53 protein-coding genes (2 of these 53 cut by a window edge) are annotated in these 57,671 nt (G+C 65.9%); 25 read left to right on the top strand and 28 right to left on the bottom strand.

The window, feature by feature from the left end; all coding sequences use genetic code 11:
• The 5 genes from ABIC28_RS08240 to ABIC28_RS08220 form a co-directional block, all read right to left on the bottom strand.
• On the bottom strand, positions 1-44 hold the start of the coding sequence (locus ABIC28_RS08240; RefSeq protein ID WP_097210690.1) for a DHA2 family efflux MFS transporter permease subunit. 1,594 nt of this gene lie to the left of the window's left edge; the window shows 44 of its 1,638 coding nt (coding positions 1-44); it begins with the start codon at positions 42-44; its stop codon lies off the left edge, out of view.
• 157 nt (positions 45-201) lie between these two features.
• Entirely contained in the window at positions 202-657 is a 456-nt protein-coding gene (locus tag ABIC28_RS08235; protein WP_354578356.1) for an SRPBCC family protein, read from the bottom strand.
• Between the two features lie 4 nt (positions 658-661).
• Positions 662-2,215 (bottom strand): succinic semialdehyde dehydrogenase, encoded by a 1,554-nt coding sequence (locus tag ABIC28_RS08230; RefSeq protein ID WP_097210692.1) that lies wholly within the window; start codon positions 2,213-2,215, stop codon positions 662-664.
• 81 nt (positions 2,216-2,296) lie between these two features.
• Positions 2,297-3,886 carry an acyl-CoA synthetase gene (locus tag ABIC28_RS08225; protein WP_354578354.1) on the bottom strand — a complete coding sequence of 530 codons (1,590 nt, stop codon included), beginning with the start codon at positions 3,884-3,886 and terminating at the stop codon, positions 2,297-2,299.
• A 100-nt stretch (positions 3,887-3,986) separates the two neighbouring features.
• The gene (locus ABIC28_RS08220; protein ID WP_097210694.1) at positions 3,987-4,868 is read right to left on the bottom strand and encodes a class I SAM-dependent methyltransferase; all 882 of its coding nucleotides are present in this window, start codon (positions 4,866-4,868) and stop codon (positions 3,987-3,989) included.
• 47 nt (positions 4,869-4,915) lie between these two features.
• Here ABIC28_RS08220 and ABIC28_RS08215 point away from each other — a divergent pair, with 47 nt between their 5' ends.
• The 7 genes from ABIC28_RS08215 to ABIC28_RS08185 all read left to right on the top strand — a co-directional run bounded on the left by ABIC28_RS08215 (position 4,916) and on the right by ABIC28_RS08185 (position 12,092).
• Complete coding sequence (locus ABIC28_RS08215) at positions 4,916-5,503, top strand: helix-turn-helix domain-containing protein (RefSeq protein ID WP_097210695.1); 588 nt, start codon at positions 4,916-4,918, stop codon at positions 5,501-5,503.
• 122 nt (positions 5,504-5,625) lie between these two features.
• Positions 5,626-6,195, top strand: a complete 570-nt coding sequence (locus ABIC28_RS08210) for a M15 family metallopeptidase (protein ID WP_209927957.1) — start codon at positions 5,626-5,628, stop codon at positions 6,193-6,195.
• Entirely contained in the window at positions 6,111-6,842 is a 732-nt protein-coding gene (locus ABIC28_RS08205; protein WP_258195848.1) for a phosphatase PAP2 family protein, read from the top strand. The genes ABIC28_RS08210 and ABIC28_RS08205 overlap by 85 nt, the downstream gene beginning before the upstream one ends.
• Before the next feature lie 55 nt (positions 6,843-6,897).
• Entirely contained in the window at positions 6,898-7,596 is a 699-nt protein-coding gene (locus ABIC28_RS08200; protein WP_097210698.1) for a response regulator transcription factor, read from the top strand.
• Positions 7,593-8,987: a sensor histidine kinase gene (locus ABIC28_RS08195; protein ID WP_354578350.1), complete on the top strand. Its 1,395-nt coding sequence runs from the start codon at positions 7,593-7,595 to the stop codon at positions 8,985-8,987. Before ABIC28_RS08200 ends, ABIC28_RS08195 begins: the two co-directional genes overlap by 4 nt.
• Positions 8,988-9,068: 81 nt before the next feature.
• Complete coding sequence (locus ABIC28_RS08190; RefSeq protein ID WP_097210700.1) at positions 9,069-10,577, top strand: adenylate/guanylate cyclase domain-containing protein; 1,509 nt, start codon at positions 9,069-9,071, stop codon at positions 10,575-10,577.
• An 18-nt stretch (positions 10,578-10,595) separates the two neighbouring features.
• On the top strand, positions 10,596-12,092 hold the full coding sequence (locus tag ABIC28_RS08185) for an adenylate/guanylate cyclase domain-containing protein (protein ID WP_209927959.1): 1,497 nt from the start codon (positions 10,596-10,598) through the stop codon (positions 12,090-12,092).
• Positions 12,093-12,103: 11 nt separating this feature from the next.
• Here the strand turns inward: ABIC28_RS08185 and ABIC28_RS08180 are convergent, their stop codons facing one another.
• The 12 genes from ABIC28_RS08180 to ABIC28_RS08120 all read right to left on the bottom strand — a co-directional run bounded on the left by ABIC28_RS08180 (position 12,104) and on the right by ABIC28_RS08120 (position 23,685).
• A complete protein-coding gene (locus tag ABIC28_RS08180) occupies positions 12,104-12,385 on the bottom strand; it encodes a transposase (RefSeq protein ID WP_097210702.1) in 282 nt (93 codons plus the stop codon).
• A gap of 6 nt (positions 12,386-12,391) precedes the next feature.
• Positions 12,392-13,138, bottom strand: a complete 747-nt coding sequence (locus ABIC28_RS08175) for a DUF8176 domain-containing protein (RefSeq protein WP_209927960.1) — start codon at positions 13,136-13,138, stop codon at positions 12,392-12,394.
• A gap of 36 nt (positions 13,139-13,174) precedes the next feature.
• On the bottom strand, positions 13,175-14,332 hold the full coding sequence (locus ABIC28_RS08170) for an insoluble domain protein (RefSeq protein WP_209927962.1): 1,158 nt from the start codon (positions 14,330-14,332) through the stop codon (positions 13,175-13,177).
• A gap of 517 nt (positions 14,333-14,849) precedes the next feature.
• Complete coding sequence (locus ABIC28_RS08165) at positions 14,850-15,014, bottom strand: hypothetical protein (protein ID WP_354578346.1); 165 nt, start codon at positions 15,012-15,014, stop codon at positions 14,850-14,852.
• 604 nt (positions 15,015-15,618) lie between these two features.
• A complete protein-coding gene (locus ABIC28_RS08155) occupies positions 15,619-16,764 on the bottom strand; it encodes an SHOCT domain-containing protein (protein ID WP_354578342.1) in 1,146 nt (381 codons plus the stop codon).
• A gap of 1,063 nt (positions 16,765-17,827) precedes the next feature.
• On the bottom strand, positions 17,828-18,601 hold the full coding sequence (locus ABIC28_RS08150) for an SHOCT domain-containing protein (RefSeq protein ID WP_354578340.1): 774 nt from the start codon (positions 18,599-18,601) through the stop codon (positions 17,828-17,830).
• A gap of 134 nt (positions 18,602-18,735) precedes the next feature.
• The gene (locus tag ABIC28_RS08145; protein WP_354578338.1) at positions 18,736-19,647 is read right to left on the bottom strand and encodes a hypothetical protein; all 912 of its coding nucleotides are present in this window, start codon (positions 19,645-19,647) and stop codon (positions 18,736-18,738) included.
• Between the two features lie 129 nt (positions 19,648-19,776).
• Positions 19,777-21,213, bottom strand: a complete 1,437-nt coding sequence (locus ABIC28_RS08140) for a hypothetical protein (protein ID WP_354578336.1) — start codon at positions 21,211-21,213, stop codon at positions 19,777-19,779.
• A gap of 111 nt (positions 21,214-21,324) precedes the next feature.
• Positions 21,325-21,744 carry a hypothetical protein gene (locus tag ABIC28_RS08135; RefSeq protein WP_354578334.1) on the bottom strand — a complete coding sequence of 140 codons (420 nt, stop codon included), beginning with the start codon at positions 21,742-21,744 and terminating at the stop codon, positions 21,325-21,327.
• 48 nt (positions 21,745-21,792) lie between these two features.
• The gene (locus tag ABIC28_RS08130; protein WP_354578332.1) at positions 21,793-22,170 is read right to left on the bottom strand and encodes a DUF4234 domain-containing protein; all 378 of its coding nucleotides are present in this window, start codon (positions 22,168-22,170) and stop codon (positions 21,793-21,795) included.
• A gap of 244 nt (positions 22,171-22,414) precedes the next feature.
• A complete protein-coding gene (locus ABIC28_RS08125; RefSeq protein ID WP_354578330.1) occupies positions 22,415-23,014 on the bottom strand; it encodes an MmpS family transport accessory protein in 600 nt (199 codons plus the stop codon).
• 206 nt (positions 23,015-23,220) lie between these two features.
• Positions 23,221-23,685: an Rv1352/Rv1906c domain-containing protein gene (locus ABIC28_RS08120; protein WP_354578328.1), complete on the bottom strand. Its 465-nt coding sequence runs from the start codon at positions 23,683-23,685 to the stop codon at positions 23,221-23,223.
• Between the two features lie 507 nt (positions 23,686-24,192).
• Here ABIC28_RS08120 and ABIC28_RS08115 point away from each other — a divergent pair.
• The 8 genes from ABIC28_RS08115 to ABIC28_RS08080 all read left to right on the top strand — a co-directional run bounded on the left by ABIC28_RS08115 (position 24,193) and on the right by ABIC28_RS08080 (position 32,466).
• Positions 24,193-25,407 (top strand): sensor histidine kinase, encoded by a 1,215-nt coding sequence (locus tag ABIC28_RS08115; protein WP_502944997.1) that lies wholly within the window; start codon positions 24,193-24,195, stop codon positions 25,405-25,407.
• Between the two features lie 69 nt (positions 25,408-25,476).
• Positions 25,477-26,136 carry a response regulator gene (locus tag ABIC28_RS08110; RefSeq protein WP_354578326.1) on the top strand — a complete coding sequence of 220 codons (660 nt, stop codon included), beginning with the start codon at positions 25,477-25,479 and terminating at the stop codon, positions 26,134-26,136.
• 529 nt (positions 26,137-26,665) lie between these two features.
• Positions 26,666-27,247: a hypothetical protein gene (locus tag ABIC28_RS08105; protein WP_354578324.1), complete on the top strand. Its 582-nt coding sequence runs from the start codon at positions 26,666-26,668 to the stop codon at positions 27,245-27,247.
• Complete coding sequence (locus ABIC28_RS08100; protein WP_354578322.1) at positions 27,211-28,119, top strand: hypothetical protein; 909 nt, start codon at positions 27,211-27,213, stop codon at positions 28,117-28,119. The genes ABIC28_RS08105 and ABIC28_RS08100 overlap by 37 nt, the downstream gene beginning before the upstream one ends.
• Entirely contained in the window at positions 28,116-28,901 is a 786-nt protein-coding gene (locus tag ABIC28_RS08095) for a hypothetical protein (protein ID WP_354578320.1), read from the top strand. The genes ABIC28_RS08100 and ABIC28_RS08095 overlap by 4 nt, the downstream gene beginning before the upstream one ends.
• Before the next feature lie 169 nt (positions 28,902-29,070).
• Positions 29,071-30,834 carry an McrB family protein gene (locus ABIC28_RS08090; RefSeq protein WP_354578318.1) on the top strand — a complete coding sequence of 588 codons (1,764 nt, stop codon included), beginning with the start codon at positions 29,071-29,073 and terminating at the stop codon, positions 30,832-30,834.
• 97 nt (positions 30,835-30,931) lie between these two features.
• Positions 30,932-32,029 (top strand): McrC family protein, encoded by a 1,098-nt coding sequence (locus tag ABIC28_RS08085; protein ID WP_354578316.1) that lies wholly within the window; start codon positions 30,932-30,934, stop codon positions 32,027-32,029.
• Positions 32,030-32,247: 218 nt separating this feature from the next.
• Positions 32,248-32,466, top strand: a complete 219-nt coding sequence (locus ABIC28_RS08080) for an RsmA family anti-sigma factor (RefSeq protein ID WP_354578314.1) — start codon at positions 32,248-32,250, stop codon at positions 32,464-32,466.
• A 100-nt stretch (positions 32,467-32,566) separates the two neighbouring features.
• On the opposite strand, the gene ABIC28_RS08075 is transcribed toward ABIC28_RS08080, so the two are convergent.
• Positions 32,567-32,896, bottom strand: coding sequence for a CD225/dispanin family protein (locus ABIC28_RS08075; RefSeq protein WP_354578312.1), 330 nt, complete (start codon positions 32,894-32,896; stop codon positions 32,567-32,569).
• 184 nt (positions 32,897-33,080) lie between these two features.
• The gene (locus ABIC28_RS08070; protein ID WP_354578310.1) at positions 33,081-34,346 is read right to left on the bottom strand and encodes a DUF7373 family lipoprotein; all 1,266 of its coding nucleotides are present in this window, start codon (positions 34,344-34,346) and stop codon (positions 33,081-33,083) included.
• Between the two features lie 233 nt (positions 34,347-34,579).
• Between ABIC28_RS08070 and ABIC28_RS08065 the strand changes: the two genes are divergently transcribed.
• From ABIC28_RS08065 to ABIC28_RS08030, 8 genes are all read left to right on the top strand, one after another.
• On the top strand, positions 34,580-36,424 hold the full coding sequence (locus ABIC28_RS08065) for a dynamin family protein (protein ID WP_354578308.1): 1,845 nt from the start codon (positions 34,580-34,582) through the stop codon (positions 36,422-36,424).
• The gene (locus tag ABIC28_RS08060) at positions 36,421-37,842 is read left to right on the top strand and encodes a GTPase (RefSeq protein ID WP_354578306.1); all 1,422 of its coding nucleotides are present in this window, start codon (positions 36,421-36,423) and stop codon (positions 37,840-37,842) included. Before ABIC28_RS08065 ends, ABIC28_RS08060 begins: the two co-directional genes overlap by 4 nt.
• A gap of 366 nt (positions 37,843-38,208) precedes the next feature.
• Entirely contained in the window at positions 38,209-40,158 is a 1,950-nt protein-coding gene (locus ABIC28_RS08055) for an Hsp70 family protein (protein ID WP_354578304.1), read from the top strand.
• Positions 40,159-40,476: 318 nt separating this feature from the next.
• The gene (locus tag ABIC28_RS08050) at positions 40,477-41,595 is read left to right on the top strand and encodes a hypothetical protein (RefSeq protein ID WP_354578302.1); all 1,119 of its coding nucleotides are present in this window, start codon (positions 40,477-40,479) and stop codon (positions 41,593-41,595) included.
• Positions 41,596-41,708: 113 nt separating this feature from the next.
• Positions 41,709-42,581: a C39 family peptidase gene (locus ABIC28_RS08045; protein WP_354578300.1), complete on the top strand. Its 873-nt coding sequence runs from the start codon at positions 41,709-41,711 to the stop codon at positions 42,579-42,581.
• Positions 42,582-42,691: 110 nt separating this feature from the next.
• Positions 42,692-43,102 (top strand): hypothetical protein, encoded by a 411-nt coding sequence (locus ABIC28_RS08040; protein ID WP_354578298.1) that lies wholly within the window; start codon positions 42,692-42,694, stop codon positions 43,100-43,102.
• A 107-nt stretch (positions 43,103-43,209) separates the two neighbouring features.
• Positions 43,210-43,767 (top strand): RNA polymerase sigma factor, encoded by a 558-nt coding sequence (locus ABIC28_RS08035; protein WP_354578296.1) that lies wholly within the window; start codon positions 43,210-43,212, stop codon positions 43,765-43,767.
• Between the two features lie 182 nt (positions 43,768-43,949).
• On the top strand, positions 43,950-44,432 hold the full coding sequence (locus ABIC28_RS08030; protein WP_354578294.1) for a hypothetical protein: 483 nt from the start codon (positions 43,950-43,952) through the stop codon (positions 44,430-44,432).
• A 39-nt stretch (positions 44,433-44,471) separates the two neighbouring features.
• On the opposite strand, the gene ABIC28_RS08025 is transcribed toward ABIC28_RS08030, so the two are convergent.
• On the bottom strand, positions 44,472-44,714 hold the full coding sequence (locus tag ABIC28_RS08025) for a hypothetical protein (protein ID WP_354578292.1): 243 nt from the start codon (positions 44,712-44,714) through the stop codon (positions 44,472-44,474).
• A gap of 165 nt (positions 44,715-44,879) precedes the next feature.
• Between ABIC28_RS08025 and ABIC28_RS08020 the strand changes: the two genes are divergently transcribed.
• Positions 44,880-45,296 carry a ribbon-helix-helix domain-containing protein gene (locus ABIC28_RS08020; RefSeq protein ID WP_354578290.1) on the top strand — a complete coding sequence of 139 codons (417 nt, stop codon included), beginning with the start codon at positions 44,880-44,882 and terminating at the stop codon, positions 45,294-45,296.
• 84 nt (positions 45,297-45,380) lie between these two features.
• Here ABIC28_RS08020 and mraY read toward each other — a convergent pair whose 3' ends face one another.
• Positions 45,381-46,454, bottom strand: coding sequence for a phospho-N-acetylmuramoyl-pentapeptide-transferase (gene mraY / locus ABIC28_RS08015; RefSeq protein ID WP_354578288.1), 1,074 nt, complete (start codon positions 46,452-46,454; stop codon positions 45,381-45,383).
• A 295-nt stretch (positions 46,455-46,749) separates the two neighbouring features.
• Between mraY and ABIC28_RS08010 the strand changes: the two genes are divergently transcribed.
• Positions 46,750-47,532, top strand: coding sequence for a hypothetical protein (locus ABIC28_RS08010; RefSeq protein ID WP_354578286.1), 783 nt, complete (start codon positions 46,750-46,752; stop codon positions 47,530-47,532).
• A 278-nt stretch (positions 47,533-47,810) separates the two neighbouring features.
• Here the strand turns inward: ABIC28_RS08010 and ABIC28_RS08005 are convergent, their stop codons facing one another.
• The 7 genes from ABIC28_RS08005 to ABIC28_RS07975 form a co-directional block, all read right to left on the bottom strand.
• Positions 47,811-48,206 (bottom strand): hypothetical protein, encoded by a 396-nt coding sequence (locus ABIC28_RS08005; protein WP_354578284.1) that lies wholly within the window; start codon positions 48,204-48,206, stop codon positions 47,811-47,813.
• Between the two features lie 386 nt (positions 48,207-48,592).
• On the bottom strand, positions 48,593-50,020 hold the full coding sequence (locus ABIC28_RS08000) for a hypothetical protein (protein ID WP_354578282.1): 1,428 nt from the start codon (positions 50,018-50,020) through the stop codon (positions 48,593-48,595).
• An 80-nt stretch (positions 50,021-50,100) separates the two neighbouring features.
• Positions 50,101-52,704, bottom strand: coding sequence for a TniQ family protein (locus ABIC28_RS07995; protein WP_354578280.1), 2,604 nt, complete (start codon positions 52,702-52,704; stop codon positions 50,101-50,103).
• A gap of 7 nt (positions 52,705-52,711) precedes the next feature.
• A complete protein-coding gene (locus tag ABIC28_RS07990) occupies positions 52,712-53,860 on the bottom strand; it encodes an ATP-binding protein (protein ID WP_354578278.1) in 1,149 nt (382 codons plus the stop codon).
• A complete protein-coding gene (locus tag ABIC28_RS07985; RefSeq protein WP_354578276.1) occupies positions 53,857-55,926 on the bottom strand; it encodes a Mu transposase C-terminal domain-containing protein in 2,070 nt (689 codons plus the stop codon). The genes ABIC28_RS07990 and ABIC28_RS07985 overlap by 4 nt, the downstream gene beginning before the upstream one ends.
• A complete protein-coding gene (locus ABIC28_RS07980; RefSeq protein ID WP_354578274.1) occupies positions 55,923-56,645 on the bottom strand; it encodes a TnsA-like heteromeric transposase endonuclease subunit in 723 nt (240 codons plus the stop codon). Before ABIC28_RS07980 ends, ABIC28_RS07985 begins: the two co-directional genes overlap by 4 nt.
• Before the next feature lie 769 nt (positions 56,646-57,414).
• Positions 57,415-57,671: the end of an ATP-dependent helicase gene (locus ABIC28_RS07975; protein WP_354578272.1), read on the bottom strand. 1,498 nt of this gene lie beyond the right edge of the window; the window shows 257 of its 1,755 coding nt (coding positions 1,499-1,755); its start codon lies off the right edge, out of view; the stop codon is at positions 57,415-57,417.

Here is a 57,671-nt window from a genome sequence, read left to right as displayed (position 1 = left end):
CGCCGATCGGCTCTCGGCTCCAAGTCGGTCGACTCGGCGGTCATAGGGGGTGCCCCTTCCACGTGACAAGCCGGCGCCGAACAGCGCCGCCACGATTCCACCATCGTCACCGACCCGTGTCGCCGCGAAATGCCGGGGGCGCGCCGAGCTTCATACTTTCGATGGATTCGCCGCGGCGCCGAGCCGGCTCCGGGCAGTGCCCTAGACCTCCTGGTGCGCCTCCAGGTGCGCCTTCATCCGCTCCAGCGTGGTCTGCATGCCGTCCCGCATCAGCGTGTCCCGGTTCCGACCGAGCACCTTCGAGCGCTGCACGATCCGCACCCACAGCGCGGGCGTCCCGTAGATCTCCCGGGTCTCGGTGAGCCGGGTACCGGTGCCGGACGGCTCGAGCAGGTAGCTCCAGCGCGCCTTCGGCTCGTCCGCCTCGAACGAGAACCGCTCCCCCGGAACGACATCGACCACCGTGCAATGGGTGGTCCACCGCACGGGTCCGTGCCGGTTGCTGCCCGTGAAGGTCGCACCGGCGGTCACCGGCTCGCCGCCGGTCCACCGCCCGCCGGTGTTCTCCGGGCTGAACCGGCCCATGCCGGCGATGTCGGTGACCACATCCCACACCGCCGACGGCGCGGCCTCGATCAGAACGCTCGCGTGATCCATCCGGTCAGCGTCCGGGGACGTACTGCAGCACCTTGATGAACGGCGCCAGCACCTTTGCCCAGACCTTCGGCGGAAGTCCGCGGGGCCCACCGAGATTCAGCACACGCGTCGTCGCGATGGTCTGCGACTCGGTGTACTTGAGCAAACCGTCGGGACCGTGCCTGCGGCCGACACCGGACACACCCATGCCTCCCATCGGCGCCGCGGTGCTGCCCCAGGCGGGCGCGTACCCCTCGTCGACGTTGACGGTGCCCGCGCGGACCTGGGCCGCGATGGCCTCGCCCTCGGCCTTGCTGCCCGCCCAGACGCTGGCGTTGAGGCCGTACTCGGTGTCGTTGGCCTGCCGGATCGCCTCGTTCACGTCGGCGACCGGGTAGATCGACACCAGCGGACCGAAGGTCTCGTTGCGGGCGCACTCCATCTCGTCGGTGACGCCGGTGAGCACCGTCGGCTCGTAGAACAGCGGGCCCAGGTCGGGGCGCGCCTTGCCGCCCGCGACCACGGTGGCGCCCTTGACCACGGCGTCGTCGACGTGCCCGGAGACGGTCTTGACCTGCGCCTCGGAGACGAGGCTGCCCATCTCGATGCCGAACTCGTAGCCGGCCCCGAGGGTCATGTTCCTGACGCGCTCACCGAAGAGCTTGGTGAACTCGTCGGCGACCGGCTGCTCCACGTAGATCCGCTCGATGGAGATGCACAGCTGGCCGGAGTTCGAGTAGCAGGCGCGGACCGCCGCATCGGCGACCTCGCGCAGGTTGGCGCCCTTGGTGACGATCATCGGGTTCTTGCCACCGAGCTCGGCGGAGAAGCCGATCAGCCGTCGGCCTGCCTGCTCGGCGAGCAGCTGGCCGGTGGCGGTGGAGCCGGTGAACATCAGGTAGTCGGTGTTCTCGACGATCGCGGTGCCCACCACGGATCCGGGGCCGGGGACCACGGCGAACACCTCGCGCGGCAGTCCGGCCTGGTACATCAGATCGACGCAGGCGAGCGCGCAGTAGGGGGTCTGGCTGTCCGGCTTGATGACCACCGCGTTGCCCGCCATCAGGGCGGCGATCGCGTCGGACACCGCGAGGGTCATCGGGTAGTTCCACGGCGAGATGACACCGACGACGCCCTTCGCGTGGTGGTGCACCACGGTCTTGGTGAGGCCCGGCAGCATGCCCTGGACCCGCTTCGGCTTGAGCAGCTTCGGTGCGACGCGGGCGTAGTACCGCGAGGTCATGGCGATGTCGAGCACCTCTTCCAGGGCGGCGGCCCTGGACTTGCCGGTCTCCGCCTGCGCCATGTCGAGCAGCGCGTCACGGTTCTCCAGCACCAGCTCGCGGTAGCGGTGGAAGACGCGGGCCCGGTCGTCGGCTGAACGCTTGCCCCACTCCCGCTGGGCCACCCGGGCGCGCTCGATCGCGGCGACCGCGTCCTCCGCGGTGCCGACCGGGACGGTGGTCAGCTCGCGACCGGTGAAGGCCTCGACGATGGGGCGGGTCGGGCGGCTCGCCGCGTCCGGGATGGCGATGAGGTCGGCGAGCCGCGCGAAGGTCGCGGCGGACGGAGCAGGCATTTCGTACCCCTACTGGTGAGTAGTTCTTGCGGTTACACACAACTTACCTGTTCCGTGGCCGGCGTCACAGGGGAGTGCGACTCAGCCCTGCGCGACCGTCTCCTTGGCCCAGCGGTAGTCCGCCTTGCCGCTCGGCGACCGCACGATCGACGGCACCACCACGATCGACCGCGGGATCTTGTAGCCCGCGACGTGCTCGCGGCAGTGCTCGGCGATCTCGGCGGTGTCGATGCCGTGATCGCCCTCGCGCAGCTGCACCACCGCCGCGACCCGCTCGCCGAACCGGGCGTCGGGTACCCCGGCGACGAGGGCGTCGAGCACCGCCGGGTGCGTCTTGAGGGCCTGCTCCACCTCCTCGGGGAACACCTTCTCGCCGCCGGAGTTGATGCACATCGAGCCGCGGCCGAGCAGCACGATGGTGCCGTCCGCCTCCATCCGCCCCATGTCGCCGAGGATGGCCATCCGCACCCCGTCCACCACCGGGAACGTCGCGGCCGTCTTCTCCTCGTCGCCGAAGTACGCGACCGGGACGTGGCCGCGGCGCGCGATGTAGCCCAGCTCGTCCGAGCCCGGCACGATGGCCAGGCCCCGCTCGTCGACGAGCAGCATGTTCGGGTTGGCCCTGATCCGCTTGGTGCCGTCGTCGCCGAACTCGACGACCCCGTCGTTCCCGGATTCGGAGGCGCCGAAGGCATCCTTGATGACCAAACCCGGCACCAGCTCGCGCAGCCGGTCCTTGAGCTGCGGCGAGAACAGGGCACCGCCGGAACCGATCAGCTTGAGGGAGGACAGGTCGTACTCCCCCGCGTGCGCCGTCATGGCGTCCGCGATCGGCCGGGCGATGGCGTCGCCGACCACGGTGACGCCGGTGATCTTCTCGGCCTCGATCAGCCGCAGCACCTCGACGGGGTCGAAGCTGCGCGCGATCACCCGCGGCGCCCCCATCAGGAAGGCGGTCAGCAGCGAGTAGACCGCCGCCCCGTGCATCAGCGGCGGAATGAGCATCAGCACGGCGGGATTCGTGTTCGCCACCGCGGCCTCGACCACCTCCGCCACGCTGGTGCGAGGCGGGCCGCTCAGGTTCGCACCGGACAGCGCGGCGTAGAAGAAGTCCTCGTGCCGCCAGACCACGCCCTTGGGCATGCCCGTGGTGCCGCCGGTGTAGATGATGAAGTGGTCGTCCTGGCTGCGCGGCGGGAAGTCCCGATCCGACGACTGCGCCGCCAGCGCGGCCTCGTAGTCGGCGCCGACGGTCAGCACGTGCCCGACTCCTGGGCAGCGCGACAGGGCGGCGGTCGCGGTGGGGAGGTACTCCTCCTCGACGATGAGGGCGACGATCTCGGAGTTGTTGTAGAGGTAGACCAGCTCCGCGTCGGTGTACCGGAAGTTGACGTTGACCGGCACCGCCCGGATCTTCAGGCAGGCGAGCAGGCCCTCGACGTACTCGATGCTGTTACGCATGTGGATGCCGACGTGCTGGCCCGGCTGCACCCCGACCGACTGCAGATGGTGGGCGAGCCGATTCGCCCGGCGCTCGAGCTCCGCATAGCTGCGACGCTCGGCCCTCCCCGGACCGGTCCCCGCGGGATCCGGCGATCCGAAGATCAACGGCACGCGGTCGGGGATCGCGTCCGCGACCGCCTCGTACAGATCGGCAATATTGAGCGGCACGACCGAAATCCTTGCTTCAGGTGAAATGGTTCGCGACCAGCTAACACGAATGCTGTGCTCACCGAGCCGAATTCGTGTCCGCATCTCGTCCCCCGGGATCTCAGGGTCGGCGGGCCGCCCAGGCGGTTCGGCTGCCCCGGATGGTCAGGTCGCCGCGGCGCAGGACCGATGCGGGGTGGTCCGCGGCGAGGAGGTGGTCGAGGGTGTCGAGGTCGTCGGCGGCCAACTGGCCGTCGAGGGCGGCGCGGACACGACTCAGGAAGGTGTGTGCGTACCGCCCCGCGCGCTCCGGCATCGGATCCGCGCCGACGGTGCTCGCGTCCACGGTGAAACTGCGCTGCTCGAGGACATCGAATCCGGCCCGCTCCAGGTGCGGCCGCCAGTCCGGGTAGGTGTTCCAGTTCGCCTTGGCCAGGAGCTCGTGGCACCGCGACTCCAGGCCGGGGCGGCCGACGCCGATGTCGTCGGGCAGAAACCGTGGCAGCCCGTCCATTTCGAGGACCACCAGCAGCCCGCCTGGGTTCAGCCCCTCGTGCACCCCGCGCAGCACCCGGTCCGGGTCGGCGACCTCGTGCAGCGACGAGGCCGCCCAGGCGACGTCCGCGGAGCCGACCGCGGGCCAGCCGTCGTCCAGGTCGGCCCTGGCGACGCGCAACCGATCGACCACGCCTGCCGCGCGGGCGGATGCCTGGACACGATCGAGCATCACCGCCGACCTGTCGACCGCGATCAGCTGCGATGTCCCGAACCGCCGCGCGAGCGCCAGGCTGCCGGTGCCCGTTCCCGCACCGAGGTCGACGACAGCGCGCGGCGCCTCGGGCGCGTGCCACTGTGCCCATTCCGTCACCTCGTCGAGATACGCGCCGAGCACCTCCGCGTCGAGGTCGAGCATGTCCGCCAGACCCGCCTCGTCATGGTGCCCGTGACCGTGTCCGTGGTGATGGTCGTGCCCATGTCCGTGCTGGTGGGAGTGCTGCGTCATGCCTCCACCCTAAGCACATCCTGCGCATAAGGCATACCATCTTGCTTATGACGCAAGAAGTCACCATGGACGCGATGATCCGGCAGCGCATCCGCGGCCTCCGCCTGGCCAGGGGCTGGTCGCTGGACGCCCTCGCGGCGCGCTGCTTTCTGAGCCCCTCCACCCTGAGCCGCATCGAGACCGGGCACCGCAGGATCGCCCTCGATCAGCTGGTCCCCATCGCCCGGGCCCTCGGCACCACCCTCGACCAGCTGGTCGAATCGGCCGACGACGAGGACGTGGTGATCCGTCCGCAGCCCGAGCACACGCGGGGAGTGACGACCTGGCTGCTCTCCCGCGACCGGGCCCTGCCGGGTGTGACCGTGGCGAAGATGCGCATCACCCCCGAGCGCCCGACCACGGCGGAGCAGCTGGGGGTGCACCCCGGTCGCGACTGGTTCACCGTCCTGTCCGGCACCGCCCGGCTGCACCTGGGCGAGCGAACACTGCTGGTCCAGGCCGGCGAGGCGGCCGAGTTCTCCACCATGGTCCCGCACGCCATCGGGGCTCACGAGGGACCCGTGGAGATCCTCACCATCTTCGACCGCGACGGGGAGCGGGCCCACCTGCACGGCCAGGACGGCGGTCCCGCCTGACCCCGAATCACCCGGCTTCTCACCAGCCCCGTTCCGTCCTGTTACAGAGCTGTTGCAGACCGTGGCACCGTCGACGAACAACGACCACTTCACGGTGACACTGACCGAGCAGTCTCGACTGCATGCCGATCCACCGCAGAATCATCTGCCTCGTCGCGCTCGGAGCGCTCACGCTCGGTGCATGCTCGTTCACCGATTCCGCAAAGCCCAAACGCGGTAACTACCTTGCCACTCAGCCCGATTCGGGACCCGGCGGTGGCGAGATCGAGGACGGCATCCGTCTCGACGACAAGCATGTCCCCGCATTGGCCCGTCTCGACCCCGCGCTTCTCGTGGCGCTGCAGGCCGCGGCCGCCGATGCACAGGCATCCGGGGTGAAAATGCACGTCACGTCAGGTTGGCGGTCCGCCGCATACCAGCAGCGCCTGTTCGACGAGGCCGTGGTCGAGTACGGCAGCGCGAGCGAAGCCGCCAAGTGGGTGCACTCCCCGAGTCGCTCCAAGCACGTCAGCGGACAGGCAGTCGACATCGGACCGACGAACGCAGACGACTGGCTCATCCGGCACGGTGGCGACTACGGCCTGTGCCAGACATACGCCAACGAGATGTGGCACTTCGAATTGGCAACCACCCCGGGAGGGCAATGCCCACCACAACTGAACAATGCTTCGGACGGGCGATCGGAACGCTGACCATGACACGTATCAAACCGGCGAGACTGGTTGCCGCACTGGCACTCTTGATCCTCGGAGTCATCGGATTCGGATTGGCCGTCAACACGGGCGGAGGCCAGATAGTCGATCAACAACTCATGGTGGACGCGGCCGCGTTCTCCGAAGACCTCGGGGTGTTCTCTGCCGAGTTCGTCGGCCTCGTCACCCCGATCCTGATAGTGGGAGGGGTGCTCGTGGTACTCATGATCACGTTGCGCAACAACCCGATTGCACTGACACTGCGAGTCGTCGTCGTGACACTCGGCCCCATCACGACGGCCTGGGTTCTCAAACAGTCGCTGGATCGACCGGACCTGAACGGTCTCGTCATGCACAATTCCTTTCCCAGCGGCACGCTCACGGCCATCACTGCCCTTGCTTGCGCAATCGTCCTCGTCACCCCCAACCGGTGGCGGGCCGTCGTCGCCATCAACGGCGCCCTGCTCACAATCGGTACTGCGATCTCGGTGGTCGTAAGGCAGTGGCACCGTCCGAGTGACGTGATCGGCGCGCTACTCCTCGTCGGCTGCTACACCCTCGCCGTTTCCGCATTTCCGTTGAACACCGCCGCAGCGCGGCACTCGATACTGGCCGACCCCGGCAACGAACGACTCTCGGGAGTGTGACACCTGTACCCTTGGCTGACCGAGATTCCTCCGACCGCAGAAGACCCGGATCATCATGGTGAGCATCCTCTTCATAGAAGATGATCCAGCCGTGGCCGAAGCAATCACGTTGGGACTGAACCGACTCGGGCACGACGTCAGCCATCGCCCGGACGGCAACTGCGACTTCGACGACATCCTCACCACCGCGGACCTCGTCCTGCTCGACCTCGGGCTCCCGGGCGCCGACGGATACGAGATCTGTCGACGCATCCGCACCCGCAGTTCGATTCCGATCATCATCCTGACCGCTCGATCCGACGACATCGACACCGTTGCCGGTCTGGAAGCCGGCGCCGACGACTACGTCGTCAAACCTGCCAGCCCGCGAGTCCTCGACGCACGCATCAAAGCCGTCGTCAGGCGGTCGACGCCCGCAACGCCGCGGGCAGAGGCCGTACGGGTCGCCGAAACGTTCGGCAACCTGGAGGTCGATCGGTCGTCACTGCAGGTCCGCAAAGCCGGAACCGTGCTGGCCCTGACTCCGACCGAGCTGCGTCTGATCCTCGCTCTGACCGAGAATCCCGGACAGGTCCTCAGCCGACGGCAGTTGTTGTCGGCGGCCTGGGACCAGGAGTACCTGGGTGACTCCCGACTCGTCGACGCGGCGGTGCAACGACTCCGCGGAAAGATCGAGGACGACCCCGCCGAGCCGACCGTCATCGAAACGGTGCGCGGCTTCGGCTATCGCTTCAACCCCAGCTCAGCTCGATGAGACCGGCCTGGCTGCGGATCGACGGCCTGCGGACACGGCTGGTGCTGGTGTTCATCGCCATCGTCGTGATCATCGCCGGAGGAACAGCGGGCGTGGTGTCGCTCATGGCGCGGTCGTGGATCTATTTCAATGCTCAGGATGTGGCAACTGCACAGTTCCGCGACGAACTACAGTCCGTCAACGGCACGCCGGTGGACGGACTGACACCTGCCGGCCTCGCACCGGTCTTCCCATCCGACATGACACTGATCGCCAACGGTGAAGTCGTCCGTCAAGGATCCGTCGATCCGGCGACGATCACATCGGGCTTCGACGACGGCTTGAACAGCACCGGGCTGATCCGCTTCGAGCGGCTCGACTCAGAGCGCATCCTGGTGGGCATGTCCGTGTACGTCATGGACGTGACCGCAGGGGATGGCAACGACGACCAGACACTGGTCAAGGCCGCCGCCATCCGGCCACTGGTGGGAGTACAGGACAAGTTCGACGACCTGCTCCGAGTCGTCGGCATCACCCTCACGGCGGGTGTGTTGGTGAGCGGTCTGCTCGGACTCTGGATCGCGTCGACACTGGTACGTCCGCTGAGGCGTCTGGACGAAGCCGCGGCCCGCGCCGCCGACGGCGAGTTGAGCGTCCGGCTCCCCGAAGACGGGGTGACCGAACTCGCCCAGGTGACAACGACGTTCAACAACATGGTGGCGCGCAACGAAGCGGTCATCAGGGGCCTCGAAGAATCGGAAGAGCAGTCGAGGCGGTTCGTCGCCGACGTCTCCCACGAGCTTCGAACGCCGCTGGCGGCACTGGTTCCGGTCAGCGAAATACTCCGGGAGGAGATCCCCAATCTTCCGCCGGACGCCGGTGCCGCCGCGCGCATCGTGAGCAGTGAGATCGGCAAGCTCACTCGGCTCGTCGAGGATCTCATCGAGATGTCGCGCCACGATTCACAGCAGGCGCATCTCGTCCTCGACGACGTCGATCTCGTCGAACTGACCGAGCGCACCTTGGAGAGCCGCGGCTGGACCGAAACCGTCGAACTGCTTACGCCCGAAAGCATCAGCGCCAGAGTGGATTCGCGCCGGATCGACATAGTGGTCGCCAACCTCGTTGGCAATGCGCTGCGTCACGGAGCGCCCCCCGTGCGCGTCGAATTGAGCGCGGAACCCGGCTACGCCGTCATCACCGTCGTCGACCATGGCCCCGGCATCTCACCGGAAGACAGGCAGGCGATCTTTCGCCGGTTCTACAAGGTCGACACCGCGCGCGGACGCAGCGAGGGTAGCGGACTCGGACTCTCCCTCGCCGTCGAGAACGTGCACTTGCACGGCGGCAGCATCGGCGTCGACCAGGTGGATGGACGGACGGTGTTCACCGTTCGCCTGCCCGGGCGCTGACCGCCCCCACTCTTCCCCCGCCTCCAGTCGCGGCAACAGTGGTCCTCCCGACAGGGTTGATCCGGCGACTAACCTGGACCCATGGACCCACCGGGTACCAGGTACGTCGAGCGCGACGGTCACGCGCTTGCCTACCAGGTCGTGGGCGAGGGCGGCGCCGATGTGGTCCTGTTCCTCGAGATCGGCCTGCACCCGGACCTGATGTGGACCGACCCGCACATCCACTACGTCTTCGAGCGCGCCGCGACCTTCAGCCGGATGGTGTATTTCCAGCGCCGCGGCTTCGGCCTGTCCGACCCGGTCGACCACGTCCCCACCCTCGAGCAGCAGGCCGACGACGTGCTCGCGGTGATGGATGCGGTCGGCATGGAACGCGCCACCCTCGTGGGCATCGGCAGCACCTGCGGCGCCCTCGCGTTGATCGCGGCCCGCACCCCGGAGCGGGTGACCGGGTTGGTGTTCCAGCAGCCGTTCGTCGAGGGCGCGCTCCGCGAGGGCGCGGAGCTGCCCCGGGGTTGGACCGTCGAGGCACGGGACCGCTTCGTCGACGGGTGGCGGACGGTCTACGACAACTGGGGCTCCGGCGGGGTCATCGCGATGTGGGACCCGACGCAGGACTCGCCGTTCAATCGGCGACTGATGGCGCTGCTCGAACGCTGCTCGGCGACCCCCGCCACCGCCCGCGCGCACCTCGAATGGTTGTTCCGGATCGACTATTTCGATGTGCTCGCCTCCATCCAATGCGAGACGCGCGTACTCCACTCCGCCCGGAGCGCGGTCCCGTTGGCGGCCTCGCAGCACATCGCGGGGGCGATTCCGCACGGCACGCTGCACGTGCTGCCTCCGCTTCCGCCCGGCACCTCGATGGGCCAGGCCTGGATAGAGGTGCTCGATCACATCGAGGAGGTCGCGACCGGGGTCCATCGGACCGTGGACGCCGAGCGCTATCTCGCCTCGGTGATGTTCACCGACATCGCAGGGTCCACCGAGACGCTTGCCCGGATCGGCGACGCCCCCTACCGGGACCTGCGCGCCACGCACGAGCGGCAGATCCGCAACGAGGTCGAGCTGGCAGGCGGCCGGCTCGTAAACGTCGCGGGCGACGGCACGCTCAGCGTGTTCGACGGCCCCGCCGCGGCGGTCCGGTGCGCGCGCCTCGTCTGCCGCCAAGCCGAGGACCTGGGGCTGGGGGTGCGCGCGGGCGTGCACACCGGAGAGATCGAGGGGATCGGAACGGAACTGACCGGCATCACCGTGCACATCGGCGCCCGTATCGGGGCCGCTGCCGGGCCGGGCGAGGTGCTGGTCTCGCGGGCGGTGCGGGACCAGGTGGTCGGCTCCGGCCTCTCGTTCGTCGACCACGGAACGCGCGAACTCAAGGGCGTCCCCGGCCGATGGCGGCTGTTCGCGCTCGCCGCCACCGACGCCCCGGCCGAGTGCGAGCCCTCGACGGCGTCGCGAAAGACCCTGGGTCTCACCTTGCTCGATCGGGCGGTGCTCAGAATGGCCCGCCGCGCCCCGAACGTCCTGCGGGCCGCGGCCGGGATGGCCAACGCACGGCAGCGCCGACTGTCCCGTCGGCCCGACTGACGCGACTAGCCTGGATTCATGGACCCCCCGGGTACCAGGTACGTCGAGCGCGACGGTCACGCGCTGGCTTATCAGGTCGTGGGTGAGCGCGGGGCCGACGTGGCGCTGTTCCTCGAGATCGGCCTGCACCCGGACCTGATGTGGACCGACCCGCACATCCACTACCTATTCGAGCGGACGGCGACCTTCTCGCGCACCGTCTATTTCCAGCGCCACGGCCTCGGACTGTCCGACCCGGTCGACCACGTCCCCACCCTCGAGCAGCAGGCCGACGACGTGCTCGCGGTGATGGACGCGGTCGGCATGCAACGGGCCGCCCTGGTCGGTATCGGCAGCACCTGCGGGCCCCTCGTGCTGGTGGCCGCCCGTGCGCCCGAGCGGGTGACCGGCCTGGTGCTGCAGCAACCGTTCATCGAGGGCATGCTCCGCGACGGCCCGGACATCCCGCACGGCTGGGACCCCGATGCCCTGGCCCGCTACGTCGAGGGCTGGCGGGCCGTCTACGACAACTGGGGCTCCGGCCAGATCATGTCCATGTGGGACCCCAGCCAGGACTCACCGTTCAATCGCAGGCTGCTTGCGCTCCTCGAGCGCTGCTCCGCGCCGCCCGCGACCGCCCGCGCGCACCTCGAGTGGCTGCTGCGGATCGACTGCTCCGACGCCCTGCCCTCCGTCCAGTGCACGACGCGGGTGCTCCATGCGGAGGCGAGTTCGATGCCCGAGGCGGTCTCCCGCTACGTCACCGACTCGATCCCGCACGCCACGCTGCACACGTTGGCGGCCGCGGCACCCGGTTCGTCACTCGGCGAGGCCTGGATACCGATCATCGACCACATCGAGGAGGTCGCGACCGGGGTCCATCGGCCGGTCGATGCCGACCGCCACCTCGCCTCGGTCCTGTTCACGGACATCGCCGGGTCCACCGAGATGCTGGCCCGGATCGGCGACGGCCCCTACCGCGACCTCCGGGCCACGCACGAGCGGCAGGTCCGCAACGAGGTGGAGCTGGCAGGCGGCCGGCTCGTGAACGTCGCGGGCGACGGCACGCTCAGCGTGTTCGACGGCCCGGCCGCCGCGGTCCGATGTGCCCGGATCGTGTGCCGCCAGGCCGAGGAGCTGGGGCTGACGGTGCGCGCGGGCGTACACACCGGCGAGATCGAGGGAATCGGGGCGGACGTGACCGGGATGACCGTGCACGTCGGAGCCCGGATCGGAGCCGCCGCAGGGCCGGGCGAGGTGCTGGTCTCGCGGACCGTCCGGGACCTGGTGGTCGGGTCCGGGCTCTCCTTCGTGGACCGTGGTGACCACGAGCTCAAGGGTGTCCCCGGCCGATGGCGGCTGTATGCACTGGCCACCACCGAGGGCGAGAGCGAGCCGTCCGCCGAACCCCGAAAACAACTGAGCCTCAACATGATCGACCGGGCCGTGTTGCAAACGGCCCGCCGCGCCCCGCACATCCTGCGCGCCGCGGTCGGCATGGCGAACGCCCGGCAGCGGCGCCGCACCCGGCAGTGAGCGGATGTGGATCAGACACCCAGCGAAATGCGCTCGCTCAGTTCGCGATTCGCCTGCCTGAGCCTGCGGACCTCACTCTCGAGGTCCCGGACCCGCTGCGGGAGATCCTCCTCCGACACGACTCGCGGACGGCCCAGCTCGTCATTGACCCAGCGCACCACGGTGTTCGTGTGCGCGCCGACGTCCGCGGCGATGGCGGCGCAACATTCCAGCCGCGACCGGTACTGGTCGCGGGTCTGCTTGTAGGTGTGGATCGCCCAGGTGCGAGTCGAATCCGTGTAGCCGCGGCTCATGCCGGGTCACCTCCCCTCTCGAAGCGTGATGGACGTGATGGCGACCCCGGTCGGCGACCCCGGATCCGCCGCGGTGGTGAAGGTGTGGCGGTAGTGATTCGCACTGTTGTCGGGACGCCGGTCGAACACGTCGACCGCGTACCGACCCTCGCCGATCCGTTTCACGAGCAGGCAATGCGTTGTGCCGAAAGGGATCTGGGAGATTCCCTGCCCGATCTGCTCCGCGGAGGCGACGAGCGCGTTGGGCGCGACATAGCTGCGGGCCCGGACCCCGTCGCGGGCCACGTAGTAAGCGTCCTCGAATCCCGCGATCGCCGCAGCGCCGCGGTCCGACGAGTCGGCCGAGACCACCTCGCCGTCGGCGAATCCGTCGCACCACGTCGCCTCGTCGGCCTCGTCGGACTGGGCCGCGGCGGGCGAGGTGGCGGGCGAGACCGTGCCGTCCGACGATCCCCGGTCGGCCAGCAGCAGCGCGGTCGCCGCCCCGCCCGCGACGACCACCGCGACGGCGGCGGCCAGCGCCACGTCGAACCGGTGCCGTCGCAGCCACCCCGGCTGGGACTGCGGCGGCACCCATCCGGTGTCGATGACCGGCGGCGCACCGTCCTGCGGTTTGTCGAACCAGGCACCGGGTGCGCCGGGGTCGGAGGTGTCCGGTTTCGGGCCGGCGATCGGGACCCACGGGGGCGGGCGACGCTGATCGGACGACGATTCGCCGAATCTGCCGCCCGGCGGCGGTTGTCGTGTGCCCACGATGTCGGACCTCCTGTTGCCGGTGCGCTGGCGACCCTAGACGGCCAGGCCGTCCCGGCCCGCGGCCAACGCCTCGCCGACCATGCCCGCGACGGGGCCGAACGCGTGATTCAGCTCCACCGCGGCGGCGTCGAGTCCGGCGATGACCTGCTCGCCGCCCGGCTGGGCGAGGGTGGCCTCGCGGGCCGCGATCGCCTGGTCGGTGACCTGCTCCGCGAGCTGCGGGGCCGCAACGACCGCATCGACGACGGCGGTGGCCGCGGCGGGCTGCTCCATGGCGAGCCGGGCGTACTCCTCGCCTGCCTGCAGCGTGAGGGCCGCGGCGTCGGGCTCGGTGACGTTCGGGAGGACGAACTCGGTCGGGGTGCCGAGGCTGTCGCCGGCGCCGAAGGCGGTACCCGCTGCACCACCCGCCACGCCACCCACGACCGCGCCCACCGCTGCCGCCGGGATTCCGGCCGCGGCAGCGCCGATGGCGGCTCCGGCGGCGGTTCCGATGGGGGCTGCTGCGACCCAGCCCAATCCCGGAATGAAGGCGTTGCCGATGCCCACGCCGATGTTCCCGCCGATGGTGCCGCCGATGAGTGCGCCACCGACAGCGAACGGGACACCGGCGGTCATCGCGCCGGTGACGGCGCCGGCCGCCGCCCCACCGACGGTGGCCGCGGCGATGCGGTCACTGCGCTCGGCGTCCACACCGATCGACTTCCAGAATGTGTTGACCTGCGCCTCGATCACCGCGGAGGTGTTGTTCGTCCGGTTCAGGTACTCGTCGGAGAGCCAGTTCGGCTGGTCGGAGACGAAGTCACCGACACGCAGTCGCTCCTTGGGCGCCTCGATGGGGGCCACCACCTCGACCGCGACGGGCAGGTGCAGTTCCTGGAACTGAACCGGTTCGACGGGCTCGGAATACTCGGTGTAGTCGTAGGTGGGCACCGGCCGGGTCGGCAACTCGGCGTACTCGACCGGAGGAGCGATCCAGTAGGTCTTCGGCTCCTCGACGGGCTCGACCTCGGGCGCGGGCTCGGGGGCGGATTCCGCCACCACGCCGGGCTGCTCGGCGTCTGGCACCATCACGCCGGGCTGGGCGAAAGCCGGTCCCGCACAGGTGATCGCGATCGCCAGCGGGATCACACCCACCACCGTCGCGCGCTCGGTGCGCGCGCGATGACGGGCGCCTCTGTGGTGGTTCATGGGTTCTCCTTCGATGTTTCGTGGTGGTGGCACCACCACGTGAGGTCGTGACGGTGCCGACGCGATCCGAGGCCGCAGTGGGCCGCGCGGCACAGCCGCGGATGGATGGCGTGGTTGCTGGGTCAGCGAAGTGGAGAAGAACCGTGTCGGTCGAGAGCACGACGGGTCTGCGCCGAACGGCGCGGGACTCGACAGATGACCTGGTCCGGCGCAGAGCGCGGGACCATTCCCCCGAAATACATATTCCCCCCGGAATACATTGCCTGCCCCTGATCGGAGCCGGTCTCGCTGCGGTGTTGCCTCCGGGGCTGTAGGTTCCGGATCAACTTGTCTGGGCGACATGGGGATTTCAAGATCTTCCACGACATTTGTCCACGAAATTCCGGGCGATGATGTCCCTTTACACTGATCCTCGGCGACTCCGGCACGCCATCATCACCACCAAGGGCCACGTACGAGCGTGCCCGTTACCGCTCCTCCACCCAACGGGGGTTCGGCATCGGGCAGTGCTGGCACTCTAGGTCAGCGTCCGGAGCGTGCCGCGCCAGACGGCGTGGTCGACCTCCCACGGGGTGACCGGCCGGCCCATCTCCCCGCTGAACTGTTGTGCGATATCCGTCAGCAGGGGGGGCGTGTCGACGGTGACCGTAGCACCGTGGCGGGCGAGCCAGCGCAGCACCATCCGGTCGGGTTGACGGTGTGCTGGTCCCCGATCAGCATCCACAGGTAGCCGCGGCGGACACTGGCGCCGCACTCGCCGGCACCGCCCGCAGTGCAGTCTCGACAGCGTAGAGCCGGCCATCGTCGACCAGTAGTGCACGGGTGTCCTGGATCGTCCGGATCTTGTCGTCGTGCAGGCCAATAGGACCGATCGTGTCAGTGATCGTTCAGGGCTGCCTCCGGGTCCGCGCACCACGAGCAACGTGCGTCAGGTCAGTAAGGACCGTTCCGGCGTCGCCCATCGCTACGTAGCGGACCGCCCACCGTTTGGCGGTGGGCGGTGGGCGATGGGCGGTGGGCGGTGGGCCACGAGACGTTGAAGTGTTCCGCGGCTCGGATGATCGGCCAGCCGTTGTCGAAGATGCGCTGGGCAAGCAGCAGCCTGCCTTTTGGGGTCAGGGTTGCGTTAGCGCGGACCACGAAGGCCTCCCGTCAGTCAATGGTTGTCCCAGCAGCTCCACTTCATGACAGGAGACCTTCCCTGTTCACTAGTCACAGCGTGTCGTCACAATTTCTCAACCAACCTGCCTGGGCAGTACATCTATACGGGCAGGTGTCAGGCAGCGTCAGTGGTTGGTGTGCTTAGCGATCGCGGCGCGCTTGGCGGCGGCGAACTCCTCGGTGTCGAGCATGCCCTGGCCGTGCAGGTCCGCCAGCTGCTGCAGCTCCTCGGCCAGCCCGCCTGACGGTGCGGCCGCGGCAGCGGCGGGAGCCACCTGCGGTGCGTGCTGCACAACGATCTGCGGTCGCTTCGCGTCGGCGATCTTGCGCTGCATCTCATTGATGCGTGGCAATGCTGTCTTGTGGACCGCCTTGGCCAAGGGGAGGCAGTTGGACAAGGTCCACGGATCGTCAGACGCCTTGTTGCGGGCCTTATTTGACGAGCGCCAGTAATCGTGGTTCCCGGTTCCTTGGTAGCTCGGTGTCAGAACTTCCAAGACTCCGGTCAACATTCCGCTGTTGAACTCGATGTTGGTGATGTCCGTGTAGGGAAAGGTTGTCACTCGGCCGCCGCCCAGTGATCCCGACATGAACCCGGCCATGCCGCCGACCTTGGCAATGATCAGGCGATCCTCGAACGCGGCCAGGAATCCGGCCGACTCGCCGTTGAGGATGAACCACGGCAGCTCTTCAGGTGCCGAATGGTCGGCGATGGTCTGCCAGCCCTTCTCTTTCAGATTGCCGCCGACAGTATCGACCTCGCCCCGGCGGCCGCGGCGAGCCTGCTCGGCCGCGGCGGCGGCGGCCTTCTGGGCAGCGTCGGCGTCGGCGGCTGCAGCCTTCTGGGCGGCGACGTCGGCTTCGTGTGCCTGGACAGCTTCGCGGACGTCGGCCGGGAACCCGGAAGCTGTCAAATGGTCGATGTAGTGACGGACGAAGTCGATCTCGGTCTTGTCGACCACGCCAAGCGAGAGCGATTGCTGGGTGTTTGTGGTGACGACCAGCTGGGCTCCGGTGAACTTCTTGACGAACTCGTACCGGCCGAGATTGTCGGCGTCGACGCCCACCTTTGGGCCTTTCGTGGTGAGGTCGGATGCGACGAACGCGAGGACGCGAGCGTTCGTGATCGCGAGGCCTTCCAGGGTCGGCTTGATCTGGTTCGTCCGCGCTAGCGCCCACACCGTTTCACCTGGAAAGAGGTGCTTGATCAGACCCGCCATCCACTTCTCGGCGGTCTTGTCCTTGAGGCGGGGCGATAGTTGCGGTGCCATGCTTGTCCTGTCTGCAATGAAGGTGCTGTCGACGGATCATCGCACCTTGCGGTGTTATCTCCTGCGAACTTCCAATCCACTGTCAGTTGACGAGATGACAGGTGAGCGACGCCAGGCTCGACAGATACGACGAGACCGGCGCGACCTCCGTCCCTACTCCGAGTACCACGTACGGCACCACCGCTCCAGAAGGCTCGACCCGCTGAACCACACCCCTGCATCCGTGCGTGCAGTAGGAAGTCCGGGACCTGTTGGCCGACGGAAGGGACGAAGACCGGCCAGGAGCCGGGCCCTCAGATCACGGGGTGGGGCACGCCGAGTCGCAGATCAGATTTTTCGCCATAAGGAACCGTCCGGCCTGCGACACCACCGTGTCTCACGTTGTACACGTTCTCAGCCGCCGTACTCGTGACGACGATGTTGTGCTTTAGCGCAGGGTCCAGCCGGTCGATATCCCCTGGAGTCCCCTCGGTCACCGGGGTGGTCTAGCTCGGCACCAGGAACGCGGCCGCGGCGCCGCCGCTGCGCTGCATGTATTACGCATCGTTGAAATCCAAGGATCACGTCCAGGCCGGTCACGGTGTCACCCGTGCCCGGCGCACATACTGTCGCCGAACTCGCCGCTGTTCCGTCCCAGTCCTCACCGCTCCAACCCGAATTGGTCGTCACTCCACCCGTCAGCCGTTGGATGACCGGCGAAGAAATCAGCTTCGGGTTCGATGCGTCCGCGCGGCATGGGCACTCCTCTGGTGTACGTCTCGTCAGACTCCCGTGTCGACGTCGGGGAGTGCGCTTTCTCCGTCCCAGAGGCATCACATCGCATCAGCCACAGCACCAGTGCAGGCAGGCTCGTAGGAGCTGCGGCCTGCAGTTGATCGCGACCCTCACCGCTTGGCGCCAGGGTGAGCTGCCCGCGGAAGATCAAGCCACGCTTGAGCTGTTCGGTCTGTCCCCCGCGCCGCGCCCACTCGGGCTGCGGGTTACACCGGGACCAGCCAGCGTGGGAGCGCAGCAGTCGTAGCCGCTGTCCGGGGATCCTCGAGGGAAAGCAGGGTGCACGACCTCACATGCGCGCGAGAATCTCGGCCTTCTTCGCTGCGAACTCGTCCTCAGTGAGGACACCGGCGTCGCGTAGTTCGCCGAGCTTGACCAGTTGCTCCATCGGGTCAAGCTGCTTGGCGGTCACTTCGGGAACGATGGGCGCGTGCTGGGATGCGTGCGCGGGCGGCGGCGTCGCCACGTGGGGGGCAAGCCCTGACGTGTAGTGGTGGGTGTTCGCGAGGGTGTGCGCTGCCATTCGTGCGTCATACGCGACACGGTTGATGATCGCCACCGCTTCACGAGGGTTGGGAACGTCACGAAGGATCGCTTGTTCGACGCCGGACTGCCGATGGATGTGCACGACCACATCACCGATTCCGCGAGCCTTCTGCGTCAGGGTCTGACGCATGTCGATGTCGAACAGCTGGTTGGTAGGCACCTGCTGTGCGTTCGTAGTGAGGGTGCCGGTCTCGAAGAAGAGGGTGCTGGCCGTCATGCGGTAGCGGCCACCTCCGACGCCTGTCAGCGGCTGCCCCTTCGCGGACCACACGACATCCGGGCCCTGCGCCAGCGCATCCGATTCCGCGCTCGCGTGAGCCGCTATCCCTTGAGCTGCTCTTTTCAGCATTCCGGCGACAGAGCTGCCGGCGGTCGGCTCCGGCGTGCCGTCATCAATCACAATCTGCCAGCCCGCTGGCGCCGGAGGCCACGCTGCGTCCGGCTCCCAGCCTGCAAACGGGAGCCAGCCCTCAGGTGCAGCTGGCCAGCCAGGAGCGGGATTGAACTTCTTCGCCATCGAACTCACAGTCCTTGTCATCTGAAACCACACACGCGCGATCAGGGTAGTGGCCGGATTATCTCCGGCTGGCCTGTACCCGCGCTATGCCACCAGGCCGATCAACGGGATTCTGTCGCGCCGATTGTCGGGGCCTAGGGGCCGTACACCCACTGGTCGCCAGCACACATGATCGCCTTGCCCGCGGGCGTTTGGGAAACCCGGTCGGTGGCAGTGTCGCAGGCATCTCCGACGTTGTTGATCCCGGAGATCGGGGCGCTGTTGACCCATTTCGTTCCGCCGCCGGCGCCCATGTAGACGCAGACGATGTTGGCACCGGTGTTGACGTCGGTGCCGATGTCGCTGGGCGACGAGCACGGTTGACCGACGGTCACCACACCGCCAGGTGACTGAGCTGGCTGAGCTTCCTCGGTTGTCTCGATGACGACCGGTTCCGGTTCCGGCGCCGCCTCAACTGGCGGGGGCGGTGGCACGGGCGTGGCGCCTACCGTGGACCAGGTCGCGTTCACGGACTGGTTCGGGGTGTAGCGCACCCGGTCGATCGCAGCGCCGTCAGCCACGGGGAAGACCACCCAACCGCGCACGCATTCCCCGACATTGACGACCTCCGAGCCCACCGGGTACTCGGGTCGCGGGAACTGGTTGTACGTCAGACCCGATACTGGGTAACGACCGTTGGTGGCATCGAGGACCGACCACTCCGACCAGCTGACGGACATCGGTGATGGGGAAGCGTCCACACAGGTTTGGACCTCGGCGCTGACCCAATGTCCGCCGCCGGACGGAGCCGGAGCCCCGGGGGCGGCGGCAGGGTTGAAGTTGAGCACGCTGACCCTGGCCGTAACGCCTCCCTCATCGCCGGTGAAGGTCAGCTCCGACCCGAGCGGCTCGGGCGCCTTCGATACCGTGCTCGGTGCTGCTGATGCCGCCGAAGTCTCAGGCGCTGTTTGCTGGTCGTCGCTGCCGCCGCACCCCGCCGTCGTGGCCGCGATCGCCGCAATGGCCACGGTGACCCGTCCCACGTGCCCACCCCACGTCCGGTTCATTCGCGAATCCTCCCATGCTCGTACTTGTACTCGTTGTGGATCAGGCGGCCTGACTGGGCATTCGAGGTGATGCGCAGGGTTGTCCGACCCTCCCGCTGATGACCGATGCCTTCGTCGCCCGGCCCGTACCTACCAGTTGCCACCGGCCAGCAGCTGGTCGGCGTGCTGAACCGTTGCCTCGATCATCGCGTCGATGCGGACGAAGGGGTGTTTCGCTGTCAGGCCCGCGATCACCGGATCAGTCATGACGTCGAGCTGGACAGAGTAGGGGCCGTTCGACCAGCTGATGCGGGAGATGCCGAGCTCGGTGTTGATGATCTTGGCGCCGCCGCGGGCGGCGTCGAAGGGGACTCGGGTGCCGCTGGCGGTCAGGAAGGTCTGTTCGGCGCTGGTCGCGTCGTCGGCCTGCGCGCGTGCGGCCTCCGGGCTGGTCAGGAGATCGACCTCAATGACCACCCCGCTGTCGGCGTTGCCGCACGCGTAGGTGGCTCGAATGTCGCCGGATGCGAACTCATCCGGTGCGCCGGGGGCCGCTGCGGTGCGCTCCTCGAAGCCGCCGGCGGTCAGCGCCGCGGGATCGAGCAAGGCGCAGGGGTTGTGTGCCGGGACTGCCGGTGCGGGCGGTCCGGGCGGCGCGGCTGCAGGTGCAGGTGCAGGGCCCGGCTGGCCGGGGAAGCGCACAGCTCCGGGGCATCCGATCCGCGTGTACTCGTAGGCGTCCTTGCCTGTTTCTGTGCCTGGAGGGCCGTTGAGGGGCTGCCCGCCGTAGACGATCCAGCAGGGTCGTCCGCCCCCGTAGCTGCTCTCATCGAATTCGGCATCCCATTCGATGGTGGTCAGCGCGTAGTCGGCGTCATTGGCGTACCCATAGCAGTAGGCGGCCTTGGTCTTCTCGAGGTAATGCTGCACGCACTGCTTTTGGAGGGCTTTGACCTGTTCCGCGTCGTCGGTTCCCGCGACGTAGCGCACGTTCGACTGACCGCCCTTGTGCTCCTTCGAGACGCCATGCGCCCGCACCATCGACTCGGAGAACGTCAGCGGGGCCGGGGCGGCGGTGGTGGACCCGGCGGGCGGAGTCGATGCCGCGGAGGACATGGACTCGGCGGGCGGCGGGGAGGCGGGTGTCGCCTGCTCGGACGTCCCGGTTTCCGCCCCGTAGGCCTCGAGCTCGTCGTAATGAACGGCGACGTCGAGCACACAAGCGAGCACCAGGAAGGCGAAGGGTGCGGCGACCCCGATCGCCAGATTCCGAAGCACGGTGCCGGCTCGCTTGTTGGGCGGAGTCCCGGCGGCCGCCGTTGCCCGGGCGCGTCGCTTGAGGATCGGGGCGACGAGGGAGAAGTACAGCAACGGCCACGCGATTGCGATCATCAGTGCCGCGGGAATGAACAGTGGATCGGTGATGAAGAAGCTGACCGCGAGGAGCAGAAAGAGGGCCCCGATCGCGGTGCCGACGATTCGCAGCGCAATCCACAGGCCGGCCCGGGGTTTCGGCGGCTGCGGCGGGGGGTCAGGTTGCCACTGCGGCGGTGTGGATGGCGGCTGCCACTGCGGAGGCTGGGTCATCTCGTCCTCATTTCACCTGCGGGATTTGGTCGGCCCGGCCGAGGGACTGGAGTCAGCTTTCATGGAGCAGTCGGCCGCACCTGACCCCTCCCGGCCGAGAACGATGCGGGGTCAGCGCAGCTGCACCATGCAAAAGTTGCTGGGCGTATCGAGGATGCCGTCGACCGACCCGCTCATCGTGTCCCAGTAGTGCGAGTTCTGGTACAGAACTTGACCGTTGGACGCGTTGTAGACCGTGCAGGAGATCGCAGTATCCGACGCCGCCCGGGGTTCGAGTCCGACCCAGTGGCCCGGTCGAGCGACGAAGTGGTGTCGGGCGACGCCGCCGCACACAGTGCCGGTCGCGCGGGCGCCGTTGTCCTCCCACCAGGAGAAGCCCATGCAACTGGCCGCGCCACCCCAACCGACCACCGAGACGATGTCGTCTCCAGGCCGGTAGGAACCGGCGGCGTTGGCGGTCCCGACGCCGAGAGTGCTGGCGATTGCAGTTGCGCTGGCGATCGCGATCGGAGCGAGTGTGCGGAGCTTCATGCTCGGGTCCTGTCCTGTTGAGGGTCGATTGCGGACGGGCGGATCAGGTCAGGCGATCTTGTTCAGCTCATGCTGGTAGTAGAAGCTGCTGAGGCCGAACACGAAACACAGCAGGAGACCGATGACGGGGCTGCAGGTGCCCTCGCTGCCAGCACGAATCTGGGCCTCTCGGATACGCGCGCCGGTGCGGTAGAAGCTGATCAGGAACGGAATTCCCAGCCACCCCAGGAAGATCAGCACGAGAACGGGCCCAGCAACGGGGGCGTTCGGATCGCGGGACTGGTCGGCCATCTCGCGGTGAATCTTGTAGTACCAGACGAAGAGATAGATACCGAGAGTGATCAGCGGGAGGCCGAGCCAGACGCCCCACGGGTTGCGACGCTTGATCGGCGAGACGGACTGCGACGCAGTCGTAGTGGTGGTCATGATCGTCCTATTCGTCGGGGATCGGTTGAGCCGGACAGATGGAGAGGTGGAGAGGTGGAGGTGCCGAGTCTCGAGGGACCTCGGTGGCATCAACGACTGATGTGACAGCCCCCCGCGCTGCTGCCAGCGCGGGGGGGGTAAAGCGGCCATCGCTGGTTCTGGAGCGCGCCGACCTAGGCGACTGAGCCGGCGGTCGGGCAGAACATGTCCGTGAACCGCCTGATGGCGGTGCCCGGACCGCGCATCACAATCCAGCTGTGCAACTCGCGACCGCGTACTGCCCGGTCGCGGTCTGCTCGTCCTTCACCTTTCCGTCGACGGACACTCGGCACGTCACCGAGGTTCCTTCGGTCTGGGCGGTCACTCCCGCGATCACGAACGTCGACGAGTTCTTCACCGTCTTCGACCACGGAGCGGCAGGAGAGGATTCCTGCTGGATGGCGCTGTTCTCATCGAAGTAGGTCACGTTGTTGAGAGAGCCACTGTCTGAGATGACCTCGTACACCACCGTCTTGCCCTTGCCTGACGACTCGGCGGGCTTGAGCGGCGGCAACTCCGAAACCGGGGCGGGCGCCGGGGCACCCTGCTCGGGCGCAACCACTGGCGGCTGCTGCTCTGCGACACCGTCGGATCCGGATCCTGAGCTGACGGTGGCCTTCTCGTCGCCGCCGACGGCGGAGACCATGGCCACGGTGCAGCCACCGAAGAGCAGCACCGGGATACCGATGACGATCCACGGCCAGATCTTGCGCTTCTTCTTCGGCGGCTGCTGCGGCGGGAACGGCTGCTGCGGGTAGGGCTGATTCGGGTACTGCCCGGGGTTGGGCTGATTCGGATCGGTCACGTCGATTCCTCCTTGGGAATGTCGCCTTGTGTTGCCGGCGGTGTTCGCCTGCGATCGCGTCGCGTATGCGTGATGCGAGCTCAAGCTGAGATGGATCCGCCGACGGTGATCGGTTCACCATGCAGCGGAGCGATGACGAAGCCCCCCTGCCCGTCGTGTCGGGGGACGGGACGGCTTCGTTACCGCGCCTGAACAGGGGTGGGCTGTCAGAGGCCGGTGGATCCGGCCATCACGAGCGGGAGGGCGAGGGGCAGAACGGCGCTGCCGACAACCGCGGACCCGACGACGGCGGATCCGACTGCGGCGCCGGTCAGGTCGGGTGCCGGGGCAACCGGGACATCGCCGATGCGGGTCCAGGTACCGCAGTCTTCGGACTCGAAGGCGTAGTCCGAGGGCAGGACGGTGACGATGACCTTCTCGGAGTGGGTGTAGTCGGAGGCGATGATGTCTTCGAGGTCGCCGGTGGTGCCGGACAGGCGCTTCCAGTAGCAACCCATGTAGTCGTCGACCTGGCCGGATGCGGCGTACTGCCCGGGCGCAAGCTCAGCGCCGACGAGGTAGGTGCCCTCCCCGGGGGCAGTGGTCTGCGCCGCGCTGGCGGTGCCGGCGCCGGCAACAATCAGGCCGGCCGCGGCGACGGTGCCTGCGATCGTGGCGGCATGCTTGTTCATGGATCTTCTCCTGATGGGTTAGTTGCACCCGATTGGGCGCAGGGCTGTTGAGGGCCTGCGGTTACAGGCCGAAGGTGAGGTCGGTGTGGGGTGTGACTGACCGCGCGCGGTCAGATCTCAATGAGGGGTGAACCGATGGCGGTCGTCACGCGGAATGCACAGCCGGATACGGCAGCGTGAAGCGGTGTGGCCATGGTTTCGTATCCCCCCAGTTAAATGCACCCGCAGTATCGGCGCGGTGCGTGTTCCCCCGTCGGGAAAGATAGCGCCGCGTTCAACTACTTCACAGTCAGTTCGTCAGAAGTGTGAGGTTCTGCACTGCATAGGTGGTCACGGGCGGTCTCCCTTCGCGGCTGTTGCGGTGGTGCCTACAGCTCACTCGACTGGGCGGTTGCTGCGCCTCGTCCGATCGGGCGGAGTAGGTCGTCCTTTCGGACGGACCTCGTCTCGAATCTCCACCTTTCGGGTCCTGCCGGAGCCGTGCGGTCGTTGCGTAGCCTCCATGCGGTGACCGCGAACGCCGAGATCATCCGTCGCCGCGCCTGGACAACGGGCGCGGTGACGCTCAGCGTGTTCTGCACCCTGATGACCCTCGGACTGTCCTCGGACTCGGGGAACGTCCACGACCTCAACCTCGGCCTCGGGTTGCTGCTGAACCTCGGTGCGGCAGCCGCGTTGGTGTGGCGCCATGAACGCCCCTGGCTCGTCCTCGCGCTCGCCGTTGCGGGCCCACTGTTCTTCTCCACCGACGCCACGGCCGCGCTGATCGTGCTCTACGCAATCGCGAAGACCGAGCGCGGCGAGCGCCTGGCCGCCGCGACCCTTGCAGTGTTCCTGGCATGCGGCGCCTCCCTGACCTACGACGCGCACCGCACCCGCGACAACTCGGTTCTCACCATGGCCGCCACCCGGCCGGAGAAGGGCGCACCCAAGCCGGAATGGGATATCGCACTATGGATTCCATGGTTCGTCGCCGCGATGCTCGTCGCGATCGTGGTCGGCTCCGCGATGCTCAAACACACCCGGACCGAATTGGCTCAAGCCGAGCACAGCCGCGACGTCGCGAACGAGCAGACCTACGTGATGCGCGACGAGGTGATCCGGACCGAGGAACGCACCCGCATCGCCCGGGACATGCACGACACCCTCGCCGCGAGCCTCAGCCGCATCTCATTGTTCGCCGGCGCCCTCCAGGTCAACGGCGCCGACAACCCTGAGAAGGTCGCCAACACCGCCTCGATGATCCGCTCCACCGCCCACGACGCGCTCGACGACCTCAAACACATCGTCGGGGTGCTCCGCGGATCCGCGGCCGCGAGCGCCCGGCCGAGCGGCCACCAGGGCATCGACAGTATCGCCGAGCTCGTGCAATCAGCGCGTGCCGCCGGCCTGCACGCCACCCTGTTCACCGACCTGCGGCCCGGCGACGTCGGAACCGTGTCCGGTCACGTCACCTACCGCGTGGTGCAGGAATCGCTCACCAACGCCCAGAAGTACGCGAGCGACCAGACCATCCGCATCGCGATCAGCGGCGCCTCCGAGGTCGGCATCCGCATTGACATCCGCAACACCCTGTCCGCTCAACCTCCGACCGTGCCGCCCGGGTCCGGGGCGGGCCTGCGCGGACTCTCCGAACAGACCCGCGACGTCGGTGGCACCTTCAACGCCGGCGTGCTCGGCACCGAGTTCGTCGTCGACTGCTGGCTCCCCTGGTACGCCTGAACGGAATCCGCCCCTGATCGTCCAGTCCCTCGATCAGGCCGCGGCGCTGGGTAATACCCTGACGGCACCATGACTGCTGCCGACGTCATCACCGTGCTCATCGCCGACGACGACCCCTTCGTCCGCCGCGGAGTGGCCGACATCTTCGCCGCCGCCGCGGACATCACCGTTGTCGCCGGCGTCGACGACGGCGACCAGGTCCCCGCCGCCGTCGCCGCCCACCGCCCCCGAGTGGTGCTGATGGACCTGAAAATGCGGCGCATCGGAGGCCTCCAGGCCACCCGCCACCTCATGACCCTCCCCGACCCACCGCGAGTGATCGCGATGACCGCCATGGACGTCGACGACCTCGTCATCCAGGCAGTCACAGCCGGAGCCCACAGCTTCCTCTCCAAGGACGAAGCCCCCGAAACCTTCCACCAGTCCGTCCGGGCCGTAGCCGCCGGCAACACCCTGTTCAGCCAGGACTCCCTGCGGCGCATCGTCATCGGAACACCACAGCCCTCAGTGCCGGCCGCTGCGCCGGTCAATCTGGGAACGCTCAGCGAGCGGGAACGCGACGTCCTGCAGGCCCTGGCCACCGGCGCGTCGAACGCCGACATCGCCGCCGCCCTGTTCCTCAGCGAAACCACCGTCAAGACCCACATCTCCTCGGTCTTCACCAAACTCGGCACCCGCAACCGCGTGGAGGCAGCACTCACCGCCTTCCGAGCTGGCCTGGTTACCTGAGACCCAGCCTCTGGCCGCGGATCCGACAGCGCTCAGGCATGCGCTCCCGCTGACCGCCGACCACGTGGGCTGACGGACGGATCACCCTCGGCGCCCGCTCCGGCCTACGGCGTGGGTTAGCGCCAGGTCCGGGCGCTGGTCCTGGGTTGTTGCCCACGGCAACCCAGCATGGCGGAGAGTTTTCCGACTGCCAACGCGCTTCCCATTGTCACGTTCCATCAATCCATCCATAGTTATGACTCAAAACTTATTGCCATTAAGAGGCGCCGACAAAAGAGCAACCAGATTTTCATTTAAGTAAATAGACTCATTTCGCAAATAAACCATCGCTGCAGGTCAGGGCTAATGATGAGCCCTAACACCGTGCGCCTGAAGAAAGTTCTCGAAACGCGTTGCATTTCGCCACCCGATGTCGTAGCGTTTCCTCAGCGGACGCCGATTGAGCGAGCAGGATCGACCATTCGGCGCTAGCTCGCAGGTTCTCGAATTAACTATTTCAGAGAAATTCAATTGAGGGGAGAGTTCTGCCATGAAGGGAAGCATCAAGGTCGTCATCGACGGGTACAACTGCATCAATGGTACGGAATCTGTTCTGCCGCATGGCCTTTCGTCGTCATTGATCGATTTGGATTTCGGTCGCCTCGCAGATGCAATAGGCGCGAAGTTCAATCGCGACGTGCAGGTATCCGAGGTGACTGTGCACATGGGAATTGCGAATCCCCAATTTCACCCGGCGCGGTTTCAGCGGGAATCTCTGCGGATCCTGCGATGGGAGCGCGATTCCCGCGTCCACGTCCGAGCTCGGACCAGCAAGTTCGTCGCCGAACTCGGCAAGTACGAGGAGAAGGGTGTCGACACCGCGATCGCGCTGGACCTGATCAACGCGCAGGCATCGGGGCGGTTCGATGCAGTGGTGCTGTTCGGTGCCGATCACGATCACGAGCCGGCGTTCCGGCAAGCGTTCACCGCCCCAGGAGCGCAGGCAGTCCTCGCCCGGTGGGATGGCCAACGTGGGTTCTGGCCCCATGACCTCAAGCCCTGGTGCCACTACCTCGGCGAGGAAGACCTTGCAGTGTGCTCGAGGCTGCACACCAACCGGGCGGCGGCGTGATGAGGGCGCAGGGCAGGCCGACGCCCGACACCCTCGGCTGCTCCTGGCTCCTGGCGGATCACCTCGGCCGCAACGAGATCGATTGCGTCGACGACATCGCGGCGCAAGCAAACGTGATGGCGGCATTCAGCGACACCCTGTGTGCGCGGCTCGACCCACACGTCGCGCACGCTATTGCTGCCACTGACACGGGAGCGCGGGATCCGCAACAGTGGCCCATGAGCGAGGGATTCTTCCTGTCCGTCATCGCCACTCGGGCCGAGCAGGTCTTCCGGTCCGTACGCGCCGCTGCGGACCTCCACGAGCTCGGGCACATCGAGGCCGAGTGGGCGGTACTCGAGCAGGGAACCGATGCGCTGGCGCGACTGTGGGCACTGACCGAGTTCCCCCTGATCGACACTCACCTCGCGCAGGCACAGGCGGCCGCTGCATGCTGGCAAGCTCTCCCGATTTGGGCCGAGGCTGTTGGGGTCGTGGTCAAGGCCCACCCGCGCCTGACCGAGTTGAAGGCCCCGAGGCCGGCTGAGACCGGTCATTGGACCTTGGACGACGTCGGTGACGCCACCGATGAGTGGGTGGAACTCCTCGACGCGATCGGCGCCGGCGCTGCCTTGGCTCGCTGCGATGTACCAGTCTCGATCCTGACCCGGCCGGACCTGACATCCGAGGAGCGATCCAAGCTCGCCTTGCATCGGCACACCGCGGACGTGCGCCGAATGCAGACGGTCTGCGCCACCGAGCTCGTCCAGCACGCCGGCACAGCTCTGTGCCGCGGGTTCTTCCACAGCACGAACGACGAACGATGGGAACAGTTCATGGGCGAGATCACGCACTCGGCCCGGTTCACCCGCGGCCTGATCGGACAGCAATGAGCGAGTGCGCGGCGAGCACGGCCGCAGACCTCGCCGAGCGGCTCTACTCGTTCGTCCCCGCAGATGGCAGCACCGTTACCAATCGGGCGGTCCGTGCGCACCTCGGTTGCAGCGAGGAAGAGTACTGGCCCATCAAGAACCAGCTCGTGGCGGGCGGGCAACTGTTTCACGGGCGGGGCCGTGGAGGCACCCTGCGGCGCGCCGAAGTCGACGAACAGGCACCCCCGGCGATCGGCCCCGCCCTTGCACCTGTGGTCCGGGAGAGCGACCTGTACGAGCCGATGGCCGCCGTCATTCGGGGTGACCGCGCCCGCGACCTGGGCTCCGCGCCGCTCGGCGTTGTTGTGACCGCCATGCAAGGAAGTCGTCTGACCGGCGGCCCGTGGAGTCGGCCGGACATCGCCTGCGTGGAGATCAGGGCATATCCGTATGTGCCCGGGAAGTGGCTGAACCTGACCACCTTCGAAGTCAAGGCGGCCGATTCGATCAGCTCGCAGGCTGTTTACGAGGCACGGTCGCACCGCAATGCCGCCACCCACGCGTATGTGCTCCTACACGTCCCTGATCCGATCGCCGCGTCAGCGCAGATCGACAATGTCGTTGCCGCGGCGCGTCAACAGGACATCGGCGTTATCGTCGCCGGTGACCCCGGGGACTACGACACCTGGGAGGAGAAGCTCGAGGCCCCGCGCGTCGAACCAGATCCCGATCAGCTCAACCAATTCATCACCACGCAACTCCCAGACTCCGTCCGCCACAACCTCGCGTGTGCGCTGCGGTGAGCATCGCTCCGCGCCCCGATTGCTATTGATCCCATTGAGGTCTGATCGGACACCGGTTCCGCACAGCGATAACGTCCACAGACCGTGCGACCGGAGGAGCAGACTTGTACAGGCCTGGTAATCAGCCCTGCCAACACGTCCGTCGGATCCACCCGGTAGAAGTGCACCTATGAGTGCTGAGTACACCACGAAGGGCCTCGACGGTCTCGACAAGCTCGAAGCGATTGGTCGGCGCCTGATCGTCGACGGATATCTAGCTGGAGACTCGGTGCTCACCCCCGGGACCGCCGTGTGGAGTCCTGCCAATTTCGCCGAACTCAAGCGCATATACATCGACCGCCCCTACATGAGCTCGGACAAGAGCTTCTTCGAGAAGCTCCGTGTCCAGTTTGAAGGCGCCTCTGACGGTGCAATCCAGCTGTTCGCTGAACTGCTCTTGATCAACGTGCTCCCGTTATCGAGTTACCTCGGCAAGACGAAGGTCAACCATGTCGAGCAGGTGCTCGACATGATGGCCAACCCAGTGACGGTTCCCGACGATATCGCTCAGGCTGCAAAGATCGGAGCATTCAACGGAGGCACCGCATTTGGCGTGCGTCGCTGGTCACAGATGTGGCTCCTCATCTTCTTCGGCCTGCATCTGCACACCCTGCCCGACGAACGGCGCATCAAGATCGCTGAGGATCCACTCGAATTCCGAGCCGCGTTGGCGGAGGTTGAAAAACCGAACGAGCCTGCCCAGCGCGCGGCGCTTCGTTACCTGGCGTTTCCTAGGTTCTTCCTACCTCTCGTGAACAGTAAGGACCGCAAGCTCATCCGAGATACCTTCGCGTCGTATCTTGACCGGGCGGCAACCGCGGACGTTGACGTCGACCTCAACGACATCAACATCGCCTTCGAGGCGGAGCAGAACGGACCCATCGACTACTACCGAGACCCGTGGGTGTCGATGTGGCGGCCAGCCAAACCCGCCAAAAACGAGGACATCGACCCCGATCTCGACATTGCTGTCGACGACATAGAGGCGCCACTGCTCGATGCCGACCTGCCCGATCCAAGCCAAGAACTTGCCGACCAACTGCACGTCGATCTGGACTGGTTGGCCAAGTGCGTCAACCTGCTTAGGGACCGCCCGCAGCTGATCTTCTACGGGCCTCCCGGCACTGGAAAGACCTACGTTGCAAAGGCGTTGGCTCGGCATCTCGCCGGCCCGGACAATGTGAAGATTGTGCAGTTCCACCCGGCCTATAGCTACGAGGACTTCTTCGAGGGTTTCCGCCCACTGTCCCAGGGCAACGGCCAGGTCGGGTTCGAGCTCAAGCCCGGCCCGCTACGCGTCCTCGTCGAGCAGGCCCGCAGCAACCCGGATCAGGTATTCGCGCTGGTTATCGACGAGATCAACCGAGGCAACCTAGCCAAGATCTTCGGTGAGCTGTACTTCCTACTCGAGTACCGCGACGAGGCGATCGACCTGATGTACTCGTCCAAGGACACCGAGCCGTTCACGCTGCCCCGGAACCTACTGATGATCGGCACGATGAACACCGCAGACCGATCCATCGCTCTCGTCGACGCCGCGATGCGTCGCCGCTTCTCGTTCCTTCCGTTGCACCCGGCCCTCGAACCGACGAACAAGATGCTGCGGCGCTGGCTCGAGACCCGCAACTACCCGACCAAGGTCGCCGACCTCCACGATGCGCTCAATGCCCGCATCCCCGACCCCAACTTCCTGATCGGCCCGTCGTACTTCATGCGCCCTGCCGTGCACAGCACCGGCGGGCTGAGCCAGGTGTGGGAGACCTCAATCCTGCCGTTGCTCGAGGAATACCACTTCGGCGACACCGCCGTGGATATCGAAGCGACCTATGGCCTCGCGGTGCTGGAGAAAATCGTGCCAGGGGGTGAGTCCCCTGACGGCGCTGACGCTCCGTGAGTTCCCCGCCTGCCGCCACGTCCGGGGGACTTGTGAGCAGTGCCGCCCTGAAGTTGACCTGACTCCAACCCAGGCCTCAGCGCTCGCGGCAAGCGAATTGGTCACCATCACTCCGACCATTATCCCGGGCCGGTTTGCGCTTACAGCGGCCAAAAAGATTGGTGCCGTCTCCGTAGGGGATCTGCAGGTGCTGGTGGAGCCAAAGGTTCCCATCAACCGACTTCTTTGGCTGATGGGCTACGTCAATGATCCGAGCTTCTGGACAACCCAGACCGTGGCCCTCGACAGTCAGGCAGAGCTCGTACCAGCCTTAGCGGAAGCGTTCACCCGCGCCGCTGAACGTGCCATGGAGACTGGGCTCCTCCGAGGCTATTGCACCGTCGAGGAATCCAGCGCGGTCCTGCGCGGCCGGCTCCGCGCCGGAGAGCAATTGAGTCGGCGGTTCGGCATCGCCTTGCCTCTCGAAGTGCGGTACGACGAGTACAGCCCGGACATCGCCGAGAATCAATTGTTGCTCGCTGCGACCCTGACGCTGCTTCGGATGCCACGGATCCCGCATCGAACACGAACCAAACTGCTTGGGGTGCGTCGCACCCTCGCCGAGATAACCCCGCCGATACCAGGCACTGAGTCCCGGTGGATCCCCACCCGTTTGAATGCCCGCTACCACTGGGCGCTTCAGCTCGCCGACCTAGTGCTCGCGAACCAATCAGTCGAACAGCGCATTGGTGACGTGACAGTGTCAGGTTTCGTCGTCGACATGTGGTCGGTGTACGAGGACTTCCTGATGACCGCTCTCGGTGAGCAGATTGCCAAGAACGGTGGGCGCGGCGCCCGTCCGCGACGACCCGAACCTCGGCGGTTCCTCGATCAAAAGCGCACTGTCACAATCGAACCGGACCTGACCTGGTACGACGCCGAGGGACGACCGGAGACAGTCATCGACGCAAAGTACAAGATCCAACGCAACGGGGTCCCGAATGCAGACGTGTACCAGCTTGTGGCGTATTGCACGGCGCTGGGACTCTCCCACGGGCATTTGGTGTACGCCCAGGGCACCGCGACGCCGACATCCGTGAAGGTAGTCGGCGCCAACATCACTATCAGCTGTCACTCGGTGGACCTGGCCTTGCCGCCGGATCAGTTACTCGCGTCGATTGCCGTTCTCACTGATCGCATCCTGATCAACTGTTAGCGCGAATCAGGAGTTGCTCGACTACCCGCTCAAGTCGTCGCGCTCCGCGTACTTCCAGTTTGGCCCAACGCCTACGGCGCGGCCGAACTGCTCGACCTCATCAACGGCGCGTTCCCTGATCCCACCCATCGCCGGGGACCCGCGCCCGGAGCCGCCTGCAAAGGCTGCCCCAATCGGCGATATTGGGTTGTACGAGGGTGATCCGACAAAATGGTTGGGTGACGCCAGAATCGGAAGACTTCATGGTCGGTGAACCGCCGGACGGCCCGCCGTGGCCGGTGGAGTTCCTAGCGGACCTGCACGCCGGGCTGTATCCGGACAATCCCGATCTGCTTGGCCGCGTGTACGCCGACCCCGAAGCGTGTCGTGTTCTCGAGTCGCTGGAACAAGTCGCAGACGACCTGCGCCGGTTGGGTCGACCCCCCCTGGGCGACTGAGCATCCCATTTCCTCTGACTTGGAGAGGTCGTTGCCCGACGGGCGAGTTCTGCTATCGGAAGCCATCACGGGGTGCAGACGATGCGGCCTTCGACGGGTGTCAGTACGTCGACGCTGCGGATACGGCAACGGCCACAACGACAACGTAAAACAGCACGATCAGCACCGTGAGCACAGCCCAGATCAGGAGCGCGATCTTTCCAAGCCTCTTGGCTTGAGCAGATGCATGCCGTGCTCCTGCATGGTCGCCGACCGCCCACAGCGGGTAGACGCGGGAGGAGTGGTTGAACGCGGCGAACGCGAGGGGCCAGAAGAAGATGAGTGCGGCAGCCGCCCAACCGGTGTTCGACTCGGGCAGCGGCGGGGTGGCGGCGTAGTCGGGGGCATTGACGTTGGAGTGGGCATAGGTGGGCGTCGAGTTCGGGTACATCGAGTCTCCTTGGAGCTGTGTGGATTTCGTCTTCGTTCGGTCCTTTGTTGGATGCTGCGAATGGCGAAAAGGTTCCCGTCCGGTCGCTGGTACCGATCTCCGCGTAAACGCCTGTGGCCCCCGCAGGGTGCGGGGGCCACAGGTGACGGTTGAGGGAATGCGAGCGCTGAGATCTGACTGACGATCAGGCGTTCTGGTCGGCTTTCTCGAGGATCAGGTATTGCGCGGAGATCTGCTGGTCGACGTCCTTCTTGTTGTCGAGACCGGAGGCTTCTCCGACGTAGCGACCGTTGGCGACCATGCAGTAGTCCACGCTGCCCTGGGTGGTGTCCTTGGTGACGCAGGTGGCGTTCGGCAGTCTCTGCGGGGAGGGTGCAGTGGCGAAGCCCTGGGAAGTGAGGTCGTTGACGAACTCGTCGACGATCCGCTTGGCGCCGGCGTCGTCCTTGGCACGGTAGACGGTGGTCTTGGCGACGGCGTTGTGGTCAGATCCCGTTTCAGTGAGCACCCGGTAGGTCAGTGGCGGGTTCGTCGAGCGATGCGACATGCCGCGGGGGCCGTAGGCGGCCATGTCGTCGCCGAGTTTGGCCTGGGCGTCTTGTTCGGGGATCGCGTAGATGAGGACCTTGTCCTGGTCGATCACGGGGAAGTCGGCGGATTTGCCGCCGTTCTGCTCTTTCGTGGGCTGGGCGGGGAACTTGTCGATCATCGGGCCCTGCAGGTCCAGCGCTTTCGACACGGCCTTGGCTGTCCAATCCTTCTGCGCGGCCGGGGCGCTGGCCCAGGTGTAGATCAGGTAGTCGCCATGCGGGGTGAAGGCGTTGACGGACACCTCGGGGCCCGCATTGAACGAGTGCTCGGATGTCGAGACGAGTGTGTTGGGGAGGATCCCGATTGTCTGTGGGGTGCCGATGCCACTTCCGGAGTCGACGGTGGTGAGGTTGGTGTGGATCTCGCGGGCCGCCGCGGCGGCATCCTCGGGATTGTTGAACCGCATCACGGCATGGACGATCGACCGTGAGGGGTCGGTGACGTTGGGGGTGTTGGTCGCGGCGGTCGAGGCGTAGCCGTAGAGCATCTTGTAGTTGGAGGCGATGTCGCCGGCGGCGCCAGAGATGATGGCGCCGAGGTTTTTGCCGCTGCGCATGACCATGGTCGGCATCTTCGACATGGTGAGCTCGGGGTCGACCTCGAAGGGGACGACGGTGAACTCGGCTAGGCGCTGGCCTTCGACCTCGATGATGTCGTCCTTGGTGGCCCGCCCGAACTCGGGGGCTGCGCTGGTTGGGTAGCTGCCGGTGTCGAGGGCGGCGGGGTCTACCGCCGTGGTGACGGCATCGCCACCGGACTTGGCGGTCGGCTGGTCGTCGGTGGTGTTGCTGCAGCCGGCCAGCAGCACTCCCGCGCAGAGCACGGCCGCGGCCCGCGGCATCCATGTCGTCGTTCGCACGTGAGGTTCCTTTCGTTGTCCCCGCAGGGTGGTCGTTCTGCTCGTCGAGGCGGGTGATGTCATCAGGTTGGATGCGCGTAGTGCGCCGGAAGGTTCCCGCCCCGATGAGAAGTGACCTGCCTCACGCCGTGTGAGTGGGGTGGGTGTGACCTGCGCGCCGCACCGGGTGGTGGGTCGCGTTAGTGTCTGACCCGCACCGGTGGCCGCCCGGCGCGGACACCGGGGAGGGGATCGTGGACACCGCAGCACAGCCGAACTCCGAGATGTCCCCGGCCCATCGCGCGGACGCGCTGTTGGCTTCGATCACCGGGAAGATCCTGCGTCCCTTCGGCTATGACGCGCTGAGCGACCTGGCCGAGCAGCGTGCCTCGGGGGCCGGGCAGACGCGCTCGGTTGTGGTGGTCGGTGAGGTTAAGCGCGGCAAGAGTTCCCTGGTCAATGCGCTGGTCGGGTGGCGTGACGCCTCCCCGGTCGGGGTGGATGTGACCACGTCGACGACGATCGCGCTGGGTCAGGCCACCGCCGAGCAGCCTGGCGGCACCGCGCAGTTGCTGTTCCCCGATCGCGCTGAGCAGATCCCCCACGCTGAACTCGCCGACTGGGTGTCCTGCGAGGGCGTCCATGTCACCGACACCCGTATCGATGCGTTGCCGACCCGTGCGATCGTTCCGGTGGCCGACAGTCGCCTCGGGGACGTGACGGTGCTCGACACCCCCGGTGTTGGGGGTCTGGACCCCTCCTACGCCGCGCTGGCGTCGGCGTCGGCGTCGCAGGCGTGTGTGCTGGTGATCGTGTGCGATGCCAGCACACCGATCACGGCCCCGGAGATGGCGTTCATCCGCGAGACCGGTTCCGCGGTCGAAGCGTTGATCGTGGTGGTCACCAAGACCGACAAGAACGTGCGCCGTTGGAAACCGATTGTCGAGGAAAACCGGGCGCTGCTGCGTGAGCATCTCGGTCGTGACGTGCCGGTGCTGGGGGTGTCGAGCCTGCGGGCGGTCGCGGCGGCGGAGATGCCGCCCGGTCCCGGCCGAGACATCGCCGAGGAGAGGTCCGGGATCGAGGGCCTGCGGGCATGGATTCGCGCCACTCTTGTGGTGGCCGAGGACCTTCCGGCCGCCAACGGTCTGCGTACCGCCGTTGAGGGGCTGCGCACCCTGGCTGCCGACATGACCACGCAGGTCGCTGCGATCACCAACAGTGAGCAGGTCATTCCGGATCTGACCGCGCAACTTGAGGAACTGCAGTCGCTTAAGGACCACTCTCAGCAGTGGGAGTTGCACCTCCAGCGTGATCTGACGCTGATTCGGCAGAACGCCACTGATGAGCTCGACCGCAGCCTCGATCAGGTCCGGGAGAAGTGGACCACCGCGGTCAACAAGAACGGGATGGCCGTGCTGCGCAAAAACCCGCAGCACTTCACCGCCGAGATGGAGCGCGACTTTCAGGCGGCGATGGCCGGCGCGATCACCGTCTTCCTCGAACAGCTTCACGAGAAGATCGTCGCTCCCCGCTTCGACTCCGAGGTGGTGTGGAATGAGATCGCTGAGCAGGTCCTGACGACGCTGGCGGACCGCAAGGTGGAAACTCACCAGGTTGTCGGCAAACGCCAAGGGTTGCTGGACCCGTCGGTGATCACGATGGGGGTGATGGGCTCGTCGATGCTTGGTGGGCTGATCGGTGTGTCCGCTCTCGTCGGGGTCGGTGCTGTCGTCGGTGTCGCCTGGGTCGGGTTCAACCTCGGGTTCAAGGCGATGCGGGCGGGCAAGACGAACCTGCTCTCGTGGATGCGAGAGACGATCGGCACCACCAAGACCACCACCGCCCGCGGCCTCGACTCGGCTCTCGCGCTGGCGCGGCCGGAGATTGTCATCCGCTACCGTGACCACCTCAAGACTTCGATCGAGCACATGCAGAAACAGATCAAGGACGCCGAGGAGATCGCCCGCGCCGACAAGGCGACTCGGGAGAAGAAGCTCACGCGCCTCGAGGGCAACCTGAAGGTGGTCACGGGCAACATCACCCGCGCCGAAGCCCTGATCGGCGAGCTCACCACTGCCGCCGGGGGCGTTCGATGACCACGCCGACCGCACCGCCGTTCGATCCGGTCCGAGCGGGCCTCGATCGGGCCCTGCATGGGCTGGCCGCGCTCGGCCCGGACTTGGCCTCTCAGGCCAACCGCATCGGCGCGATCTTGTGGTCGCCGCCGCGGATCGTGATCGTCGGCCGCCTCAAGGCCGGCAAGTCCACGCTGGTGAACGCGTTGATCGGGGCGCCGGTCGCCGAGACCGCGGCTCTCGAGGCCACCAATGTCGTCGCCGTCTACCAGGACGGGGCACCGTCGCGGGCCGACATGGTCCTGCTCGACGGCACCCGCCGCCCGGTCGATACCGTCCGCGGTCAGGTCACTGCCCTACCGGTTCCGCCGGAACAGGTTGCGTATCTGCACCGGTGGCTGCCGTCGGCGGCGATCCGCGACTACACCCTCGTCGACACCCCCGGGCTGGCGACGCTGACCTCGGAGAACGAGAACCGCACCCGCCGGGTGCTGATCGACGGGTTCGAGCAGACCCGGACGGCATCCGTCGACGCCGACGCCGCGGTGTTTTTGTTCGACTCGACTCCGCGGGCCGACGAGATGGCGTTCCTGGCCCAGCTCGGGTTCACCCCGCTGACGACGCTCGGGGTGCTCTCGCGGGCCGACGGGTTCGGTGAGGGTGCGCTCGGGGCACGCAATCCGCTCGAGCACGCCGCCGCGCACGCGGCCAAACTCGCTGTCCAACTGCGCGGCATGGTCATGACGGTGATGCCGATCGCCGGTCTGCTCGCCGAAACCTCCCACACCGGTGCCCTGACCGAGAACGATGCCCGCGCGCTGGCGGCACTGTCTGGGATCGGGGCGTTTGATCTGCTCGACCTGCTCGACTCCGATGATCAGGCGCCAGTGCCACCCGAGGTGCGTGGCAGGCTGGTCGATCTCCTCGGTGAGTACGGGATGATCCACGGCCGCACCGTCGCCGCCCGAGGTGCTGCGGCGCTGAACGAGTGGCTCGTCGCACAGTCTGGAGTGTCGGCTCTGCGCGGCGTCCTCGCCCATCACCTGGGCACCTTCGCCGGTGTTCACCGCGCCCGCCGCATCATCGGTGAACTCGAGCAGCTCGCCTACACGCATCCGGCGCGTGATCAGATCCGCGGCGTCGTCGACCAACTGCGCTCGGACCCGGCTATGCACACCGTGGTGCTGTTCGAGCACCTCGAGGCGATGCTCGACGCCGACCCGGCCTCCCCGGTCACCGAGGAACTGCGACGCCTGGTCGAACACCCCACCGCCACCGGTAAACTCGGGCTCCCCCCGGACAGCGCCGCCGAACAGATCCGCGCCCAGGCGCAGCAGAAACTCGCCTGGGCACACACCCAGGCCCTGTCCACGATGACCGCGGCCGAGGACGCCGCCCTGGTCGTCCTCATCCGCACCTACGGCCTGTTCACCCGCTGAACGACACTTTGGCCGGATCCACAGGGGGACCTCATGCACCGCTGCCTGGTGTTGTCGATCGACCCCGCCGAACGGCCCGCCCACCGAAGTGGACCAACGAGCAGATTCAGCGGGTACGCGAGACCGCGGCCGGTTCACCCCGAGATCAGGTGTCCGTCCGGGCTCGACCCATCGAGGGGTGCACCAGACGGGCCAGGGCGGGAACCTTTCGCCGGTTCGGTGCATCCAACTGGTCGACCCCTTTGAATTTCGTGTTCGCGTCACTGTGGAAGGACCGAAGAACAATGCGCCAGTGCCGTGCATGCCCACCCCCACTAGCCCTCCCCTACCAGGGATTTCGCGCTGTCACGCTGACTGGAGGCACTGATGTCCGCGCGTGAGTGGGTGCTCGGCATCGACTTCGGCACCTCTAACACCGCCGCCGCGCACACCGGCCCGGTGTCGGGGTCGGTCGAGTCGCTGCAGCTGAGCCACAACCGCACCACGATGTCGTCGGCGGTGTTCGTCGAGTCCCCGGACCGTATCGAGGTCGGGGACGTTGCCGCCGACCGGGCAGAGTCGAATCCCGCCGCCTACATGCCGTCCCCGAAGCGACTCATCGCCCAGGGCATGGTCACCGTCAACGGCTACGATCTTCCGGCGGCGGTGCCGGTGGCAGCGGTGCTCGACTCGGTGATGGCGCGGGCGACCGGCGCCCACGGAGGCAAGGCGCCGGCGGAGCTGGTCCTGACCCATCCGGAGGCATGGTCGCCGCGAGAGATTCAGGTGCTGCTCGACGCCGCCGCGAAGCTCGGCCTCGACGCTTCAAAGATCACCACCGTCTCCGAACCCCGAGCCGCGGCGCATTACTACACGCGGGCGAACACCCTCGCCCCCGGAACGAAGATCGCGGTGTTCGATTTCGGTGGTGGCACCCTCGACATCGCAGTCCTCGAAGCGAACGAGGCAGGCACCTTCGACATCGTCGCCGCCCGCGGGGACAACGGGCTCGGCGGCAAGAACCTCGACGCCTACCTGCGGCGGTGGGTCGACCAGCAACTCGACGTCCGTGACCCGGATCTGCTCGGATTCCTGCGCACGCGGGCCACGATGGACGTGCGCTACGCGCTCGACGACTCCATCCGCCGCGCGAAGGAACTGCTGTCGGAGGCGCCGTCGGCGACGATCACCGTCACTGGCGATGGGCGCACCGAGAAGTTCCAGATCACCCGCGAGGAGTTCGAGGAACTGATCACCCCCACTCTGGACAAGGCCGTCACTCTCACCCGGGCGACACTGCTGGACGCCCACATCACCGACCCCGGCCAGCTTGAGGCCCTGTATCTGACCGGCGGCTCCTCCCGGATCCCGCTCGTGCACGAGCGGCTCGCCGAACTCGGCCCGATCGCCACCCTCGATGACCCCAAAACCGTCGTCGCCCAAGGCGCCCTCGCCGCCGCGGCACCGATCGTGCGCGGCCTCGGCGCCACCTCCACCCCGGCACCTGTCGCTGCGCCGCATCGGGTGTCAGCACCTCACACCGGGCCCACTCAGCCGTTCCCGGCATCACCCACCCCGCACGAAGCCGCACCGATCCACCCGAACGCGCCCGCCGGGCAGTCGTGGCCTCTGCTGCAGAGTGGCATCCCGGACCCGTCGCGCGGCGGATGGCAGCCGGCCGCCACTGCTGACAACGGCGCGGCAAGCAAGAAGAAGTGGGGGCTGATCGCGGCCGCATCCGTCGTCGTCCTCGCCGTCGGCGCCGCTGTCGGCGTCCTCACGCTCAACAACGGCGGCGACGACACCCCACCTGACACCACCGCAGCCGCGGCCCACAACCCCGCGGCCGGGCAGGACGCCGGTGACGTGGCATCGTCCGGTGGAAACGGTACAACAGCACCGCCGACAACGAAGGACGCCGTGGTCGCGGCGCTTCCACCGGCACTGCGCAGCGAACTCGACGCCTGCAAGACCATTGGGGAAACCGAGAACGGTGGCATGAAACTGCAGTGCCCGATCAAGAAGGGCAGCACACTGTCGGCCGGCACCTTCACGGGCGACTTCGCGTCGGTCATCGTCTCGGTCGACACCCGCGAGGCGAAAAAGACGGTCATCGGGCTCCGACAGGGATTCCAAAACAACACCGCTGTCGACGACAACGAGCTCGTCGAGAACACCTCTCGCACCGCCGCCGCCCACATCGACGGCCCGATCTCGGAGAATAGCTACTCCCTCAGCTACGCCAATAGCTCCACCGGTGTGATGGCATCTGCCTCTAGCCTCCAAGGCCTCGACGGCGCCAAGACCTTCCTGACCCGTGCCGGACTGATCAACTAGAGGGACTCCGCGCACCCCCGGGCCGACTCCGGCCGCGGCGGTGCGCAGATCCGAAGGGCCGCCGAACCCACACAGGGGTCGGCGGCCCTTTCTTGTGCCAGCCAGCCCACCTCGGTCCCCTTGCGCCCCTTGCGACATCGTCACCGAGGGCGTCCGATCGCGACCACGATGACTCTCAGCACCCGGCATGAGCTGGAGTTTCCGCGAAATTCAGTCGCCCACGGAAACATTCTCGAACTCGCGGGAACCTTTCCTGCCGCTCGCCGCATCCAACTACCAACAAAGCGATGCCGACCAGCAACGAGCGAGGACGAGACGATGACCAACCCCAGCCAGACCAGCACCGACGGCGATCGCACCGAGTTCGAGGAAAAGCTCGATGACATCGCCAACGACCCGAGCCTCACCGTCCCTGAGCGGATCGAGGCCATGGGCGAGGCGACGCGTGATGAGATCGACAGCATCAGCGCAGGTACCGGACTCGACGCCACCAGTGACACCGCGCCGACGGACAGCGACTCCACCGTCTCGGTCGGGGACGCGCTCGATGAGATCGACGCGACGATCGAGGACCTCGAGAGCATCGGCTCCAACGACATCCCCGAGCCGACCGACACCTCTGCTCCGGAGACTGCGCCGGCAGATTCCGACGTGATCGGTGATCCCGATTCGGCCACCTACAGCGCCGATCCGAGCGAGCCGATCACCGATCCGACCACTACTGCGCCGGCCTCCTCCATGTCTGGAGGTGTCTCCGAAGCGAACCCCGCCATCGGCGTCACCGGCACCGTCGACTACTACTCGCCCCGCGACGTCGACCGCGACGGGACGGTCGACATCACCCACTCCCGTGTCGACGGCGTCGACACCATCACCCACTACGACCAGGATGGCAACATCACCCTCGTCGAGCAGGACAGCGACCACAACGGCACCTATGACTCTGCGGTCTCGTCCCGCGCCGACGGCACCATCCGGCTCGCCGAGGATCGCGACGATGACGGCGCCGTCGACCTGGTGACCTACGGGGATCAGGCCACCGGACTGCGCACCCGTCAGGACGTCATCGAAAACGGCAAGATCACCGACAGCCGGTTCGATACCGACGGGGACGGACAGCCGGACGTCTACCTGGTGGACACTGACGGCAACGGACGTTTCGATACCGCGATGCTCGACACCGACGCCGACGCCATCACCAACGAGACGCTCGTCGACACTGACGGCGACGGACGCTTCGACCTGTCCAGCCTCGATGCCGACAACGACGGCAGCCAGGAATCGATCTTTACCGCGGGTGGTGCTGATGCCGGCGGACTCGGCGACATCAGCACTTACGAGTCGCTGATCCCCGCCGACGACAGCTACCACGCCCAGGCCGATGCGGATACCTACGAGCCTCCGGCTGTCCACGAGGCCCCCGGCGATCTCGCCTGAACCCAGCACGATCAGTCGCACGCTTCCCGTTCATAGCGAGGAGCGTGCGACATGCACACCTACGCCGACCAGTACCGGCGAGCGCGAATCACCCACGAGCCCTGGAGGATCCGATGATGGACGACTTCGACCAGGACCTGGCCGCAGACGCCTGGTCCGGCGGCGAGCACGCTGCGGTGATCGACGAACCCGCAGACCTCGACGAGCCGATCGCGGCCGGACCCGAGACCTCGTCCGAGATCAGTGAGGAGCCGTCACCGATCCGGTCGGACGACGGTGAGGCGTCGGACACGGTGCTTGACGACATTCCGGACCTGACCGACCCGGATCCGCAACCGCCGACCTCAGGTGATCCCGCGGTGGACGCCACGGCGCCCGGGATTGATGACGACGGCGTTCATGGCAGCCCAGTGGCCTGGACGTTGAACTGGTTCTACCAGCAGGTCGATGGGTACTGTGGGCCGTCCGCGGTCGCCCAGGTCGTCGCCCAGTACACCGGCGCGAGCATCACCGACCCAGGCCAGCTCGTAGACCGTGCCGTCGAGCTCGGGCTGATGGGCGATCCCGCCGAGGGGATGTCCCTGCCGAACATCGAAGCCCTGCTCGAGGACCAGGGCGTCCCGGCCACGCTGACCGACGGTTCGCTCGACGATCTGCGCGAGCGCCTCGACAACGGATACGGGGTGATTGCGATGGTCGACTCCGGGGAAATCTGGCACCCCGACCAGGAGCGGGGTGAGGACGACACCGCCGATCACGTTCTCGTCGTCGCCGGCATCGACGACAAACGTGGGGTGGTGATCCTCTCCGACCCCGGTGTGCCGTCCGGCAACCAACTCGAAGTCCCGATCGAGCAGTTCGAGGACGCCTGGGCCGACTCCGGACACCAGATGCTCGTCACCGACGCACCCGACGACGGGCTCATCGACCAGCCAAACGCCGCGGCGGTGCCGGTCGACCGATCGGCGATCATCCGCCTGGGATAGTCGCGACGGTGACAGCAGGCACAATAGTCACGGCAGCCGGTTCGTGACCTCGACAATCCGCCGAACCCCACGGCCAGCGAGCCGGTACACGAGAAACAACGAGGTGAGTGATGGACCAGGATGAACCCTCCTTCACGACGCTGGGAGTGACGGGCGCGATGCCGCCGCTGCCCGACGACGTATGGGAGCGTGCCCTGACGATCGCACTCGACCCCACCACCCCAGCCGTCGACACCGACCTCGTCCCGGACATGGACGACATCCCCCTCGTTCCCGAAGACGACGAGATCGTCCTCTCCGACGATGTGGACGGACCCCTGCTCGACAACGACAGGGATGGAGCCGACGTCGAGGACGCACCCGACGACAGCATCCATCACAGCACCGAGGACCTCGACCTATCCGTCGATCTAGGCGGCATCGACGATGACCCCGACACCTCGGGCACGGTCGACCTCACCGTCGACGAGGGCGACTTCGAGGCCGGTGGCGACCTCGACTTCGGTGGCGACCTGTACTGACCGTGCGATTTCCCGCCTCCGGGTGTCGTTCAGGGACCGCCAGGTACGATTCGCCTTCGGTGCAGCAATGGGGGCCTGCACCAGCAACATCAGAAACTGGGGGGGTCATGGACGACGCGGAACTACTGGCCGCGTGCCGAACCGGTGACCACGGCGCATTCGCCGAACTCACCAGCCGCTATCGCACCAACGCCTGGCACGTGTGCCTGCAGATCACCGGCAACACCCACGACGCCGAAGACGCCCTCCAGGACACCCTCATCGCCGCGTGGCAGAACCTGCACAAGTTCCGTGGCGACGCCCGCTTCAACACCTGGCTGCACCGCATTGCCACGAACGCCGCCCTCGCACTCGTGCGTCGGCACAAGAACACCGTCACCCTCGACGACGCCGATGACGATGAGGCCGGTCCTGGCATAGACCTGGTCGACGACAGCGCCCCGTTCGACGAGCACATCGCCCGCGTCGATGTGGTTCACCACGCACTCAACCAGCTCCCCGAAGACTTCCGTGTCGCGATCGTCCTCGCCGAGTTTGCCGACCTGCCCTACGCCGATATCGCCGAACACCAACAGGTCAGCGTCGCCACCGTCAAGACGCGAATCCACCGCGCGCGAAAGCAACTCGCCGAAATACTCGCGCCGCTGGACACATCGCTGTCGTAAGCCCGACGCTGCGTCACCCACCCGGCGATAGCAGCCGATGCTTCGCGGCGGCCGGGCTCACATCGCACATCACCCCGGATTCAGGGCAGGCCACCGGGAACCTTTGACCGTCACGCCGCATCCAACATTCAGTGACCAGGTGAGAACAGCTCGCCGGGCCTCATTGAAAGGACCTGCATCTGATGAACGCTCCCCTCGATCCGCTGAGCATCGACCTGAGCGGCCTTCTCGGACAGCCGGGCACCACGACCGTGTCGTCACAGTCGATCGACGCCGGAATCTCCACCCAAAGCAGCCTCCAAACCAGCGCGGGCGTCGAGATCTCCCTCGATCCCACCGGAGGCCTCAGCGCGGTAGTCGAGGGCGGAATCGCCGCGGACACCGACTCCTACGTCTACGGCAGCTACGACTCCGTCGAGGCAGCCGCCGACATCGACGCCGGGACCACCTACGTATCAATGACATCCGCCGACGGCAGCGCCTACGCAGACGCCGGATTCGAGGCCGGAGGCGGGCTCGGTATCACCCTCAGCCCTGGAGACGGCGGGCTCCCCGACCTAGACATTGCCACAGAATCCGGCATCGACACACACTGCGACTACGGCATGCACGGGAGCTACGACACCACCGAGATCCACCAGGACAACAGCGTCGACATCGGCTGATCTCAGCAGATGTGGCCCGCAATGCGCCGCAGTGGCGGGTCAGATCGCAGCGGCAATGAGTGGTTTGGCGATGCCTGGAAGTTTGGGGTAGCTGAGGACCCGGGGCCACCATCGCGATCGGTAAACGATCCGGCCGAACTCCGGATCGTCGTCCACCACGGCGGAGACCAGATCGGTGTTCGCATCGGCCTCGATCATCGTTGTGGCAACCTCGAGCACCTGCTGCGACCATGCTCGGCGCCGCTCACGCTCCCTCGCCCGCAGCCGGCCCCGAATCCCCACACCAGGACGGTATGCCGGTCTGTCCGACCCCCGCGTGCCGTCCGGCCGTTTGGACTGCCGGCACCGGGGGCGTGGGAGGCTCGGGTGGTGACTGAACGCAAACGGATGGGTCGGGTGCCCATCGGACGACCGATCCCGGTCAAACTCACCGAAGGACCAGGCCAAATGGTCCGGGCGATCGGATCCGCGCTGGGTGAGCGGCGCACCGGCGCCCTGGTGCGGGTGGCCTTGCGCAACCTCCTCGCCAACAAATCGGTGGTCACCCGAGCATTGCTCGCCGAGCGCCGAGCGGCACCACGGGAACCGTTCACCGTCCCCCTGAACATCTACCTCGAAGACGAACTCCGCGACGCGCTCGACCAGCTGGCCAAGAAACGCGGCACCACCCGAATAGAGCTCGTACGCATCGCGATTGACAGGCTCCTGCTCCGCGTCGAAAACGACCGGCTCGAAGGCCGCGACCAGGCCATCGCCGACGAAGTGGAAACCGAGATCTACCGCGGAGACGCGAACCGGAAAGTGCTGATCGCCCGCCACGCCCGCAGGAAGGCCCGTGCCGCTGAGGGCGCGCAGACCGACTGACCACTTCCGCCTCTCACTGGCCACAGCGCGAAAGGCGCCGGCCACTGGATACAGCCGAACTGGAAGTCTCCAATGCTGGTCTCGTCAGCCCACTGCCGCGAGGTACTCGTTGTAGAACAGCCCGAGGCCCACCGCCACTGCGATCGCCGCTACCAGCCAGAACCTGATGATCACCACCGTTTCTGGCCAGCCGCTGAGCTCGAAGTGGTGGTGCAACGGCGCCATCCGGAAGACCCGCCGCCGCGAAGTGCGGAAAACCGCAACCTGAATCAGCACTGATGCCGCCTCCACGACGAACAGCGCGCCGACAACGACCGCGAGCAGCTCCGTCCTGGAGGTGATGGACAGGCCCGCCAGGAGCCCACCGAGTGCGAGCGAACCGGTATCGCCCATGAAGATCTTGGCCGGCGCGGCGTTCCACCACAGGAATCCCACGCAGGCACCGGCACCAGCGGCGCAGATCAGCGCCAGGTCGAGCGGGTCACGCACGTCGTAACAGCCCGCACCGGGAGCGGTCTCACACGCGTTGCGGAACTGCCAGAAGGTGATGATCACGTAGCCGCCGAGAGCCAGCCCCATCGACCCGGCCGCAAGCCCGTCCAGCCCATCGGTCAGATTCACCGCGTTGGACCACGAGATGACAACGAGACAGGTGAACAGGACGAAAACGATTGCCCCCATCGAGATCGCGGTGTCCCGGATGAACGACAGATCCGTGCTGCCAGGTGTCAGTCCGCTCCCGCCGCGGAACTTCAGAGCGAGCACCGCGAAGATCACCGCCGCGGAAATCTGCCCGATGTACTTTCCGGTCGCCTTCAACCCAAGGTTGCGTTGCTTCCGAATCTTGATGTAATCGTCCAAGAACCCGACCCCGGCGAGAGCGGTGGTGAGACCAAGCACCAACAGACCCGACGCCGACGGACCGTCGGCCTCGTATCCGATGCCGATCAGATGCGATCCCAGGTAACCGACCCACAGTCCGCACAGAATCGCGATCCCGCCCATCGTCGGGGTTCCGCGCTTGGACTGATGACTCGCCGGCCCCTCGACCCTGATTTCCTGACCGAATCCTTGCCGTGAGAATGCCTTGATCAGCAGCGGCGTCATCAGAATGGACACCGCCAGTGCGATTCCGGCCGCAAAAAGGATCTGCCTCAATTTCCCCCCCGGGTCGTGCAATCTCCTGCTTGGTCGTCAAACTCGATCGAGCGCAGGCGTTTTCAGGTCAACGGATCGCCCTGGCACGCCCACGCCGGCCGGCGGCCACTGATTCGACTTGAGCCGATGGGCGAGGCCCGGGGACACAATAGCGGCAGTCCGCGCGACGGTATCCCTGCGCACAGTCAGCGACCCCGTCGATCTACCGTCACGTCTCACTCGCCCAGTGCCGCCGATCGGCACCACCGCGCAGAGCCCCGGCACACACCGACAGTGGCACGGCACACTGAGGATCATGAGTCGCCTAATCGCCCACGATCGCCGCGCCCTGGGTTCGGATCAGTCGGTCCTTGGTACCACCGGTGGGCCGTTCCCCATGCGCTATCTCACGGTCGGCGGAGTGCCTGCGTTCGAGTTGTCGCCGGTCTGCGGGACCTGCGGACTGGTTCTGCAACGGCGGCCCGAGGCGCCGAGCCTGCACCCCGATGCTGCGGCGGTGCGCGCGCAGCTCGCGGACGGACTCACCGACCTCGCCTCGCCGGTCGTCGACACCTTCGCCGCCCAGCTGCCGGCTTCGGAGTACCTGGTCGTCCTGATGGACGTGGCCCCCGAACTGGTGCACCCCGGGTCCGAGCGCGACTACTTCATCCACGACCGATACGAGGTGTGGCCGCCCGAACCCGAAGGGACCCCCGACGAGCAGCCGAACACTGCCTACTACCGCATCGGGGACGGCCCGGCTGGTGCGCAGGCCGACCTGTTCCAGTTCGCCGTACCGATGCTGCCGCTGGCCGACACCGATCCCGCGGTCGTCGACCGCTACCGCAGTCCCGACGTGACACCGACCGCCGTCGCCTTCGGGATACTGGACGTCACCGCGCACTGGGACTCACCGCACCACCATTGGGGCTTGTTCCACTACCTCCTCGACGGACACCACAAGGCTCTTGCAGCCGCCCAGGACGGTCGGCCGCTGCGGCTCCTGTCCTTCATCTCCGTCACCGAGTCGCTCGCGCATTCCGCCGAGATCGACCGGCTCCCGGAGCTTCTCGCCGCCATCTCCACACCCGGACGCTAGGACGACGGGGTCCCCGTAGTAACGGCGGAGAAAAGGGCATATATGCAGGTCGGACCAGCGTGGGGTGAGCCTCCGTCGGCTGGGCTGCCGTACGTCGCGAGCAGGTAATCCGCCCATTCCTGGGGGCCGACCGGGATACGGGACAAACCTGCCGCGCATGAGATGGGCTATCCGTCGAGACCCCGAGCTGGCCTGCGCCGGTGAGGTGGTACCGCAAGGGTGCTGGTCAGTCTGTGATGCGGACCTACCCGTGCACGCGTCGACGCCTGGCCTGACGGTCAGACAGCGCGCAGTCGAGGAAAGCCCGGCTGCTCTGGCTCGACCTCCGCAACAACCGTGAGGGGAACGGGGGCCTCGACATCGGTAATGTCCTCACCCCAGCGGCGCAGCTTCGACTTCAGGCTGACCAACCCGCTCTTGACGTGCGGCGCGGCCTTCATCGCGGCGACCGTCATCCCGACCCCCAACGCGACCCCCAGCGCGACGCCCACGCCGAGGACCCCCTGGGCCGCCTTGGTCCCGTCGGACAGCTCGGCGTGCGTGGCGAGCTTGTTGTCGTCATTCCGCACCAGCGGGCTCTTACACCCCGGAGTGCTCGACTCCGAGAAATGTGTGCCGGCGGGACGCCTCGCCAGCATCGGTGTCCAGATCTCGCCATTCACGGTGAACTCCATGGCGCAACTGTAGAGGCGACCAGATACACCGCAAACCAACATTCCCGATCGCTGGGGCGCGGGCGCGTCAGGGTTCCCTGACACATCGGCGCGGCTGGCCGGTTGCCCAATGCCGGGCGATATGATCCGGAGCCCGCTGGGGCAGTCCGGAATCCTCGCTGTGCCCTGGCCGGCTGCAGCGACGACTCTACGAGCTCGACGCCGAACAGAACGCGCACCAGATGGTGGCGGCGCAGTACCTGATCTTCACCGCCGCGGACTAACCGACGCTCACCTCTCTTCCCCGGTGAAGACTCCCGTCAATCACCAACGGCTGCCTCTCTACGTGGCCAACGGCGCACGAGTTGGCTTGGTCGGCAATCGACGTTGCGCACGACCTAGATCCTCTACACGTCCTGAATTGGACGACACCCGTCACATAGCAAGTCCAGTACGCGGATCAGCGCATAGCGGAGGGTATATGCGGGCTCGCTCTCGATGATGGGGGTCAGGTCGGTGTCGAGTAGCAGGACTTGGGGGCCCCATTCCTCGCTCGCGATGAAGCCAGATGTCAATGCGGCCGACATGCCGCGCAAGGATGCAGCAGCCTCGAGTTCGCTGAGGAGCAAGGAAATCGGGGGCATAAGGGTGATCGAGATGTCGCGGTGGGTGGGCAGTCCGTGCGCGTCGAGGCGGATCCCGTGGGCCGTGGCGAATACGCTGCGTTGAACGGGATTCATCAACTGGGGAACAATTCTGCGTTGCGCCTCGACCAATTCGACCATGATTTGCTGGGCAATCTGCACTGCACTCGGTAGGACGCGTAGCCAGCCCTGCTGGGTTGTCGCGTCTGGCGGCCCAACTTCTGCTTTTGAACCGCGCCTTCGCATGGTGTTGCCGGCGTCCGAGGTGATCTCGACATTGCAGGCACCGCGGAGCCACGGGGGAAGTTCAGCTGCAGTGGTGCCGCATCGGATGAGTCTGGTGTCGTGGTCCTGGGCGGACGACGTGATGAGGATTTCGTCGACGAGGGTCTGCTCCGTCATTGTCCAGCTGATTGATACGTGGTCGTGATCCCACGTGCAGGTGGGAGTGACCGCAACTATCGCGGCAAGTTCGCACGGCTGCCCGCTGATGGTCATCTGTTGCGTGCCGTGAAAGGTGATGGTGGTGTGGATTGGTGCGGGCAGACTGCCGACTCCGCCGCATTGCATGCACCATGTCCGATGACGACCGGTGCCGCCGCAGGTGGTGCAGTCCTGATATGGCGGATGCGATTGTGGATTCGTACCGAGGCTGTCGAGATCGAACTTGCCCGGTGGGCCGAGGATTGTGCATGGGCATCGCGTATCCCGCATACCTGTGCCCTCACAGTCCGTGCACCGCTGGGCAGTCCGGAGCGGGGTGGCGCGGACGATCTGTGTCGCTCTGTCCGCCAGAGTCGTCGCGGCGGCGGTGGCCGCTTCTCGGGCCGTCACTGGCCACGAATGGTTCGCCGATTTGGTTTCTTCGCGCGAGCGCTCTGCATCCTCTAGGACGGAGGCAAGGACCCCGTGTGGGTCGAGACTGGCTGCCAGATCGGCAGCGGAGGTGAACACCGGGCCGGCCGCAAGGGTCACCCGCGGGGTTTTGGTGGTGTAGGTCTGGCTGCCGACCTTGATTCGCCGCTGTTCCTCGCCGCCCGAGTCGATGTTCCACAGAAGGCGGTAGCCAACTCCGCCCTCGATACGTACGAGTTGGATTAGCCCCGGTGTCCTGCCTTGTGGGTCGAGAGCCTCCAGTGCCACCTCGAGGGCGGCACGTATGCCTGTGTCTTGGCGGTCGTTGTCGCTCATCGTGCACGCCTTGTCAGCTTGTTGCACCTGTCAATTTGCTCTGTGCCGTCGCTCGCGAGTGACCCTGAGGAACCGAGACGTCAGCCGGACCCAATCGCCGACGGAGTACCTGTCTGGCGGCCGTGAGCGTATCGGTATCGACGGTACTGACCAAGCAGCTCTGCGCCGCGCTCGGTTGGTACGACAGAATCGCTTGCGTGGCTGCGTTCGAGGAGTCGGCATCTCGTTTCGCGTTCAAGTCTCGCGAGTTGAGTTGAGAGAACCCCCTCGTGGGTGCCCTCCGCGGCGGCTGCAGCATGGAAAGATCTGTGAGTCATCAGAGCGTCTAGGCGCCGCAGCCTGGTCCAAGCACCCTCCCCAGTAAGGGCAAGACTAAGCGGCTCGGGATAGTCGCTGGCCCTCATCCGGGTTTGGACGGCTTCCATGTGGCTGCCGCCGCCGCGCTGACGAGCAGGGATCTGACACTCCGTGAGATAGCGGCGAATTGTTGTTGGGGTTGAGTGCAGTTCAGCTGCAATCTGCCGTAATGTACGTCGATCGTCGATATAGCTCTGTCGCAGCCATTCTTTGTCGACGACGAGTTGGGCCTGACCGCCTGGGGGGCGTATAGGGAGCGCGAGCTCTCTGATCCGGCGAGCGACCAGGCACTGGCTTATGCCGGTGCGTGCCGCGATTGATCGCATACTCGTGCATCCTTCCGTGGCGAGGTCAGCGAGCACCTGCGAAGTGAGCTGGCTCTGCACTTGCAGATAGCGGGCGGAATCGGACGCAACGGTTCGGGGCGCGGAGGGCTTCGGAAGCGGCGGGTGTTCGATGAGAAGGCACCTAATGTGTTCGGAGTTGGTGCCAAGCCTGCGCGCAAGTTCCTCGCAGCAGGGGTCGTCGCTTTCGATCAGTGAGTGCAGAGTCCTCCAGTCGATAGAATCGACAGCTGGACCAGGAAGGGTGAGTTTCGCGATGAGGTCGAATGGGGGTTCCCAGATGATCGGTTCGTCATCGATCCCCCGGTCGATCAGGTACTCGCGCGCATAGTCGTCAAGTGCAGCAATGCAATCGACACTCATGTGGTATGTGAAGTTCGCGAGGGCCGTTCGCCGTGGAGCTGTGTCGAGGCGGAACCGTTTGGGAGCGTCATACACGGAGTTGCCGGTGAGCCGGGCGTAGAGATAGCAGTGCGCGAGGCGTGCACGAGCTCCGGCGCCGGGATCGATACTCCACTTCCGGCATATCCGCGCCCATGTGCGATCCGGGAGTAGGCACGGACCAATCACCCGCCGTCGTCGTTGGTAGTCGATGACGGGATCGATGGAATCCAGATAATCCGCAAGCGCGCAAATTGCCTCTGCTCCAACACTACCCGTGTGCTGCTTGAGGTGCCGGAGGGCGACGCTGGTTCGTTTTGTTGCGGGCATGTCGAGTTTCGCGGCGAGGACGCTGAGGTCGCGTTGCGGATTGCCGGGAAGCAGAAGTGCCACACTCAGCGCGGGTCGAAACACGTGAGGAAGGATTCCCGGATTCAGCGCGAGTGCGATGTTGCGCCAGCACATCTGGGGGATTTTTGTGTGTCGTGCAGACAATTCTGGGGTGCGTCTCGGGAAACGTGCACTTTTCGTAGCGACGCGGTATCGCAGGCCGTCGACGTTGGTGAATCGGGCGGTATGTGCCTGCATCACGGCGGTGCGCAATCTGTTGGATCCGAAGTTCCATTCCGCGAAGTAGTTGCTTGGAGAGGTGCTCCACCTCGTCACGTCATCGCGGTCGACGATCGATTCCAGAGTGTGCGAGGTGCACCCTCGGCCGAGGGTGTCGAGCACCTCGACGGCGACAGTGAGAGCGCCGGCTGTCAGAGTTGAGTCCACGACTGGGAAAGTTGACCGGTGTAGTTTGACGCCTCCTGATTGCTCGGCAGCGGCGAAGGCCTCACCGAACCGTTTGCCGCTGCCGTAGAGCAAATCGGTTCGGCGCTGAGTGAAGATCCTCCCCACAATCGCGCTGAGATCGGTGAGTGCCTCTCGAACCTCCGTATCGGTAGCGGGGCCCTCGATCAGTGTGTTGAGCCACTCCTGCGCTCGCAGAACCCGGTGTCCTGCTCGCAGGGTTGGTGTCCGGCTTCGTGTGAGGTCCGCACGACACCGCGCGGAACGTGGCTGCCCAGCGAGCCGGGCCGTGCAGCATCCTGGATCGACGAGGTATCCCACTCCCTGGTAGCCCCGCGGGATCGCGTCGCAGGAGGGGCAGCGGTCGACGAGCAGGCACCGGTGCTTGAGGCAGGCAAAGGTCCAGGAGAGCCGCCAGACCAGTTGCCATCGTCCGTCCGTTTCGGCGAGGCATTTTGGGCAGAAGCGAGTTCCGGTTGGCCGCACCCAGAGGCGGAATCGGTCCATACATCGTGGCATGTCCTCGCGAAGGAGCAGCACCCGTTCGCTGTAGCGTTCCAGGGTCATCGCGCGAAAGGTGTCAGGATCGAAGTCGGTGACCGCAGCGAGGTCGTCCAACTCGGAGGGAAGCAGGCGGACGGTGTAGTCGCATACTGTCTGGCTCGGCGGGTGGGTGAGCCCGAGTGCCGCCATCAGCTCTGCGGGTTTGACGCGCAGAATATGGGCATAGGCCCATAGCCAGCTCTCGAAAGATTCTCCCTCGACCGGTCTGAGCCGGATCGGGATCGTCCGCAGCGCGGTGACCATGGTCCGATCAACTCGCTTTCCTGCGTGTCCGTTTGGGGTGCCCACCGGCCATTGGAATGTCACTTGGGGGACGAGTGGTGAGCATTCCCTGGTCGAGGGCTGATTGGAGTCGAATGCGGCCCTTCTCCGAGGCTGCATCGTTCTTGACGCCGTCCATCAGTTCGGCGGTCAGCTTCTCTTCTCCGGTGCGCATGGCCCGGTAGCAGCCTCGGGTGATCAGGGTCATGAGCGAACCGATGTGCCCGGTGCTGCGTGCGAAGAGATAGTCGGAGAGGTCCTTGGCAACCATGCCCGGCCAGGAGTTCGACAGCACGATGTTCTTTTCGATACCGAGCAGCAGTCGGCGCCAGTCGGTGCGGCCGGCCCGGCTCGATACCTCAAACGGTGAAACCGTCAGCAGCGTCCAGCGCCGGGCGGTTTGGGCGCGATAGGTCGAGTTGGCGGTCAGCCCCTCGGTCATCAGCCCGCGGGAACGGAGGTCGACGCCGACGAACAGGAAGGTGACAGGGAACTCGTTGGCAAGCGACTTGAAGTGGTTGACGATTCTCAGTCCGTCCTTGGTGCGCATGTTGAGGAAGTGGACGTCATCGACGATGACGAGTTGTGTTTCACAGGACAGCATGTAGCCAAGCGCCTGATCTGCGAATGTCTTTTCGGTTCCTGTTAATCCGGGGTGGCCGTAGAAATCGCAAAGCATCAGGTTGAGCATGCGCGGGGTCGTATTCGAGATCAGGCCGGCACGGCAGACGGGGATGCGGTCGTTGTCGTCCTCCGTGCGCGGACCGTACCGAGTCAGCAGAGTGCGGTGATAGTCGAATCCAAAGCTGTCCGCAATCGTGGTCTTACCGAGACCGGGAAAGGCGTCGATCGCCACCGCACCCTTCGCGTGACCGGTGTCTTGACGGTTGCTATCGACGATCTCCCACAACGATTCGTGTGCTGCGAGCAGTTGAGGAGTTGCCAGCGGCCCGATGTTCGCGTGCCAGTTTCGGCGTTGCTCGTCATACTCGAACCGCGCCTCGTTACCAAGACCGTTCAGCTTGCGTTTCGACAGAGCGTCCGGTCGCGGTCGTGGCGGTGCGTTTGCGCGGCGAAACCACCCTTCCTTTCGGCAGAGCGACGAGCGGGCGGTGGACCGACCTCGGGGTGCCATCATTCGAACTTCTCCATCGCGTCGACGTAATACTCGCCTTCACTGAGTTCCTCTTCATCGGAATCGATTTCGAGATCGTCATCTGAAACTTGTACGCCCATTCGCTCGAAGAGTGTGCCCATCGGTTCCTCGTCTGCGTCGCGGCTGTCCAGTTCACGCCGCAGCAAGCTCGCGTAGTCTTCCGACTGCTGCAGCGCGGCCTTGCGTTCGCGTCGATCACGCGTTGACGTCCGGCTCCACTTGGTCAGCAACTCGATGAGCGCGAGTCTGTCGTCCGGGAATCTGTCGGGCTCGCGCCGGGAAGCGAGCTGGCGGGCAATCTGGAGCGCGTCGATGCTGAACGGTTCCCGAATTGCGTCGGCGTGGACCCACTTGATCCGGTGCCATGTGTGGTGGTCGGGGTGTTGAAAGTAGATGCAGCTGATGTCGTTCGGGTCATAGCGAAAGGGGTACTTTCCCGCGTGGCGACCTTTGTAAGGGCTACTGACGTCGCTGAAGTAAGCGAGAACATCGTCGTTGTAGACGAGACTATGGAACTCGATTCCGTAGTGATTGATCTTGCGCCATTCAACAGGCAGGAAGTCGTATACCGAGTCCGGACTGGTGGGGATCCGGCGGAACCCAGCGCTCGCGATGCCGATCTGGTACATCGCAGCCGGCGAGATGTTGAGGCCAGGAGCGGCGGGAACGACAAGCCCTTCGTGAGGACGCTGGTGGTACACGTTTCGGACCCAGTCCCGGATGATCTGCTCGAGTTCGTCCACGAAGTAGAAGGCGCCCGACTCCGCGTCCTTGCCGCGCGAGTACACGTCGGGCCCCATGTAGCCGTCGAGGTGCTCGAGCAGGCCCTCACGCAGGGTACGGAACCACCGCTCGAGCGGTCCCTTGTCCGATCCCTTATAGAGCCGAACCGGCTGGATCGAGACTCCGAAGCGTTCGAGCACATTCCGGATGTGTTCGGACATGAAGACCCGGCCGTGATCGACGACAACAGTCTCGATCGGTATGACGGCACCGCCGTTCTCGGCAGGACTGGGATCTGTCGGCACCAACAGACACTCCGGAAATCCGATGTACGGCAAGGTGTTTAACTCGTCCTTCGCGCTTGGGCAGATCACTTCGTACAGCACGGAAGCCACTTCGGTGCTGCGCGTGGAGACCGGTTCGAGGCATAGACCACAGATGATGCGGCCGTATAGGTCCATGGCCGCCGTGAGCTCGGTGTTCACCCATCGATAGGTGACCTTCTCCATCGCATAGACGTCGAGGCGGGTGGTGTCGAGGAGGACGTACTCTCCCAGCCGGGTAGCCCAAAGCCGGCCATACACTCCCTCTGGGCGCAGGGCGATCTCCCGGCGCCCCTTCGAGCTACCTTGGAACATGTTGGTGCCCTTGGTGATCTCGTCCAGCGCACGGTATGCGGTCGTCCTTCCAGGAATCGGCACGACACCGGGGCTATATTCGGCAATCATCCGAGCCTGCACAGTCGTCAGCACATACTTCTTGGTGTGGGTGGCCTGAAATGACAGCTCACCGCTGACGGTCCGGCACATGTCGACCCAACGTTGGTCGAGGGAATCGAGCACACCCACCATCCGGGTGCCGCGGCCGTCTATGAGAGCGCCCGCGCCTTCCCGGCGATACGCCCGGACCCATCGACTAACCGTGTCCGGAGCAACAGTGAGCTCCTCCGCCTTCGCCCTGTATCGCACCGTCATCTCAGTGCCCGGCCGATACCAACTGCGCGGCTCTCCGGGCCGCGCGTCCACCGGATCTCCCGATCGGTACCCGGTGAGAACCTCACGGACATTGGCCACACGCTCGAGCCAGGCTGTCCGCTGCACCTCGGTCAAGTTGTCGACGGCTGCGCCAATCTCATCGCCCGGCACCAGTTGGCTGTCAACGAAACCGGTGTTCGGATCGTTGATCAGCTCAGCAATAGAAGTGACAACCGACGAGGACGCGGATCGGAGCTGAACACGGTCGGCGTGCAGCTCGACGACCGTCCATACGCGGCCGTCCCGCTGGATCATCGTTCCAACACGAACTGCTGCAGTGCTGACGGTCATCGCGCCTTCTCCAAAACCGTCTCGGACGATAGCGGTTCAGACAGGTCAGCACACAACGTGTGCGTCCATAGAAGATGGAGGATTGCGGATCGCACCTCTCGGCGATCCCACCGAGGACTTATCGCGACCTCAGTGGCGAGGAACGTACCCCCTGGTGCCGTGTGTTCCACCAGATCCAACAGATCCGTCGGGTAGTGCTCACGCCGGAACCCGGCAAGGAAGCGCACATTCGACAGTAGGGCCGGGTCCACACCTGACCACACTTCGTGGCGCCATCCCTGCGCAGCTAGTAACTCGGTCACCCACGCGAACGTTTCGCGCACCTTGGCCTTCTTCAGGGCCTCCTCTGTTTTGACGTTAACAACCGTGACGATCTGATCTGTGTGAATTAGGACGAAATCGGGGATCTGCCTGCGCAACTCGCCCTGGTGGGGCCAGGCGATCTGGAAGGGCTGCGCGACAATCGTCTCGACAGCCGGGTCGAAATCCGCGAGCAGGAGGCGGGCTAGCTCTAGACGCGAATCGTAGGGGACGTGGGCACGCATCGTGAGTGACCAGTACCAGCCAGGGAAACTCCGCTGCCCCGGATACCACGACAAAGACCGAATAGGGCGGGCAGCGGATAGCTCCGCGACACCGACGACATCGAGCGGCAACTCTGCCATCGAGCCGTCATCATTCAAGATCCGAATGACCGGACCGTCAATGCATGCAGTCACAATAACGCCTCGTGACTCCAATTTAACCACCAAACATCATCAGCGTCCACATTATAGAAACGAAAAGTCAAGCTTGTCGGTCTTGTCACGGCCTTGGCATTTGTTTGGCATTAATATAGCCTTCGTTTGGCACAAAATTGGCTTTCGTTTGGCATTTTGTCATTTGCGTGACCATGCTCTACCTAAGGGAGTTTGGTCAAGCCGTTGAAGACGATCACCGAGCCGCCCTCTCCGAGAGACATCCGTACACCTCGACCACTCATCCCTGGGATCGGATGGCGCTGGCACAGTCGGCCGCCGAACAGCCTCTCGATTCTGATGGGCTCGACGGATCGTCGAGCCCACCGACACACTGTCCAGTCGACGAGTCCGCTGGCTTCGGCGTCAGCCAAGGGGCTAGACAGGATTGTGTCCCAGGTCCAGTCGCTGGCCATAGCATCGGTGACGCTTCCAGATCGTCTGCCACGGACCGAGTTGGGCCGTACGTCGCGCGCGATCGCTGCCCAATACCCGTACACGATCCCGTCGACGACCTGACGGTTGTTGCGGAATGGGCGACACGGTATGGCCGCCGTGTTACCGGCATCCACACACTTCGCCGCGGAGGCTCGCCCATGCGCGCTTGAAATATCCGCTGCCCAAATCTGAATGGATTGCCAACCAGCAGCCGCTACCAAAAGCCCCGATAACCCCGGATTGCCAATATCAGCAACTACAATTTGCGGCCAGACACCAGAACCTTGACCATCCGGGGGCAGTCCCGCTCTCGCTAAACCAAGCCCGATTCGCGAAGGAACACGCTCGGGCCGTTGCTCTTCCGGCCCCAATTTGTCGCGTACCAACCGGAGTAGAGAACTTCGACCGTTTCTCGTGCTCGGGTGAACGAAACGTAGAACTTGCGTCGGTCCTCATCCCACTCTGCCGACCCGCGAGCGGAGCTGAAGAACGGTAGCTTGCCCTCCTCCAGCGCTGCGATAAAGACGTGGTCGAACTCCAGTCCCTTACTGGCGGACATCGTCGATATCT

The sequence above is a fragment of the Rhodococcus sp. PvR044 genome (assembly GCF_040548995.1).
GTDB classification, from domain to species: Bacteria; Actinomycetota; Actinomycetes; order Mycobacteriales; family Mycobacteriaceae; genus Rhodococcus_G; species Rhodococcus_G oryzae.
The sequence above is the reverse complement of the archived record's forward strand: the minus strand, read 5'-3'. Positions and strand labels throughout refer to the sequence as shown.

Coding starts and splice junctions, on each gene's coding strand:
- ABIC28_RS08150 (WP_354578340.1), bottom strand. CDS start 18,601: ATGGCGAAGAAGTTCAATCCCGCTCCTGGCTGGCCAGCTGCACCTGAG.
- ABIC28_RS08155 (WP_354578342.1), bottom strand. CDS start 16,764: ATGGCACCGCAACTATCGCCCCGCCTCAAGGACAAGACCGCCGAGAAG.
- ABIC28_RS08165 (WP_354578346.1), bottom strand. CDS start 15,014: ATGGTGCTGCGCTGGCTCGCCCGCCACGGTGCTACGGTCACCGTCGAC.
- ABIC28_RS08190 (WP_097210700.1), top strand. CDS start 9,069: ATGGACCCACCGGGTACCAGGTACGTCGAGCGCGACGGTCACGCGCTT.
- ABIC28_RS08110 (WP_354578326.1), top strand. CDS start 25,477: ATGACTGCTGCCGACGTCATCACCGTGCTCATCGCCGACGACGACCCC.
- ABIC28_RS08135 (WP_354578334.1), bottom strand. CDS start 21,744: ATGAAGCTCCGCACACTCGCTCCGATCGCGATCGCCAGCGCAACTGCA.
- ABIC28_RS08045 (WP_354578300.1), top strand. CDS start 41,709: ATGATGGACGACTTCGACCAGGACCTGGCCGCAGACGCCTGGTCCGGC.
- ABIC28_RS07995 (WP_354578280.1), bottom strand. CDS start 52,704: ATGGTCACCGCGCTGCGGACGATCCCGATCCGGCTCAGACCGGTCGAG.
- ABIC28_RS08090 (WP_354578318.1), top strand. CDS start 29,071: ATGAGTGCTGAGTACACCACGAAGGGCCTCGACGGTCTCGACAAGCTC.
- ABIC28_RS08200 (WP_097210698.1), top strand. CDS start 6,898: ATGGTGAGCATCCTCTTCATAGAAGATGATCCAGCCGTGGCCGAAGCA.
- ABIC28_RS08235 (WP_354578356.1), bottom strand. CDS start 657: ATGGATCACGCGAGCGTTCTGATCGAGGCCGCGCCGTCGGCGGTGTGG.
- ABIC28_RS08095 (WP_354578320.1), top strand. CDS start 28,116: ATGAGCGAGTGCGCGGCGAGCACGGCCGCAGACCTCGCCGAGCGGCTC.
- ABIC28_RS07990 (WP_354578278.1), bottom strand. CDS start 53,860: ATGATGGCACCCCGAGGTCGGTCCACCGCCCGCTCGTCGCTCTGCCGA.
- ABIC28_RS07985 (WP_354578276.1), bottom strand. CDS start 55,926: ATGACCGTCAGCACTGCAGCAGTTCGTGTTGGAACGATGATCCAGCGG.
- ABIC28_RS08105 (WP_354578324.1), top strand. CDS start 26,666: ATGAAGGGAAGCATCAAGGTCGTCATCGACGGGTACAACTGCATCAAT.
- ABIC28_RS08130 (WP_354578332.1), bottom strand. CDS start 22,170: ATGACCACCACTACGACTGCGTCGCAGTCCGTCTCGCCGATCAAGCGT.
- ABIC28_RS08145 (WP_354578338.1), bottom strand. CDS start 19,647: ATGAACCGGACGTGGGGTGGGCACGTGGGACGGGTCACCGTGGCCATT.
- ABIC28_RS08170 (WP_209927962.1), bottom strand. CDS start 14,332: ATGAACCACCACAGAGGCGCCCGTCATCGCGCGCGCACCGAGCGCGCG.
- ABIC28_RS08195 (WP_354578350.1), top strand. CDS start 7,593: ATGAGACCGGCCTGGCTGCGGATCGACGGCCTGCGGACACGGCTGGTG.
- ABIC28_RS08010 (WP_354578286.1), top strand. CDS start 46,750: ATGAGTCGCCTAATCGCCCACGATCGCCGCGCCCTGGGTTCGGATCAG.
- ABIC28_RS08210 (WP_209927957.1), top strand. CDS start 5,626: ATGCCGATCCACCGCAGAATCATCTGCCTCGTCGCGCTCGGAGCGCTC.
- ABIC28_RS08020 (WP_354578290.1), top strand. CDS start 44,880: ATGGTCCGGGCGATCGGATCCGCGCTGGGTGAGCGGCGCACCGGCGCC.
- ABIC28_RS08040 (WP_354578298.1), top strand. CDS start 42,692: ATGGACCAGGATGAACCCTCCTTCACGACGCTGGGAGTGACGGGCGCG.
- ABIC28_RS08185 (WP_209927959.1), top strand. CDS start 10,596: ATGGACCCCCCGGGTACCAGGTACGTCGAGCGCGACGGTCACGCGCTG.
- ABIC28_RS08035 (WP_354578296.1), top strand. CDS start 43,210: ATGGACGACGCGGAACTACTGGCCGCGTGCCGAACCGGTGACCACGGC.
- ABIC28_RS08000 (WP_354578282.1), bottom strand. CDS start 50,020: ATGAGCGACAACGACCGCCAAGACACAGGCATACGTGCCGCCCTCGAG.
- ABIC28_RS08055 (WP_354578304.1), top strand. CDS start 38,209: ATGTCCGCGCGTGAGTGGGTGCTCGGCATCGACTTCGGCACCTCTAAC.
- ABIC28_RS08005 (WP_354578284.1), bottom strand. CDS start 48,206: ATGGAGTTCACCGTGAATGGCGAGATCTGGACACCGATGCTGGCGAGG.
- ABIC28_RS08075 (WP_354578312.1), bottom strand. CDS start 32,896: ATGTACCCGAACTCGACGCCCACCTATGCCCACTCCAACGTCAATGCC.
- ABIC28_RS08220 (WP_097210694.1), bottom strand. CDS start 4,868: ATGACGCAGCACTCCCACCAGCACGGACATGGGCACGACCATCACCAC.
- ABIC28_RS08050 (WP_354578302.1), top strand. CDS start 40,477: ATGACCAACCCCAGCCAGACCAGCACCGACGGCGATCGCACCGAGTTC.
- ABIC28_RS08030 (WP_354578294.1), top strand. CDS start 43,950: ATGAACGCTCCCCTCGATCCGCTGAGCATCGACCTGAGCGGCCTTCTC.
- ABIC28_RS08060 (WP_354578306.1), top strand. CDS start 36,421: ATGACCACGCCGACCGCACCGCCGTTCGATCCGGTCCGAGCGGGCCTC.
- ABIC28_RS08230 (WP_097210692.1), bottom strand. CDS start 2,215: ATGCCTGCTCCGTCCGCCGCGACCTTCGCGCGGCTCGCCGACCTCATC.
- ABIC28_RS08120 (WP_354578328.1), bottom strand. CDS start 23,685: ATGAACAAGCATGCCGCCACGATCGCAGGCACCGTCGCCGCGGCCGGC.
- ABIC28_RS08140 (WP_354578336.1), bottom strand. CDS start 21,213: ATGACCCAGCCTCCGCAGTGGCAGCCGCCATCCACACCGCCGCAGTGG.
- ABIC28_RS08180 (WP_097210702.1), bottom strand. CDS start 12,385: ATGAGCCGCGGCTACACGGATTCGACTCGCACCTGGGCGATCCACACC.
- ABIC28_RS08215 (WP_097210695.1), top strand. CDS start 4,916: ATGACGCAAGAAGTCACCATGGACGCGATGATCCGGCAGCGCATCCGC.